Consider the following 56,619-nt stretch of genomic DNA (forward strand, 5'->3'; position numbering starts at 1 on the left):
GCGCTGGAGCGTGTCCGCCTGGAACAGGAAGCCGAAGACAATCGCGGCCTCTCCGAACGCGACCGCATAGAGCGCGAAGCCCAGAAGACGCGGGAAGCCGCCGAGATCAAGTTCGCCGTCGACAACCTGGCAGAGGGCCTCAGCCATCTCTCCGACGGCAACGTGTCCTACCGCATCGAAAAGCCGTTCACCGCGACGCTGGACGGTGTCCGCAACGACTTCAACGCCTCGGCCAGCAAGCTGCAGACGGCCTTGGAGCAGGTGGCGGAGAATGCCCGCAGCATCGAAGCCGGTTCGGCCGAAATCAAGGCTGCTGCCGACGACCTGGCCAAGCGCACCGAGCAGCAGGCGGCTTCGGTCGAAGAAACCGCCGCTGCTCTCGAGGAAATCACCACTACCGTCAAGGACGCTACCAAGCGCGCCCAGGAGGCCGGCGCCCTCGTTGCCCGCACCCGCAGCGGCGCCGAAAGCTCCGGGGAGGTCGTCCAGCGCGCCGTCAAGGCGATGGAACAGATCGAAAAGTCCTCCGGCGAGATTTCGAACATCATCGGCGTCATCGACGACATCGCCTTCCAGACCAATCTTCTCGCGCTGAACGCCGGCGTCGAAGCGGCGCGTGCCGGTGAAGCCGGCAAGGGTTTTGCCGTCGTCGCCCAGGAAGTGCGCGAACTCGCCCAGCGCTCCGCCAAGGCCGCCAAGGAGATCAAGGCGCTGATCACGACATCGAACGAGCAGGTCAATGCCGGGGTGCAGCTGGTTGGCGAGACCGGACAGGCGCTGGTGACGATCGTTTCGGAAGTGCAGGAGATCAACCGGCACGTCAATGCCATCGTGGAATCGGCGCAGGAACAGTCCTCCGGGCTTCAGCAGATCAACACTGCCGTCAACCAGATGGACCAGGACACGCAGAAGAATGCCGCGATGGTCGAGGAATCGACCGCCGCAAGCCACGGTCTTGCCCGTGATGCCGCGTCGCTCAACGAACTCCTGGCCCAGTTCAAACTGCAAGGCCAACGCCACGCTCCGCGTCCCGCCGATCGCCGCGACACGCCGGCTGCCTCGCCTGCCCGCAATCTGGCCCGCAGGGTCGCCACCGCCTTTTCCGGCGGTTCCGCGGCCGCTGCGGTCAGCAACGACTGGCAGGAGTTCTAGGGGCGTCAGGTCGGCTTCGGCATCCTGCAGCGAAGGCATAGAGGGTCACGATCAGCGCGCGAGAGGGTGAGAGAAACCTTCAATGAACGCGCGGTCGTGACGCTCTCGCCGCGATGGACGTTCTCATTTTACGCCATGGATGTGCGGCTGCCGGCGGTCCGGGTGCCGAGGAAAACCAGCGGCACCGCGATTGCATAGATGGCGACAACCGAGAGCCAGATGGCCCCTGGCCAGTCGTTCTGGACGACAAAGTAGAAGCTCGAGAACGCGAGCGGCGCGACGATGGAGGCCAGGCTCACAGCCGATGCCAGCACGCCCTGGAACTGGCCCTGGCGGGCTTCGTCAACCTGCCTTGTGGCAAGCGCCTGAAGCGCCGGCGTGCCGATGCTGCCGAGCGCGAAGACGGGCATGATGGCGAACACGATCCAGCCGTGGTTGGCAAAGGCCATCGCGACAAGGGCCGCACAGGCGCAGGCGATTCCGAGGAGAACGGCCCCGCGTTCGCCGAGCAGTTTGGTGGCCGGGCCGGGCAGGAGGGCCTGCACCAGCGTCTGGCAGATGCCGAACGCGCCGAGCGAAAGGCCGATCCAGAGGCCATTCCAGTGGAACGCGTCGAAGCCCCACAGCGCCCAGCAGATGCCATAGGCCTCTCCGGTGGCGCTCATCACGAAAAACACAACCGTGATCGGCAGAAGCCCCTTCATCGAGAAGATCCAGCGTAGCGGCCGAAGTGGGTTGAAGGCAGCCAGATCGACCTTCTGGCGGGCCGGTATGCGGGACTCCGGCAGGATGAACAAAGCCAGCAGGAGATTGCAGGCGTTCAGCACGGCGGCGGCAATGAAAGGGAGCCGCAGCCAGTAGTCGCCGAGCAGCCCACCGAGAATTGGCCCGATGATGAAGCCGATGCCGAACACGGCGTTGAATAGGCCGAAGCGACGGGCCCGTTTGTCATCGGGCGAAATGTCGGTGATATAAGCGGTTGCCACGGAGACATTGGCGGCTGTCAGGCCGGCAATGGCACGGCCGAGCAGCAGCATCCAGAGCTGCGGCGCGAACGCCATGACGATGTAATTGATCACCGCACCGCAGAGCGAAACAAGTAGCACGGGACGCCTGCCGAGATTGTCGCTCAAAGCCCCGAGCACCGGCGCGAAGATGAACTGCATGACCGCATAGAGCGCGGTCATTATCCCGATTGTCGGGGCGATATTCTGGGAATGCGTCACATCCTCAAGAAGTCGCGGGAGAACGGGGAAGATCAGGCCTATGCCTGCGGCGTCGAGGCCGATCGTGGCGAAGATAACGACAAGGGGTCTGTTCATGGCGGGGCTCGAACGACGGAAGCAATATTTCTATATTGGATACCAATATGTACTTGATACATGTATGCATGCCCCTTTGGAAGCTACATGTCAATGCCGGATGTGTACTGAGTATATGAAGCGTGCTACCGTCGCGGCATGTCAGCGCCATCCCCCTCAGAGCTATCAGATCGCAGAACCCGTAAACGCCTCGCCACGCGACGGGCGATCTCCCTGGCCGCGGACCAGCTCTTCCGGGAGCGTGGCTTCGAGAATGTGACGGTGGACGAGATTGCGGCGGCCGCCGATGTCGGGCGGATGACGGTGTTCAATCATTTCGCCCGCAAGGAGGACATGTTCTTCGATCGCGACGAGGAGGGGCGTGAAATCCTGCGCGACGCGTTGCGGCAACGCGATCCCGGCATCTCGCCGGTCGAGACGTTGCGCCTCCTCGCCCATCGGCTCGTTGCGGAGCAGGCACCTTTCCTGCAATTCTCCGCCGCCAGCCAGGGCTTCGTGCAGACGGTCGAAGGCAGCGAAACCCTCAAGGCGCGAGCGAGGGCAATCCGTGACGAACTGGCGCAAGTCGTGGCGGTGGCGATGGCCGAATGCGTCGGGCGGGAACCAGCGGATCCCGACGCCGATCTGGTGGCCGGCCTGCTTTTGGCGACGTGGACCGTCGCCTTTCTCCAGGCTCATGGGATCTTTCGGCAGAGACGGGATTCGGAGGAAGCGAAAGCCGTCTTTCTCGCTCTTGTCGACAAGGGAACCATCGGCCTGAAAGCTGCAATGGCTGGCACGCCTTACGCCTGAGCAGTCAATTCCGGCCCGATGATGTCGCCAAGCACGCCGGGTCGATGGCGTGCTTGCGATAATTGCCTGGTTTCGACTGATCGGGCAGTCGGATCAAAGGCTTTTTGCGTCGGAGACCCGGCGGATCACCGTGAATTTCTTGTCGAGATCCGGGTGCAGCTCCATTCCGAGGCCCGGGCCCGGCGGGACGGTGATCATGCCGTTCTTCACCTCCGGGAGTGCGGTGACGAGGTCGCGATACCAGGTACGGTAGAAGGCGCGCACGCTTTCCTGGATGAGCGCGTTCGGCGCGTTCAGCGAAAGATGCGTCGAGGCGCAGAGCAGGACCGGGCCGGTGCAGTCATGCGGGGCGATCGGCAGGTGCCAGGCTTCCGCCATCGAGGCGATCTTGCGCGCTTCGGAAATGCCGCCGCACCAGCCGATATCGAGCATGACGACACCGGCCGCGCCGGTTTCGAGCAGATCGCGGAAAGCCCAGCGGGAGCCGAGTGTCTCGGATGCGGAGATCGGAGCGGGGGAGACGTCGACGTAGCGTTTCAGGTCCGCCAGGCTGTCCATCTTGATCGGGTCTTCATGCCAGAACGTCTGGTAGGGCGTCAGCGCCTTGGCGATCTGCATGGCGGGCAGGAGCTGCCACATGGAGTGGAACTCGACCATGATATCCATCTTGTCGCCGACGGCCTTGCGGATCTTCTCGAAAGGTTCAAGCGCAGACTTCAGATCCGGCAGCGAGATGTACTGGCCGCGGGTCTTTTCGGCCGCCGCATCGAAGGGCCAGATCTTCATGGCGGTGATGCCTTCTTCCAGCAGCGATTCCGCCAGCTCGTCTGCCCTGTAGAGGAAGCCGTTCAGGTCGTCGTAGCTCGTTCCGGCGCCAAGGCCGTAATTGCCGGTCTGCTGCCCGGTGTTGCGCTTGACATATTCCGTGCCGGCGCAGGTGTTGTAGGTGCGGATCTCGTTGCGGGTGAAGCCGCCGAGAAGCTGGGCGATCGGCAGGTTGGTCGCCTTGCCGAAAATATCCCAGAGCGCGATGTCGAAGGCCGAGTTGCCGCGCACTTCCGCGCCCGAGGAGCGGAAGCCGATATAACCGACGAGATCCTGCGCCAGAAGGTCGATCTGCAGCGGATTGCGGCCGATGACGCGCGGCGCAATGAATTCATGCACATGCGCCTCGACGGCCTGGACGCCGTAGAAGGTCTCACCAAGACCGGTGATCCCTTCGTCGGTATGGACCAGAACCCAGAGGAGGTTTTCGCGTTCGTCGATGCGGACTGTTTCGATGCCGGTGATCTTCATGGCGTTTTCCATAAACGTGGAGATTGCTGGTGGGGCGGGATTAGAAGACGAGGTGAACCTTCATCGACTTTGTGCGGTCGGTCGCGAGGTCGAAGGCTTCGACGGCGCGTTCCATGGGGATCTGTGCAGTCAGAAGCGGACGCACGTCGATGCGGCGCTCGGCGATCAGCTTGGCCGCCCACTCGAACTCGGCATCGAAGCGGAACGTGCCGCGGAGCACGATTTCCTTGGTGACGATGGCGCTGATCGGCAGGCTGACTTCCTTGCCGAGGCCGACGGCGACGATCGTGCCGCGGGGACGCACGACGTTCAAAAGGCCGGCCATGACTGCGCCGTTGCCGGAGCACTCGAAGGCCGCGTGGAACGTGCCCTTGCCTTCCGCGTAAGGAGCCAGTGCATCCGGCTGCTCGGCGGTGTTGAGTACCGTGTCGGCGCCGACTGCCCTGGCGATCTCAAGCGCCGAGTTGGAAATGTCCGTCGCGACGATCTCGGTCGCGCCGGCGAAACGGGCGGCGAGGATGGTCAGGCAGCCGATCGTGCCGGTGCCGGTGACGAGCACGCGCTTGCCGACCAGCGAGCCGGCCTGCATGATCGCGTGAAGGCAGACGGCGAGCGGCTCGCAGCAGGCGGCTTCCTCGAAGGGTGTGTCGGCCGCGACCGGCACTGCCTGCTCGGCCTCGACGACGATCTCTTCGCGGAACAGGCCCTGGACATGCGGAAAGCGCATCGCCGAGCCGTTGAAGCGCATGTCCATGGCATGCTGGCGCTGGCCTTCGCGCATAAATTCGCAATTGCCGCCGGGCCGGCTCGGATTGATGGCCACGCGCTGGCCGACGGCGAGGTTCGTGACGCCTTCTCCGATCGCGGCGATCTCGCCGGATGCCTCGTGGCCGAGGATCATCGGCTCGCGGACGCGCACGGTGCCGAAACCGGCATGGTGGTAATAATGGAGGTCCGAGCCGCAGATGCCGCCGGCCCTCAGGCGGATACGCACTTCGCCCGGTCCAGGCTCGCCGACGCTGCGTTCCTCGATCCTCAGATCATGTTCCTTGTGAATGACGACGGCTTTCATGGGCATTCCTTGAGATTTCACGATTGCGGCCAGTGGGTGACCGGAGTTGGGGCGGTCAGAGCTGGGCGAGCCAGCCGCCGTCCACATAAAGCGTCTGGCCGTTGATATAGTCGGAGGCGGCACTCGACAGGAAGATCGCCGCGCCGACGAGCTCTTCCGGCTTGCCCCAGCGGCCGCTCGGATTGGAAGCGCGCACCCAGGCGTCGAATTCCTTGTTGTCGATCAGCGCCTGGTTCATGTCGGTCAGGATATAACCGGGGCCGATCGCGTTCGACTGGATGTTATGCGGCGCCCATTCGACCGCCATGGTGCGGGTGATCGCGGTGATCGCGCCCTTGGAGGCGGTGTAGGGCGCCACGGTGGCGCGGCCTGCGGCGCTGGTCAGCGAGGCGATATTGACGATCTTGCCGCCGCGGCCGCGGGCGATCATGCGCTTTGCGGCCTCGCGAGCGATGACGAAAGAGCCGGTGAGGTTGACGTCGAGCACCCGCTGCCAGTCCTCGACGCCGAGATCGACCATCGGCTTGCGAAACTGGATGCCGGCATTGTTGATGAGGATGTCGATCTCGGTGCCGTCGCGGTCGAAGGTTTCGAAGGCCTCGACGATCGAGGCCTCGTTGCCCACGTCGAAATGCTTGCCCGAGACCTTGTAACCCCTGGCCGTGAGCTTCGACACGGCCTCCGCCACGCCCTCGGCGCGGGTGCCGTTGACGATCACATGGGCGCCGGCCTCCGCCAGGCCTTCCGCATAGGAAAAGCCGAGGCCGCGAGTGGAGCCGGTGATGAGCGCGGTGCGCCCGGTAAGATCGAAAAGCTGCTTGAAGGACATCGGGTTCGCCATCGAAACGAGAGGAAAGGGGTAGGGCGGCCAAGGGCGACCAGGGCCGCCCTCCGGCGGTTAGCGAAGCCAGCTTGCCGGCACGGTGATCAGCTCCGGGAAGATCACGAAGGTAAAGAGCAGCACGGTATAGGCCAGCAGGAAGGGTAACATGCCCTTGATGACCTGGTCGAGTTCGACGCGCGCCACGCCCGACACGACGTTCAGAACCGTGCCGACCGGCGGCGTGATGAGGCCGATCGCGTTGTTCATCATGAACATCACCCCGAAGTAATAGGGATCGATTCCGGCCTGCTTGACGAGCGGCATCATCACCGGGGTGAGGATCAGGATCGTCGGGGTGAGGTCGAGCGCGGTGCCCACCAGGAAGACGATGATCATCAGCATGAACATGAAGAGCTTCTTGTTCTCCATGTAAGGCGCAAGCGATTCACCGATTTCCTGCGGGATGTTGGCGACCGTGATCAGCCAGGCCGAAACGTAAGCCGCTGCGACCAGGAACATGATCGTGCTGGCCGTCTTCGCTGCCTGAAGCAGCAGCGACGGCATGATGGAGATCTTCAGTTCCCCATAGACGAACATGCCGATGACGAAGGCATAAACGACGGCGACGACGCCCGCTTCGGTCGGCGTGAAGATGCCGGTCTTCATACCGCCGATGATGATCGCCGGCAGGACGAGCGCCCAGATGCCTTCCCTCAGAGCCTTCAGCAGTCGCGGAAGTTCGAACTTCTGCTCGGAGGCCATGGACGGCGTCTTGCGGGCATAAAAATACCAGGTCACCATCAGCGTCACGGCCATCATCAGGCCCGGCGCGATGCCGGTCATGAACAGGCGCGTGACCGAGAGTTCCGCTGCGACGCCGAAGACCACGAAGGGGATCGACGGCGGCAAGAGCGGCGCAACGATGCCGGCGGACGAAATCAGACCCGCCGAGAGCGGAACCGGGTAACCCGCACGGCGCATCAGCGGAATGACGACGGCGGCAAGGGCCGCGCAGTCGGCGATCGCCGAACCGGAGATCGCGGCAAGGACCAGTGCCGCGATAACCGCGACATAACCGAGACCGCCACGGAAATGGCCGACCGCGGCGATCGCCACGCCGACGATGCGTTTGGAAACGCCGCCCGCGTTCATGATTTCGCCTGCCAGCACGAAGAAGGGCAGGGCCATCAGCGGATAGTTGTTGGCGCCGTCGAGAACGTTCTCGGCCAGGATCTGGACGTCGAAAATATCCAGGTGCATCATCAGGACGACGCCGCAGATCAGCAGCGAGAAGGCAACCGGGATGCCGAGCAGCATCGCTCCGCAGAGTGAGCCGACAAAAACAAAAATAGTCATGCGCGTTGTCCCCTTCGCCGCTTATTCGACCAGACCGTCGGCATTGCTGGCAAAGATTTCCTCATCGGGAATCCGGCCGGTCGCGACGTCGAAGATCGAACGAAGTTGGAGGACGGCCATGCCGATGCAGCAGAGCACGCAGGAGAAATAGACCCAGCCGAGAGGAATGCCGGCGACCGGCGAGTAGTTCTCCAGGTTGTCCAGAACCTGACGCCAGGCGCCGAGGCCGAGCAGGTAGCAGCAGATCAGCGTGGCGATGTCGCCGCCGATGCGCACCGCGCGTTGAGCCTTGAACGGCATGGCACGCACCAGGCTGTTGACGCCCAGATGGGCGCGGTCGCGCAGCGTCAGGAAGGCGCCGATGAAGATCAGCCAGACGAAGATGAAGCGCGACAGCTCTTCCGACAGCGTGATGCCGGAATTGAAGCCGTAACGCAGGACGACGTTGCCGAAAATCAGAATGACCATCAGCGCAAGCGCCGCTATCAGCAGTTTTTCGAGCGTGCCGAACAGGATGCGGGAAATCATGGGCGTCCCCCAATAAGAAGAGATCGGTGGTCCGGCCCCCCGCAAGGAAGAGGGCCGGACCGATGCCGGGCAGCGATTATTTCTCTGCGCGAACCTTGGCGATGGTGGCCTGGATCTCGTCGACGAGTTCGGCGCCGACGACCGGCTTGTACTTCTCGATGATCGGCTGGGTGGCGGCACGCAGCTTGGCGAGCTCGGCTTCCGGCAGGGCTTCGACCTTCATGCCGTGGGATTCGAGTTCGGCGACAACCTTGGCATTGCCGTCATCCATCAGCTTACGCAGGTAGACCATGGCTTCCTTGCCGGCCTTGACGATCGCTTCCTGATCGGCAGGCGTCAGCTGTTCCCAGAACTTCTTCGACGTGACGAGAATGCAGGGCGTGTAGACATGGTTGGTCGTCGTGCCGAACTTCTGAACTTCGTAGATCTTGTTGGCGTACATGTGGATGTACGGATTTTCCTGGCCGTCGAGCGCGCCAGTTTCGAGCGCGGTGAACACTTCCGCGTAGGACATCGGCAGGGCGTTGGCGCCGATCGCCTTCCAGCTGTCGAGGGCGACCTGGTTCTGCATGACGCGAACCTTCAGGCCCTTGATGTCGTCGGCGGTCTTGACCTGGTGCTTGTTGTTGGAGAGCTGGCGGAAGCCGGTCTCGCCCCAGGCGACGCCATGCAGGTTGTGCGGCTCGATGAGGGTCATCAGCTTGTTGCCGATCGGGCCGAGGAAGACGGCGTCGACTTCCTTCATGTTGCCGAACAGGAAGGGAAAGTCGAAGACCTGGACTTCCTTGATCTTGCCGGCGATCGGCGCAAGCGAGCCGTAGAACATTTCCTGCGTGCCGCTCTGGGTCGACTGCAGCATCTTGTCGTCGCCGCCGAGCATGCCGCCGTGGTAGACGTTGATCTTCACGCGGCCGTTCGTGTACTGGCCGGCCAGTTCCGCGAACTTGTTGAGCGCGACGGCCTGCGGATGCTCCTGCGGCATGGCGTGACCGAGCTTTGCCTTGAATTCCTGCGCGGTGGCGATCGTGCCGGCTGCGACGGTAGCGAACATCGCGAGTGCAAAGGCACCTGCCAGTTTCATCATTCTGCTTTTCATTGGACCTCTCCCTTCGGTTCCAGTCAAAACGGTGGTCTCCCCACCCCCTTCCGGACCATCACCACGTGATCTGTCCGGCATCGAAGGCGTCGCCTTGCGACGCCGCCTCAATCTCCTCGGGCCAGAGATCCGGCCCACGTAATCTCACCACTCGGCGACGCTGCCGTCCTCGTGGCGCCAGACGGGATTGCGCCACCGATGGCCTTCGCGGGCGCGCTCGATGACGTATTCCTCGTCCACTTCGATACCGAGGCCGGGACCCTGCGGGATCCCCACGAAACCGTCCGCATAGGCAAAGACATCCTTGTTGACGATGTAGTCCAGGATGTCGTTCGTCTTGTTGTAGTGGATGCCGAGGCTCTGCTCCTGGATGAAGGCGTTGTAGCTGACGGCATCGATCTGCAGGCAGGCGGCAAGCGCGATCGGTCCGAGCGGGCAATGGGGCGCCAGCGCCACGTCATAGGCTTCCGCCATCGCCGCGATCTTGCGGCATTCGGTGATGCCGCCGGCATGGGAGAGGTCCGGTTGGATGATGTCCACATAACCGTCCGACAGGACCTGCTTGAAATCCCAGCGGGAATAGAGCCGCTCGCCGAGCGCGATCGGGGTGGAGCAATGGTTGGCGATTTCCTTGAGCGCCTCGCGGTTTTCCGAAAGGACGGGCTCCTCGATGAACATCAGCTTGAACTGTTCAAGTTCCTTGGCGAGCACCTTGGCCATCGGCTTGTGGATGCGGCCGTGGAAATCGACGCCGATGCCGATATGCGGGCCGACCGCCTCGCGGATGATGGCGATGGTTTCGACCGCCTTGTCCACCTTTTCGTTGGTGTCGACGATCTGCATCTCCTCGGAACCGTTGAGCTTGATCGCCTTGAAACCGCGGGCGACGACGTCCTTGGCGTTGCGCGCTACATCCGAAGGGCGGTCGCCGCCGATCCAGGAATAAACCTTGATACGGTCGCGCACCTGGCCGCCGAGCAGCGAATGGACGGGGACCCCAAGCGCCTTGCCCTTGATGTCCCAGAGCGCCTGGTCGATGCCGGCGATCGCGCTCATATGGATCGCACCGCCGCGATAGAAACCGCCGCGATACATGACGTTCCAGTGATCCTCGATCAGGAACGGATCCTTGCCGATCAGATAGTCCTCGAGTTCGTGCACGGCCGCCTGCACGGTCAGCGCGCGGCCTTCGACGACCGGTTCGCCCCAGCCGACAACGCCCTCATCCGTCTCGATCTTCAGAAACAGCCAGCGTGGCGGGACGATATAGGTGGTCAGCTTCGTGATCTTCATTCGTTTTCAACTCGTCATCCGGCCTTTGGCCGGCGAATGCACATCCGTGCGGCAGGACGCGTTCGCTCCCGAAAGACATGACGGTTTCGGTCGCGCTCCGTATTTAAGGCGGGGGGCGCGTTCGATCTGCAACGAAGGCAGCGTCATCAGCTTGCGGGGTACGGGTCTCCTCCAGCACCTCCATTTGCCATCTAAAATAAATCGTATTTATTGTCAATTTAAATGCGATTTATCTTTTGGGACATTTCGTCTATGGGTAGACCCCAAGGATTGCCAGGGATGGAGCTGTATGGCGGAATCGGGGAGAGCGAATGCGCACACGCGCGAAAAAGGTGGCCGGCGACCCGTCAAGGACAACCTGCTCCATGTGCTGATAGACCGGATCGTTTCCGGCGAGATTGCAGAGGGATCGACGCTTCCGAACGAAGCCGATCTCCAGGAACTCTACGGCGTCAGCCGCACGACACTCAGGGAATCGATGCAGCATCTGGTGGCGCAGAGCATGGTGCGGTCGCGCACGCGTGGCGGGACGATCGTCCTGCCGCGGGATCAGTGGAACTATCTCGACCCGATCGTGCTCGACGCGGCGATGAGGCATCCGAAGGACGAGCGGTTCTACCAGTCGCTTGTCGATGCACGCATGGTGCTGGAGCCGGCTGCGGCGGAGGCGGCTGCAATCAATGCGACCACGAGACAGATCATGGTCATCGCGGAAGCGTTCGACGAGATGGTCGCAGCCCACTCCCGCTATACGGATGCCTGGAGCCAGGCCGACCTGCAATTCCACACCGCGATCATCAATGCTTCCGGCAACTGGGTATACCGCCAGTTTGCGGCCGCTATCGGTGCGGCCCTGTTAGCGAGCTTTCGCATCACCAACCGCGCGAGCCAATCGCATGAATATGCCCTCAACATTCACCGGGCAGTGCTCGATGCCATCCGCATGCGCGACCCGCAAGGTGCCCGGCGCGCCATGGAAACCCTGGTCGCCGGCGCGCGGCGGGAACTGAGCGAGGTACTTCAAGCGAGCAAGGTTACAACGCCAGTCCCCTGACGGTTTCAGCTCCCAGTTGCGCGAGGAGCGGAGCTTGCGGTCGCGGCCTGCCGCGACCCTGTCATACCGAGCTCTTGATCCCCAGCGCCGAGGGGATGTTCACCCCTCCCGCGCTCAAACCCTCTTTCCGGCCGCGTCGAACAGATGGAAACGGCTGGGGTCCGCCGTCAGGGCCATGGTCTCGCCGATCCGGATGCCCGAGCGGCCTGGGACGCGGAAGACGACAGGACTGTCGTCGGCCGTCATGGCATGGACGTAGCTTTCCGCGCCCACCAGTTCGACCGCCGCCACCTGAACCTCGGCCCTGATGGGTCCGGGAGCATTGCCATTGGCGACTACGATATCCTCCGGGCGGATGCCGATCGTGGCAGCACTATTCGGCAGTCGCGCATCGGGCGACATCTTCCAGCCGGCGCCTTCGCCAAGTTTCATGAGGTTCATGGACGGCGAGCCGATGAAGGTCGCGACGAAAGTGGTCGCCGGCTTTTCATAGAGTTCGATCGGCGTGCCGACCTGCTCGATCCGGCCGGCATTCAGCACGACTAGCCGGTCGGCGAGCGTCATCGCCTCCATCTGATCATGGGTGACGTAGATCGACGTCGTGGCGAGCGAACGTTGCAGGCGGCGGATCTCGACCCGCATCTGGACGCGCAGCTTGGCGTCCAGGTTGGATAGCGGTTCGTCGAACAGGAAGGCGGCCGGCTTGCGGACGATGGCACGGCCCATGGCGACGCGCTGACGCTGGCCGCCGGAAAGCTGGCGCGGCTTGCGTTCGAGGAAGGGCTCGATTTCCAGCGCGCGAGCGGCTTCGGTGATGCGGCGATCGATCTCGTCCTTCGGCGTGTTGCGGTTCTTGAGTCCGTAGGCGAGGTTCTGCCGCACCGTCATGTGCGGGTAGAGTGCATAGTTCTGGAAGACCATGGCGATGTCGCGCTCGGCCGGTTCCAGTTCGTTGACGCGCTTGCCGGCGATCGTCACCTCGCCCGCCGAGATGCTTTCAAGGCCTGCCACCATGCGCAGCAGGGTGGACTTGCCGCAACCGGAGGGGCCGACCAGCACGATCATCTCGCCGTCTTCGATATCGAGCGACACGCCCTTGATCGCCTCGATACTGCCGCCATAGACCTTGCGGACATCCTTGAGTTCGATTGTTGCCATTACTTCTCGGTCTCCACCAAACCTTTGACGAACCAGCGCTGCATCAGCACCACGACGATGACGGGAGGAATGATCGCCAGGATCGCGGTGACCATGACGTAGTTCCATGGGGTTGAGGCATCCGCGAAATCCACCATTCGGCGCAGGCCGATGATGATCGTGTTCATCTTGGCGTCATTGGTGACCAGCAGCGGCCACAGATATTGCGTCCAGCCGTAGATGAACAGGATGACGAAGAGCGCGGCGATATTGGTCGTCGACAACGGCAGCAGGATGTCCCGCATGAAGCGGAACGGCCCGGCATTGTCGATGCGGGCAGCCTCGACCATCTCGCCCGGGATCGTCAGGAAGAACTGCCGGAAGAGGAAGGTGGCGGTCGCCGACGCCATCAGCGGCAGGGTCAGACCGGCATAGGTATCGATCAAGCCGAGATCGACGATGACCTTGTAGGTCGGCAGGATGCGCACTTCCACCGGTAGCATCAGGGTGATGAAGATCATCCAGAAGAAACCCATGCGGAAGGGAAAGCGGAAGAAGACGATCGCGAAGGCCGAAAGGAACGAGATGATGATCTTGCCGATGGCAATGGCGATCGCCACCACGAAACTGTTGAACAGCAGCCGTTCGAGACTGACGCCGACCACGCGCTCGACGCCGCCCGAGATGGATTCGCTGTAGTTTTCCATCATGTGCCCGCCGGGCAACAGCGAAAGCGGCGGACGGATGATGGCGCTCGAGGTCGCCGTCGAGGCAATGAAGGTATAATAGATCGGGAAGGCGACGATGATGATGCCGAGGATCAGCATCAGATGCGCCATGAGGGAGGCGAGAGGGCGGTTTTCGATCATTGAATGTCCTCAGCCATAATGCACGCGCCGCTCGACGAAGCGGAACTGGAAGGCGGTGAGTGCTATGACGATGACCATGAGCACGACTGACTGGGCGGCGGACGAACCGAGGTTGAGGTTCACGAAGCCGTCGTTGTAAACCTTGTAGACCAGCGTTTCGGTCGCCTTGGCCGGCCCGCCGCCGGTCACGGAATGAATGATGCCGAACGTGTCGAAGAACGCGTAGACGGTGTTGACGACGAGCAGGAAGAAGGTCGTCGGCGCCAGAAGCGGGAAGACGATCGTCCAGAAACGGCGGCTGCCGCGGGCGCCGTCGATTGCCGCCGCCTCCAGCAGCGATTTCGGGATTGCCTGCAGGCCCGCGACGAAGAACAGGAAATTGTAGCTGATCTGCTTCCAGGCGGCGGCAACCACGACCAGCACCATCGCCTGATCACCGTTGAGCAACGGGTCCCAGGCAATGCCGTTGCGTCTTACAATGTAGGCCAGGGTCCCCATGGCGGGATTGAACATGAAAAGCCACAGCATGCCGGCAACCGCCGGCGCGACCGCATAGGGAATGATCATCAGGGTTCTGTAGAACCCCTTGCCGCGCACCACGAGATCCGCCGCCGTTGCCAGCAGCAGCGCCAGGCCCATGGATAGCAGGGCGGTCGCGACGCTGAAGACGATCGTTACCTGCAGCGCATGCAGATAGTTCTCGTCCGACAGGATCAACCTGAAATTGGCAAGCCCGACGAAACTGCTCCGCAGGCCGAACGGGTCTTCCCGCATGGCCGATTGATAGAGCGCCTGGCTTGCAGGCCAGAAGAAGAAGATGACCGTCAGGATGATCTGCGGCGCGACCAGGATGTAGGGCAGGATCTTGTTCGGAAAGACGACGGTTTGCACGGGCAGGCTCCGTTGGAATGCGAACGAGGCCGCCCGTGCCGGAAAGACACGGGCGGCCTGCGATGCTTACTTTTCGATTGCCTGCTGGATCGCTGCGTTACCGCGTTCGACGGCCTTGTTGAGGGCGGTCTTGGCATCCTGCTTTCCGGCCAACATCGACTCGAACTCCTCGTTCATGATGTCTCGGACCTGCGGCAGGTTGACGAGGCGAACACCCTTGGAGTTTTCGGTGGGCGCCTTGCCCATCATCTGAAGGAGCGGCGTCTCGCGGCCGGGGTTCTTGTCATAGAAGCCGGATTTCTTGGTTTCCTCATAGGCGACCATCGTCACCGGCATGTAGCCGGAAACCTGGTGCAGGCGGGCCTGGATCTTGGTCTGCGACAGGAAGTTGAAGAACTCAGCCGTGCCCTTGTATTCCGCATCGCTCTTGCCGCCGAAGACCCAGAGGCTGGCGCCGCCCGGAATGGTGTTCTGCGGCCGGCCGGCACCTTCGTAATAGGGAAGCTGGCCGATGCCGTAGTTCATGCCGGTCTTGATGATGTCGCCGAGACCGCCGGAGGATTCCGTCATGATGCCGCATTCCCCCGACGTAAAGAGCTGCTTGGCTTCCGACGTGCGGCCGCCATAGCGGAAGGTGCCTTCCTTGGCGAGGTCGGCGATCGTCTGGAAGTGCTTGACGAAGAAGTCGGAGTTGAAGGCGAGTTTCACATCCACGCCGGCGAGGCCGTTTTCATTGCTGCCATAGGAGACGTTGTTCCAGGCGGCGAGATTTTCAGTCTGGATCCAGGTGAGCCAGGTCGAGGTCATGCCGCAGGGGGCAGCGCCGCTGGTCTTGATCTTCTTGGCAGCCTCGAAGACCTGTGGCCAGGTTTTCGGCGGATTGGCGGCGTCGAGGCCGGCCTTCTGGAAGATATCCTTGTTGTAATAGAGGATCGGCGACGAGGAGTTGTAGGGGAAAGACAGCATGGTGCCGTCCGGCTTCGAATAATAGGCGACGATGCCGGACAGATATTGCGACTTGTCGAACTTGTAGCCGCCCTTGGTCAGTACGTCGGCGACCGGCACGATAGCGCCCTGGGCACCCATCATCACGCCGCTGCCTGCGTCGAAGACCTGGATGATCGCCGGCGGCTGCTTGGCGCGGAAGGCGGCGATGCCGGCATTCAGCGTTTCCGGATAGCTGCCCTTGAAGACCGGAACGATCTTGTAGTCCTTCTGGCCTTCGTTGAATTCCTTGGCAAGCTGCTCGACGACCTCGTTATTGGCGCCGGTCATGGCGTGCCACCATTGGATTTCGGTGACGGCCATGGCGCTCGAAGCCATCAGCAGCGATGTGGTTGCGGCAATTGCCGAAGTAAGGACGATTTTCATGGATGTTTTCCTCCCTTTCCCATGAGCCGAAGATTGGGTCCGGCAGGACCCTTTTTTTGCGCGTCGCTCGATCCAGAGGTTCGGGCAGCGCGCGGATGAAGCGGCTATGCCGCCGCCGAATCTCCTGCGCTGACGCCGGCGATGCGTTTGAGGTCGCTGACGGCCCCAGGGCCCGCTGCGAGCACCGGGGCGCCTTTGGTGAGCCGCCCTCCTTCCGTGGGGAAGGGCAGGAACCAGCCGCCGGCTTCCTCGACGATGCAATAGCCGCCGAGGCAGTCCCAGGCGTGCATATAGGGCTCGTAATAGCCGACCAGCCGCCCGGCAGCGACATAGGCGAGCATCAACGCGCCCGACCCGAGCCGGACGAAATTGCCGCCGCCTTCGAGGAGATCGCTGACGATCTTGGCGACGGCGGCCGGCGTGACATGGTGGTTGGCGCCGATGCCGGTCAGCCCGTTGCGGATCGTCTTCTTCGCATCAAGCGAAAGCCGCTTGCCGTTCAGCGTTGCGCCCTGTCCGGTCGCCGCCGAATAAATCTCGTCATGGCAGGGCACATAGATGACGCCGACGACCGGTTTCCTGTCATGGAGAACGGCGATCGAGACACACCAGTTCGGCATGCCGCTGACAAAGGGGCTGGTGCCGTCGATCGGGTCGACGACCCAGGTATAACCGGAACTGCCGTCGGCAAGGCCGTATTCCTCGCCCAGGAATCCGTCGTCCGCGAATGTTTCGGACATGCGGTCGCGGATGAGATTTTCCACCTCCCGGTCGGCGATCGAAACGACATCCTGCGGATCGCCCTTGGTTTCGATGATCAGTGTTTCCCGGCGGTTGAAATAGTCGAACGCGACCTTTCCCGCTTCCCGCGCAACCTTTTCGGCAAGCGCGTGGCGATCCTTGATTTGCTGCTGGTTGTTGTTCATGAAGAAACGTGTCCCTGTCTGCGGATCTTTCATTCCGCGATGATGGCGATGCCCCGGCTCTTGAGGCCGATTGCGACCTGCGTGCCGGGGGGAAGAGGACGGTCGACCGACGGGTCTACGATGAACAAGGTCCCGCCGCTCGTTTCCGCCTCGTATTCGATATGGTCGCCGAGATAGGCCGTGTGCCTGATCCGCCCGAAAAAGGCGGCGCTTTCGGCCGGTTCGACCGTGATGGCATTCGGTCTTACCGCGAGCTTGCCGCGGCCGGGCCTCGCACCGCGCGCCGGCACAACATGCCTCAGGCCTTCAATGCCGACGGTCGCCTGTGTGCCCGAGATATCGATGATCTCGCAGGGCACGACATTTGCCTCGCCGATGAAGTCGGCGATGAAGGACGAGGCCGGTGCCTCGTAGAGGTCGCGCGGGCTGCCTTCCTGGGCGATCTCGCCGTCCTTCATCACGATGATCTTGTCTGAGACCGCAAGCGCCTCGTCCTGGTCGTGGGTGACGTAGACGGCGGTGAACTGCAGGCGTTGCTGAAGCTCGCGGATTTCGGTGCGGACGCGGCGGCGCAGCCGCGCATCGAGATTGGACAGCGGCTCGTCGAGCAGCAGGACCTGAGGTTCGAGGACCAGCGCGCGGGCGACGGCGACACGCTGTTGCTGGCCACCGGAAAGTTCAGCCGGAAGACGGCGTCCCATGCCCGCAAGGCCGACGAGTTCGAGCCCGTGTTCGGCCTTTTCGCGCGCGTCCCTCCTGCTCAGCCCGGACGACTCCAGCCCGTAGGCGACGTTGTCGAGCGAATTCATGTGCGGGAAAAGCGCGTAGGACTGGAAGACCATCGAGACGTCCCGCTCGTTGGCCGGCAGCATGGTGACGTCCTTGCCGCCGATCAGGATGCGGCCGGAGCTCGGATGTTCGAGGCCGGCGAGCATGCGCAGCGTTGTGGTCTTGCCGCAGCCGGAGGGGCCGAGCAACGTCACCAGCGTGCCGGGCTCGACAGTCAGCGACAGGTCGTGAATGGCCGTGAACGCGCCGAAAGTCTTGCGGACGTTCTGGAAGACGACGGATCCGGCCTGGGTGAGGCTCATGCGATTTTCTCCTGCTGCAGGGAGGTCGGAACGCGGGCGCGCGAGGCCGAGATGCGGTTTTCACGCCGCAGTCGCCGTTCACCGACGATCAGTTGGAAGCCGGCGATGACGGCGATCATCACCACGATCAGCATCGAGGAATAGGCGATCGCCACGCCATATTCGCCATTCTCGACCAGGCCGACTATATAGGAGGTCGCCATGTTGTATTGAGCGCTGACCAGGAAGACGACGGCGCTGATCGAGGTGATGGCGCGTACGAAGGAATAGACCAGCGCTGCAGTGATCGCCGGCCTCAAGAGCGGCAGGATGACCTTGCGGATCGTGCGGAAGCTGGTCGCCCCAAGCGTCATCGAGGCCTCATCGAGGCTTTTGTCGAGCTGGCTCATCGCCGCGATGCCACCGCGAACCCCGACCGGCATGTTGCGAAAGACGAAGCAGGCGACGAGGATCAGCGCCGTGCCGGTCATTTCGAGCGGCGGCAGGTTGAAGGCCATGATGTAGCTGATGCCGATGACCGTGCCGGGAATGGCAAAGCTCATCATCAGGGCGAACTCGAAGAGTTCGCGGCCGGCAAATTTCTGCCGGACGATCACATAGGCCGTGGCCAGTCCGACGGCGGCCGTCAGCGGCGCCGAGATCAGTGCGATCTCCATCGTCGTCCAGAACGAGTTCCAGGCGACCCCGGTCCAGGCCAGCGAGCCGTCGCGAATGGTGACGGAGAAGGCCTTGGTGTAATGGGCAAGCGTCAGCGTGTTGTCGAGACCCCAGGTCTTCACGAAGCCGCCGAAGATGATCATGCCGTAGACGACGAGCGTGAAGATCATCCAGGGGATAACGAGCGCATGTACGGCAATCGAAAGCGGGCGGGGCAGTGCGATATGGGCGCCGCTGTCGCCCTTGCCGGTGACGGTCGCGAAATTCTTGCCCGAAAGCCAGAGCCGCTGGGCGAGGAAGGCTGACAGGGTGAAGCAGAGCAGGATCATCGCAAGCACCGCGGCGCGGGCCGGATCGTTCTGCGAACCGACGACGGCGAAGAAGATTTCCGTCGAAAGCACGCCATGACTGCCGCCGAGCACCAGCGGGTTGCCGAAATCCGCCATGCTTTCGATGAAGCCGATCAGGAAGGCGTTGGCGAGGCCGGGTTTCATCAGCGGTAGGGAAACGCGCCAGAAGGTGCGCCAGCGGTTTGCGCGCAATGTCTGCGAAGCTTCCTCCATCGAAGGGCTCACCCCTTCGACGACGCCGATCAGCACGAGGAAGGAAATCGGCGTGAAGGAAAGGACCTGCGCGATCCAGATGCCGGTCAGGCCATAGAGCCAGCGGCTCGGTTCGATGCCGAAGACCGACGAAAGGCCTTGGGTGACGACGCCGGCGCGGCCGAACAGAAGCGTGAGCGCTAGGCCGATCACGAAGGGCGGGGTGATGATCGGCAGCACGGTCAGGAGCCGCAGGCCCTTCTTGAAGGGAAAATGCGTGCGCGTCGCGACCAGAGCGAAGGCGAGACCCAGGAGGGTCGAGCCTGCAGCCGTCATGATCGCCAGGAAAAGCGTGCGCCAGGCGATCCCGCAGCGGGCACCGCCAATGACGCAATCGAGGCTCCAGATCGAGGAATCGACGATGTTGCGGCTGAATCCGTCGAAATTCACCGAACCGTCGAAATCCTGGAAGGCGCCGATGAACATGCTGCCGATCGGATAAAAGACGAAGACCGCGACGAGGAAGATCAGCACCGAGATGGTCGAGACGACAAACGCGTCGCCGCGCATCACACCCCTTTCGGCAAGGCCGAAGGAGAACAGCAGAACGAAGACCACGGACATGAGGACGGCGCCGGCACCCATAGAAGACTGGCCGCCGGCGAGTTCACCGAAGAGTGTCTCGCTGATCGTCCAGCTCCAGCCGGTATTGCCGATCGCAAGCCCCTGGAGCGCGAGAAAAACGACACCGAAGCCGCCCGCCCAGGCGAGAAGCGCGCCGCGCCGCATCGGATCGGTCACGAACCGCGCGGCGATCGCGCCGAGAAGTGCCAGCAAGGCGGCCAGCAGCCAGAAGCGGCCGTGCATGAAGATCTGCAGTATTCCGGGAGCGGCCGAGGCCGCTCCCGGAAAATCCCCCAGCCAGGAGAATGACAGGAAACCCTTCTCGATCCGGTACCACGGCAACAAGACCATGGCCGCCGCGCCGACGGCAAGGACAAGGTCTAGTCTGCGATTGCGATTGTCCATGGCCGGCCGGGAACCTCATCAAGAGCACAAAAGTTCAGCCGCGCTGCAGGCCAAGCCGCAGCGCGACGACGGCGATCGGATCAGTTGGCGTTCGCGCCGATCTCCTTGTCCCAGCGCTCAAGCAGTTTCTTGCGGGTGCCCGGGTCACCATATTTGATGAAATCGTAGTCGATCATCTTGATGTCCGCGAACTTCGGCGATTCCTTTGGCACTTCTGCCTTGGCGTTCGACGGAAGCTGGAAGGATTTCGCTTCCTTCATATGCGACTGCACATCGGCCTTCAGCGCCCAGTCATACCACTTCTTGGCGTTTTCCAGGTTGCGGGCGCCCTTGACGATCGACATCGAGCCGATTTCGTAGCCGGTGCCTTCGCAAGGTGCGATCGACTTGACCGGAAAGCCTTCGACGGCCTGAGCCACCGCGTCGTGCATGAAGACGATGCCGATCGCCGTCTCACCGCGGGCGGCCGCCTTGACCGGTGCGGAGCCGGACTTGGTATATTGTGAAATATTGGCGTTGAGCTTCTTCAGATAGTCATAGGCCTTGTCTTCGCCCATGATCTGCACGAGCGTCGCCAGCGCCGTATAGGCGGTACCCGACGAATTGGGATTGGCCATCTGGATCTCGCCCTTGAACGACGCGTCCAGAAGGTCTGCCCAGCACTTGGGCTCCTTGTAGTTCTTCTGCTTGAAGAGTTCGGTATTGTAACCCCAGCCGAGCGCGCCGGCATAGACGCCGACCGTGCGGAAGCCGGAACTTTCCGCCTGCTTCTTCGCCCAGTCGTTGAGTTCGCCGAGAAGCGGCGACTTGTATTCCTGGGTCAGTCCTTCGGATGCGGCCTGCAGGTGCGGGTCGCCGGTACCGGCCCACCAGATGTCCGTTTTCGGATTGCGCGCCTCGGCGCGGATCTTGGCATAGGTTTCGCCGGACGACAGGCGAACCATGTTCACCTGAATGCCGGTATCCTTCTGGAACATCTGCTGCATCATCTCGCAGATGACCACGTCGGCAGAGCAGATCAGATTGAGTTCTTCAGCGGCACGAGATGCCGATACATTCATCGTCAAGCCGGCCGCAAGAGCGGCAGCGGCCGTGAGAGCCAGGCGCATGATTATCCTCCCAGATTATGGTGACGCCTCCACATCACCCGCCTTTGCAAGCGTGTGCAATGGTTTCACGTAGTCGTGGATCTTGTCAATAACAAATCGCTAAAGAATTCGATGTTTCGCCCTACCTCTTGTCATCTGCTTGTTGCACTCGCTTGCAAAAATAGGCATTGATTGAGGCAAGGGAGAGGGCGATGAGCCGCAAGATTTTCGTCAGTGCCAAGGAAGTCGCTGACCGGGCCGGCGTGTCCCGGTCGGCCGTTTCGCGCACGTTCACGCCGGGTGCGAGCGTTTCGGAAGAAACGAGGCGGCGGGTGAGCGAGGCGGCGGAGGCGCTGGGTTATCACGTCAACCACCTCGCCCGCGGGCTGATGCGCAACGAAAGCGGCATTGTCTGCCTGATCGTTTCAGAGCTCGATACGCCCTATCGCGCGAGCCTCATCCGCGCGCTCACCGGCCAACTCCAGAGCGCCTCGAAGATCGCCATGCTGATCAATACCGACCGCTCCGACGACAGCGTCGACCAAGCGCTCCGCCAGGCGATCAGCTACCGCGCCGATGCCTCGATCATCCTGTCCGGCATGCCGGACAAGTCGATCACCGATCTCTGCCTCAAGAGCGGCCAGCGGCTCGTGCTGATCAACCGGGACGAAGACCGGGATGGTGCCCTGATGATCAACCTCAATGATCGTGAAGCAGCCCGGCGTAGCTTCATCGCCCTGCTGCGCGCCGGCTGTCGCAACTTCGCCTTCGCCAATTCGGAAGCGATGACGCCGAGCCTGATGGCCCGCGAGGAGGGTTTTTGCGCTGCGGGTCGCGAACATGGCCTCGAGGTGACCGTCGAACGTTTCGGCTCGACCACCTATCAGAGCGGCGTGGTGCTGGCGCAACGGCTGCTCACGCGCGAGAAACGGCCGGACGCGATCTTCTGCGTCAACGACCTGCTTGCCTGCGGGCTGATGGATACCGCGCGGCACCAGTTCAACCTTGCCATCCCGTCCGAACTCTGCGTCGTCGGCTTCGACGATATCGAGCAGGCGTCCTGGTCGTCCTACAATCTCACGACCTTTGCCCAGCCCGTCGAGCAGATTGCGGCCGAAGCCGTCACCTGGCTCGATCAGGTCACGTCGGCCGAGGCGAATTCCCGAAGACTTGATGCGGAACTCGTCTGGCGCGGATCGGTGAGGGGCGGCTGAGGGCGCTCAGTAAGCGACCTTGACCGCCCTGCCTTCCGTTGCGGCCCGCAGCGCCGCATCGGCGAGCGCCAGCGCGATCACGCCGTCCTCGGCGGAAGGCGAGGGAGCCGAGCCGTTTTCGAGGCTGTCGATGAAGGCCGAGATTTCCGCGGCATAGGCCGCCGTATAGCGTGTCATGAAGAAGTCGTGCAGCGGCGGGCGGGTATAGCCGTCCTTGTTGGCGACCTCGATCGAGACCGGCCGCTGGTTTTCGGCCGCGACCGAGCCCAGCGATCCGTGAACCTCGATGCGCTGGTCATAACCGTAGCTCGCCCGACGTGAGTTGGAGATGATGGCCTGCCTGCGGCTTTTCGTCGTCAGGATCAGGCTTGCGCTGTCATAGTCGCCGAGCTCGCCGATCTTCGGATCGACCAAGACGGCGCCTGACGCCATGACCGTGTCGATCTCCTCGCCGAGCAGGAAGCGCGCCATGTCGAAATCGTGGATCGTCATGTCGCGGAAAATGCCGCCGGAAACCTTGATATATTCGGCGGGCGGCGGGCCGGGATCGCGGCTGGTGATCGTCACCATTTCCACCTTGCCGATCCTGCCGTCGTCGATCGCCTGGCGGACGGCGCGGAAATGTGGGTCGAAGCGGCGATTGAAACCGAGCATCACCTTGGCGTCCGTCTTGCGAACCGTCTCCAGGCATGCCTTGGCGCGCTCGACGTCGAGGTCGATCGGCTTTTCGCAGAAGATCGCCTTGCCGGCCCTGGCGAAACGTTCGATGAGGTCCGCGTGGGTATTGGTCGGCGTGCAGATGATCACGGCATCGATATCGCGATCGGCCTCGACCGCGTCGATCGTGCTGACTGCGCAGCCCGTGCTATCGGCAATCGCTGTCGCCGCATCCGCCATGGCATCCACCACGGCGACGAGCTGCGCTCGCTTGTCCTCCGCGATGGCGCGCGCATGTACCTTGCCGATGCGGCCTGCGCCGAGAAGCGCCAGTTTCATGACCATGATGTCCTCCCATGACGATGCGGTCGATCGTTGTTGCGAGCTCGTCGGCACCTGACGCTTTTGTCCGTCTCCCGGCCGTCGTGCCGATAGGTGTGGCTCGTCCAAATCAGAATTTGGAATATCTGTTCTATTTTGCTAGATTGTGATTTCGTTTATGTCAAGCAGGATCGAAGAGGCCTCCATGGGGGATAACGCACCGCCGGCGAGTTTGAAGGCGTTTGAGGAAAAGCTTCTCGAAGTTTCCGAAAGCCTGCCGAAAAGGCTGCGCCAATGCGCCGACTACGTGGCCGCCAACAAGGACCGAATTGCCGTGTCGACCGTCGCGGAGATGGCGGAGGGAGCCGGCGTCCAGCCATCGGCACTGATGCGCTTCTGCCAGATCCTCGGCTTTTCGGGCTTTTCCGAGATGCAGCGGCTGTTTCGCGAATCCTATGTCGGCGGCTGGCCGGATTATTCGACGCGGTTGAAGCACCTGCGGGAAAAACCGGAGGGCAGTCCAGCTGCCTTGCTCGGTGAATTCGTCGATGCGGGCCGGGCATCCCTGGAAAGCCTGCTGAACACCGTTGATCCGGCGAACTTGACCGAGGCCGCGAACCTGTTGTCGGCCGCGAATGTTGTCCATATTGTCGGTCTCGGCCGATCCTTCTCGATCGCGACCTACATGGCCTATATTTTCGAGAAGATGGAAGTGCCGGCCGTGCTGCACACGTCGCTCGGAAAGCTCGATAACCGGCATGCGATCCGGAAAGGCGATGCGCTCCTGGCCTTCACCTTCTCGCCCTATTCCTCGCCCACATTGGACCTCGTTGAAAATGCGGCTGCCCGCAATATTCCCATCGTTGCAGTGACCGATTCAGCGATCGGGCCGCTGGCGAAATTCCGGCCGGTCACGCTGCTGGTCTCGGAAGTCGATTTCGGCGCCTTTCGCTCTCCGGCGGCGACCCTCTGTCTTGCAACGGCGCTGGCGGTCAGTGTCGGTACCGCTAAACCGGGTTCCGCATGAATTTTTATATTGAAAATTGAGAAAATGGAATTTATGATCCATTTTATGGCATGATGGAAGGGCAGCGGAGGTCGCCACCATCGTGAAAGGGAGGACATCTTGGCGTCACTCGATCTCATCACGATCGGCCGTTCATCCGTGGATCTCTACGGCGTGCAGGTGGGCGGGCGCCTGGAGGACATGGCCTCCTTCAACAAATATATCGGCGGCTCGCCGACCAATATCGCCGCGGGCGCGGCGCGGCTCGGGCTCAAGTCGGCGCTGATCACCCGCGTCGGTGCCGAACACATGGGCCGCTTCATTCGCGAGCAGCTGACCCGTGAGAATGTCGACGTGCGCGGTGTGAGGACCGATCCGGAGCGCCTGACCGCTCTGGTTCTCCTCGGCATCCGCGACCAGCATCAGTTCCCCTTGATCTTCTATCGCGAGAACTGCGCCGACATGGCGCTCTGCGAGGACGATATCGACCCGGCCTTCATCGCGGAGGCCGGCTGTGTCTGCGCGACGGGCACCCATCTTTCCCATCCGAACACCGAAGCTGCCGTTCTGAAGGCATTGCGCCTCGCCCGCGAAAATGGCGCCCGCACCGCCCTCGACATCGACTATCGCCCAAACCTCTGGGGACTCGCGGGCCATGAGGCGGGTGAAAGCCGGTTTATCGAATCCGGCAAAGTGACCGCCAAGCTGCAATCGAGCCTCCACCTCTTCGACCTGCTGGTGGGGACGGAAGAGGAATTTCATATCGCAGGCGGTTCGACCGACACGCTCGAGGCACTGAGGGCCGTCCGCAAAGTCTCCAACGCGACGCTGGTCTGCAAGCGCGGCCCTATGGGTGCCGTCGTTTTTGAAGGCGAGATTCCGGATAGTCTCGACAAGGGCCAGACCGGACAGGGGTTCCCGATCGAGGTCTTCAACGTGCTCGGTGCGGGCGACGGCTTCATGGCCGGCCTGCTCAAGGGCTGGCTCACCGGCGAGGACTGGCCGACGGCGCTGAAATACGCCAATGCCTGCGGCGCCTTCGCCGTGTCGCGGCATGGCTGCACGCCGGCCTATCCGAGCTGGGAAGAGCTGCAGTATTTCTTCCGCACCGGCATCCGCGACAGGGCGCTGCGCAAGGATGCCGCGCTGGAACAGGTGCACTGGTCGACGAACCGCACTGGCGACTGGCCAGAAATGCGTGTCTTCGCGTTCGACCACCGCATGCAGCTCGAAGCGATCGCCGACGAGGCGGGGCAGAGTTCGGAGCGAATCGACGCGTTCAAGTCGCTCTGCCTGAAGGCCGCGCTCGATGTATCGGGCGGCAAGCACGGCTACGGCATTCTCTGCGACGGGCGGCTCGGTCGCGAAACGCTGTACAAGGCGACCGGTACCGCTCTTTGGATCGGGCGGCCGGTGGAATGGCCGGGCTCCCGGCCGCTGACGCTCGAGCCGGAACTCGGTCCCGATCTTGGCGGCCTGACCGAATGGCCGGTGGACAACGTCGCCAAGGTTCTCTGCTTCTATCACCCGGACGATGCGCCGGAGATCCGGGCGAGCCAGGAACAGACGATCCGCCGCCTCTTTGCCGCCACCCGCCGCAACCGGCTGGAAATGCTGCTGGAGGTGATCCCGTCCAAGGTCGGCCCGACCGATGACCGGACCGTCGCCGATATCATCGAGCGTTTCTACGAGATCGGCGTCTATCCTGACTGGTGGAAGCTCGAGCCGATGAAGAGCGAAGCTGCCTGGGCGAATGCCTGCGCCGCGATCGAGAAGCACGATCCCTATGTGCGCGGCATCGTCGTGCTCGGGCTCGATGCGCCGATGGCGGAGCTGGAGGAAAGCTTTGCCACTGCGGCGCGCTTCGATCTTGTGAAGGGCTTTGCCGTCGGCCGGACGATTTTTGGCGACGCGGCGCGCCGCTGGTTTGCCGGTGCGATCGGCGACGACGAGGCGGTGGCCGACATGGCGCGCAAATACCGCGAACTCTGCGCGGCCTGGGACACGGCCCGCACAAGAGCCGGAAGCGGAGGAGGAAACGGTCGATGAAAACGGTGAGACTGACCGCCGCGCAGGCGATGGTGCGCTATCTCGCGAACCAGATGACGGAGGAGGGGCTCCCCTTCATCGCCGGTGTCTGGGCTATCTTCGGGCACGGCAACGTCGCCGGCATGGGCGAGGCGCTGGCGGGCATCCGCCAGGACCTGCCCACCTATCGCGGCCAGAACGAGCAGTCGATGGCGCATGCGGCGATTGCCTATTCAAAACAGCTCCGCCGCAGCCGCGCGATGGCGGTGACCTCCTCGATCGGTCCCGGCGCGGTCAACATGGTGACGGCGGCGGCGCTGGCGCATGTGAACCGCCTGCCGGTGCTCTTCATTCCGGGCGATGTCTTCGCCAATCGCGGCCCCGATCCGGTCTTGCAGCAGATCGAGAACTTTGGCGATGGCATCGCCTCCATCAACGACTGCTTCCGGCCCGCCAGCCGCTATTTCGACCGCATCAGCCGGCCGGAACACCTTGTGACTGCGCTGCCGCGCGCCATGCGGACCCTGACCGACCCTGCCGATTGCGGCCCGGTGACATTGGCTTTCTGCCAGGACACCCAGGCCGAGGCTTATGATTATCCGGAGAGCTTCTTCGACAGGAAGACCTGGTACTGGCGCCGGCCGCGGCCGGATGAGAACGAGCTTGAACGCGCGGTCGCGGCGATCAGGGCCGCGAAGAACCCGGTCATCGTCGCGGGTGGCGGCGTCCATTTTTCCGGCGCGACCGAAACGCTTGCCGTCTTTGCGAGCCAGCACAATATCCCGGTCGTCGAGACGCAGGCCGGCAAGTCGGCGCTGCCCTGGGACCATGCGTCGAATTTCGGGCCGGTCGGGGTAACGGGGGCTTCCAGCGCCAATGCGATCTGCGAGAACGCGGACCTGGTAATCGGCGTCGGTACTCGTTTCCAGGATTTCACCACCGGCTCCTGGGCGCTTTTCAAGAACCTCGACCGGCGCATTCTTTCGCTCAACGTTCAGCCTTATGACAGCGCCAAGCATGAGGCGATCCCTCTTGTCTCCGACGCGAAAGTGGGGCTAGAGCTGATCAGTGCGGCACTTGGCGACAGACGTTTCTCTGCTGTCGATACCGGCCTGAAACAGGCGTGGTTCGCCAAGGCGGATGCTGTCACCGCAGCCCCCAAAGACGGAAACCTCCTGCCGACCGACATGCAGGTGATCGGCGCGGTCCAGCGGGCCTCGCGCGACAATACGGTCGTCATGTGCGCGGCCGGCACCATGCCGGGCGAGCTACATCAGCTCTGGAAGGCAGGCAGGCCGCTCTCCTACCACATGGAATACGGTTTCTCCTGCATGGGCTACGAGATCGCCGGCGGGCTCGGCATCAAGATGGCAGAGCCGGATCGCGACGTGATCGTCATGGTCGGCGACGGTTCCTACATGATGATGAACTCGGAGCTTGCGACCGCCGTCGCCATGGGCGTCAAGATCACCGTCGTCGTCACCGACAACCGCGGCTACGGCTGCATCAACCGGCTGCAGATGGCGACCGGGGGCGTTGAGTTCAACAATCTCTATGCCCATACCAGCCAGGTTAACCCGATGCAGATCGATTTCGCCGCCCACGCCGCGGCGATGGGGGCCGATGCCCGCAAGGTCTCCTCGATCGCCGATCTGGAAGCCGCATTGAACGGTGCGCGGGAAGCGACGGTCGCGACCGTGATCGTCATCGATACCGATCCCTATCCGACGCCGGAAGGCGGCGGCTTCTGGTGGGACGTCGCGGTGCCGGAAGTGTCCGTCCGGCCGGAAGTGAACGAGGCCCGCGCCGCCTATGAAACGGCACTCAAGGAAAGACGCTGACATGATCCTCTACGGTACCAATCCCATCGCCTGGTCGAATGACGACGACCGCTCGCTCGGCGCCCATATCAGCCTCGACCAGTGCCTCGACGAAGCCTCGAAGATCGGTTTCGACGGCATCGAGAAGGGCCACAAGTTTCCGCAGGAGCCGGTTGCGCTCAAGGCGGTGCTGGAGCCGCGCAAGCTGCGTTATGTTTCCGGCTGGCACTCGCTGAACCTGCTCACCAACTCCGTCGAGGACGAGAAAAAAGCGATGCAGCCGGCGCTCGACCTCCTCAAGGCCATGGGCTCGAAGGTCATCATCGTCTGCGAGACCTCGAACGCCATCCACGGCGATGACGGCAAGGCCGTCAACGATCGCCCGAAGCTTGCCGACAGCGAGTGGAAATCCTTCGGCGCCGGCGTCGAGGCGTTGGCGGAATTTGCGGCGGGGCAGGGCATTGCGCTCGTCTACCACCACCACATGGGCACGATCGTCGAAAGCGAAGACGAGATCGACAAGCTGATGGCCCATACCGGCCCGCATGCGAAGCTTCTGCTCGACACCGGCCATTGCCTGTTCGGTGGCGGCGACCCGGAGCGCGCCGCGAGAAATCACATGGCCCGGGTCGGGCACATCCATGCCAAGAACGTGCGGCCCGATATCGCCGCGCAGGTGCGGAGCGAAGGCCTCTCCTTCCTGGAAGGCGTGCGCCGCGGTGTCTTCACCGTCCCGGGTGACAAGGAAGGCGGCGTCAGTTTCCCGCCGGTGCTGAAGATTGCCGCCGAGCACGGCTATCAGGGCTGGCTGGTGATCGAGGCGGAGCAGGATCCGGATGTCCGCAACCCGTTCGAATACCAGAGCATGGGCCTTTCCTCGCTGAAGGCGATGGCGCAGGCCGTCGGTCTCGACAAGGGGGCAAAGGCATGACCAGCCTGCTGCGCAAGCCGAAGGGCTCATCCGGCAAGGTGCACGATGTCACGCCGAAGGATGCCGGCTGGGGTTATGTCGGCTTCGGCCTGTATCGCCTGAAGCCCGGCGAAACCGCTGCCGAAAAGACTGGCGATACGGAAGTTATCCTCGTGCTCGTCGAGGGCAAGGCCGAGATTTCCGGCGGTGGCAGGGCTTTCGGCGAGCTCGGCGACCGGATGAACGTCTTCGAGCGCAAGCCGCCGCACTGCGTCTATATCCCGGCCGATGCCGACTGGAGCGCCAGGGCGACCACCGACTGCACACTCGCCGTCTGCACCGCGCCGGCCAGGCCCGGACGGGAGGCGGCGGTGATCGGGCCGGAAGGCCTTTCCCTCAATACCCGCGGCAGGGACGCCAATACGCGTTATATCCATCCGATCGCCATGGAGGAAAGGGACGTCGCCGAGAGCCTGCTGGTGACCGAAGTGTTCACGCCGGCCGGCAATTGGTCGTCCTATCCGCCGCACCGGCATGACGAGGACAACTTTCCCGACATGACCTATCTGGAAGAGACCTATTACCACCGGCTGAACCCGGCGCAGGGTTTCGGCTTCCAGCGGGTGTTCACCGAAGACGGCTCGCTTGACGAGACCATGGCCGTCTCGGACCACGATCTCGTGCTGGTGCCCAAGGGCCATCATCCCTGCGGCGCGCCCTATGGCTACGAGATGTATTATCTGAACGTCATGGCCGGCCCGATCCGCAAATGGCGGTTCAAGAACCACCCGGACCACGACTGGATCTTCAGGCGCGACAATCCCTGAGAGCTGGCCTTGGAGGCTGGGTTTTCGCCTCGGAATCCGTATTCGCGATAAAAGTTATCCGACGAGGTAGTGGATATGCGGCCGTGAATGATGCGGTGACGCTTCTACCCGCGCTTCGACGCAAAACACGTCCCTCAGCAAAGCTTCCGTGATGATGTCCTCCGGTGCCCCGGACGCAACGATCCTGCCGCTCTGCATGACGATCAGCTGGTCGCAGAACATCGCGGCATGATTGAGATCGTGAAGCGCTATGATGCTGGTCATCGGCAGGCCGAAACCCAGCCGCATCAGGCCGATCTGATGCTGGATATCCAGATGGTTGGTCGGCTCGTCGAGGATGAGCTCCTTCGGCGATTGCGCCAGCGCCCTTGCGATATGGGCACGTTGCTTCTCGCCGCCGGACAGGGATTGCCAGCGATCGTTGCGCTTGTGCGCCATCCCGGCACGCGCAAGCGCGGTCTCGACTGCTTCGTCGTCGGCGAGCGACCAGCCTGAAAACATCGAGCGGTGCGGAAACCGGCCGAGCTTTACCACGTCCACGACCCTCAGATTGGCATTGGTCGTCGCATGCTGTTCGACGAAGGCGACGCGCTGGGCGATCGAACGCCGGCCGATGGTTTTCAGGTCCTTGCCCTCGAGCAGGATAGAGCCTGAATGCGGCTGCCTCAATCCGGCGACCAGACGCAGGAGCGAGGTCTTTCCCGAACCGTTCGGTCCGAGCAGGCCGAGCATTTTGCCCGGCTGTGCCTCGAAGGAAACCCTCTCGAGGATGGTTTTCCTGCCAATTTTCCAGCTGAGGTTCTCGGCCTTGATGGTCATGACGCGCGTTGGAACCGATAGAGGATGATGGAGAAGAAGGGCACGCCCACCAACGCCGTGACGACGCCGATCGGCAGGACCTGCTGCGGGATGAGTGTGCGTGACGCAATGTCCGCTACCACCATGAAAACGGCACCGACGACCGCGCAGGCCGGCAGCAGCCGGACATGCAGCGGCCCGACGGCAAAGCGCGCCACATGCGGCACGACAAGGCCGACGAAGCCGATCGAGCCGACCATGCTGACGATCGTCGCCGTCATCATCGCCGTCAGCGCGAAGAGCACGATCCGCGCCCGCGCGACATTGACGCCGAGCGCCGCCGCCGCTTCGTCGCCGAAGGCAAAGGCATCGAGCACGCGGGCATAAAGCAGGCAGACGACCAGCGCTACGCCGACGATGATCGAGACCAGCGTCAATTCCGGCCAGCGCACGCCGCCGAAACTGCCAAGCAACCAGAACATGACGTCGCGCGCCTGCTGGGCATTACCCGACGTCGTGACGATGTAGGAGGTTGAGGCGTTGAAAAGCTGGGACGCGGCGACGCCGGCAAGGATGGTGCGGTCCGCACCGCCGCGCGTGCCGTTCGAAAGCAGCGCAACGAAGAAGAAGGCGGCAAAGGCACCTGCAAAGGCGCCGGTCGACAGCGAAACGGTGCCGGCCCCCAGCCCAAGGATGACGATCGCGACGGCTCCGGTGGACGCGCCGGCGGAGATGCCGAGAACATAAGGTTCGGCCAACGGGTTACGCAGCAGCGATTGCATGATCGCTCCGGACAATGCGAGACCCGCACCACAAAAGGCCGCGACCAGTGCCCGGCTGAGACGGTAATCCCAGATGACCGTCTCGTGGATGCGGTTGAGCCCCACGGCCGTCCATCCCAGCCGGTTGGTGACGGCCGAAAAGGTCGTGGCGAGCGGGATCGGCAGATCGCCGATCCCGACGCTTATGCCGACGGCAAGACCGATAGCTGCGAGCGAAGCCACCAGTACAGCTGCGAAAGCGAAAAGCTGCCGAAGGGAGTTGCGCGTCTCGGTCACTTCAGAAGACCGAGGGCCTTCAACTGTTCGGCCACCTGTTCGGCGCCATAGATCGTCCGCACCGTCGGGTTCATGGCCTGGCCGTCCATGACAACCATCGCCTTGTTCTGCACGGCGGCGATCTGGCTGACGGCCGGATCGGCGGTCAGGAACTTGATCTTGGCTTCCGGCTTGTCGAGTTCCCACCGATTGCGATCCAGATTGGCGATGACGATCACGTCCGGATTGAGCGCGATGATGCTCTCCCAGCCAAGGGTTGGCCATTCGGCTTCGGCGGTGACGCCATTATGGCCGCCAAGGACATCGGCGATGAAGCCGGAAGCTGCATTCTTACCGCCAAGGTAAGCATCGGCCGACGGGCTGGGGCTGGAGAACCAGAAGACGTAGGAGAGGTTCTTGCCGTCTTTCGAAACGCCGGCGCGAAGTGCAGCCTCGCGGGCCTTGAAATCGGCGATCAGTGCCTGGCCGCGATCAGCGACATCGAAGATCTGCGACAGCTCGTCGATTTCCTTGTAGAGCAGGTCCATGTTCCAAAGCTGGGCGCGGCTGCCGTACTGGTCCTTGACGTCCTTGGTGCTGAGGCAGGTGCTGGGCGAGAGATAGCTCGGAACGCCGACCTTGTCGAAATCCTCGCGCTTGGCGACCTTGCTGCTCGGGCCGATCAGGCTCGGCAAGGCGGCCGCCACGAAATCCGGGTTCTCCGCCAGGATCGATTCGAAGGTCGGGAACTCGACCGACAGCAGCTTGACCTTGGCATTGGCCGCGGCAAGCTTCGGTAACACCTTGCTCGGCCAGAAGGCGGTGCCGGCCATCTTGTCCTGAAGGCCGAGCAGCAGCAGAATCTCCGCGCTGTTCTGGCCAAGCCCGATCGCCCGTTCAGGCGCCTTCGGGAAGCTGACCTGCGTGCCGCAGTTTTCGATGGTCAACGGATATTTCGTCGATGCGAACGCCGGGGAAACGGCCAGGCTGGAGGCGGTCGCGATCAGCAGCGCGGTCAGGGCGGATTTTAACGTGGGCATAACAGGGGGTCCTGATTCAAGGTCGGGACATGGCGAATAGCCGTTCCTGCTCGCTATAACAAGATAATGTGAGTCATCTTTAATATAGCAGGGTCAAATCCTGCGAACGGGCATCGCGGGTCGCTTTCTGACGCCTGCCCATCACAATGATCAGCGCTGACGTCAGATCAGGTTGCGCCGTTTTATCTTGATCAGGGCCTTGAGCTCTTCACCGCTGATGATTGGCTCGGGGATCTGCCCGCAATGCACGAAGACCTCGATGGCCGGAAGCTCGCCGATATTCTTCTTGCAGTAGGCCAGTGCCTTTTCCAATGAGACAAAGGTCTGGCTGGGGACGTCTTCCGACCAACAGTGCACCGTGGCGGGCGCATGGGCATATCCCGGAATTCGGTTGGGCATTCTTGGGTTTCCTCGGCGTATCGTTCTGAAGCGAATTTTTGTCACAATTAACATATGGCAAGAACGGACGGCGCATTTAGCTGCTTGAGTGGTTACCGATCCGAAAGCCGGAATAAGACATTTTGAACGAACCGCTTTGATGAACATCCACGTGGAGGCCATCGGTTTGAAGACCGGTCGGCGCCTCCTTCGTCCGAGCTGCTCTCAGGCCAGTGCCGCAAACAGAATGCAGGCTGCGATCAGACAGCCGAGGGCTGCGTTAAGGCCAAAGTAGAACGCCAGTTCATGTTGATGGTCGGGTTTACGGTGCATATCGTTCTCCTCCTATGAAGTCGAACCTGTCGTCGCGCTGAAAGTTCCGATCCGTTTTGGTAATGCCGCTAAAAAGGGCGCGGACGAAGGAGCACACACGGAACGCGCCGCCTAGTCTCCCGCTGCTCCAAGTCCCAGGGGTCCATTGATCTTGTTCAAGGTTTCCCCAAGGGATTTGACCGCCTCCATCGTCACAGCCTGTGCCGACATCAGCATCGCAAGGTCGGCATCCTTCCCCTGGTGGGAAAGCGCAAGCGCGCGCTTGTGCAGGTGCTGGCTGATCGTGCTGAGTTGCTCAAAGGTAGTTTCGTCCATATTCGTTCTCCGGGGTTTGTGCGGTTCAAAGTCGCAGACCGGCATTCGGTTCCCCACCGGCCAGCGAAAACACGCAAATCATGAAGAGCGGTGAAGATGAGGTGAAAATGGGCTCAGGAGCCAAGAACGGGCGTCGGGGCAACCAGGTGGATGACCTGACGGGTGGGCCGTACCTCGATTGCAATTTTTAATGTGAGGCCGATGGGTTAGTTTCCGGCGCCCTTGCGGATCAGCTTCTCCGGCGTGAGGGGCTGATCCGGAGCTTTTTTCCGGAAAACAAACTTGGCCGGTAGCAATAGGGATGCTACGACAAACGCGATGAACGCGCGCATTTGATCCTCCGTTGGCACGTTTGACCGGGACGATGAGCATCTGTCCGTCAATAAAACCAAAGCCCCCGTGGCCGGTTCCAAGGGCTCGCGACTAAAACCGATTGAATCTGCCCATCTACGTCCAAAGGTGGATTGCTGCGACTTGCTGGAGCGGTAGTTCGCTGTGCGCGCAGGATTTGAAATGCGGGCAGAGATCAGCTTACAGGGCGAGTTCCGGCCCCCACTCGTTGCGTGTGGGAGCCGGTCGCCGTTTCCCGGTCACTTCGGTGGCAGTATGACATTGCTTTCGGTGGTGCTTTTGACCGGCTTTTCGCCGGGAACGTGGGACATGGTGCGCGTCTTGCTTTGCAGCTCGTCGCCCTGAACCCGCGTCTTCGTCTGCGACTTGCTGAAGGTGCCCTGATCCATGGCCTGCGCCTTAGACTGCCCCTTCAGCTGGTTCGGGTTCTCGTTGATCTTGGTCTGGCTCCTCGCCTTGCCATCAGCCGTCGCCGCGCTGCCGCCCGAACCGATCGAGGCTGTCGTGCCGTCGTCGGTCTGGCAGGCCCCCGCGGTGCCGAGCGTACTCGCCGAGGTGCCGCCTGCGGCCGCGCTGCCACCGGAGCCGACCGTGCTGGCCGAGTTGCAGTCCTGTGCAAGCGCGGGCGTGGCGGCTACCGAGGCCATAAGTGCCAGGCACGCCAGGGATATTGTCTTCGACATGTCTGTCTCCTTCATTTCTGAGGCTTGCTGATGTCGCAGGTGCCATCCGACCGGCGTGTGACAACGGTTCCATCTGGCCTGGTGACGCTTGCCGTCGAGAAAGCCTGATTGCCGGCCGTGCCAGTTGTGACGGACGAGCCTGCGCTGGACGAAGCCGAGCCACTGCCCGAGTGCATCGTCGTTGTCTTGCCGTCGATTGTCGTCGAGGACGAAACGCTGCCGCCACCTGCGGTTACCGATGTGGACGTGCCGTTGCCGATCGAACCCGTGCTCGCGATGACAGTGCAGGTTGTGCCGTCATCGAGTTTGACGGTCTCGGACGCAAAAGCCGAGATCGCCGTAATGGTCGCCAGGATCAGCGGCAGCGCGAACGTGCCTTTGTATGCGATTGATGCCGAGGTCATATCGCCTCTCCTATGAACAGGACGAAGGCGGAACGAATCCGCCCTCGTCCGATGGATGGGACTAGCAGGAAGCGCCGTCTTTCTTGGCCTGGCCCGGAGGACAGTCCTTCTTGCCCTGTCCATGTTCCTGGCCGGCCGCGCCAGCCGAGCTGCCGCCGGTACCGACAGAGCTGGTCGACATGCCGTCCTTGGCGGACGTGCCGCCGGTACCGAGCGTCGATGCGGAGCCCGACCCACTGCCGGAACCTGCCGCCGAACCGCCAGTCCCGACGGAGCTGCTGGATTGGCCATCGCCTGCCGACGTGCCGCCGGTGCCGAGCGTCGACGCCGAACCGGAGCCGCTGCCGGAACCTGCTGCAGATCCGGCGGTGCCAACCGAGCTGCTCGACGTGCCGCCGCCGGCGGAAGACCCGCCAGTGCCCAGGGTCGAAGCCGAACCGGAGCCGCAATTGGTGGTGCCCGGTGCGCAGTTCGTTCCTCCGGCGGAGCTGCCGCCGGTCCCGACCGTGCTGCTGGACGTGCCGCTGCCAGCGCTGGTTCCTCCGGTGCCGACGGTGCTGCTGGTTTGGGCAAAGGCAGACAGAGTAGTGCCCGCGAGAAGCGCCGCGGCAAGTGCCGCGCGTGTAACGATGTTCATGTCTTATCTCCTTGGGTTTCCACATGCTTCCGACCGCGACAGCGTTTCCGAAGCTGTGGGACAAACCGGCTGTCGGCGGCGCATGTTCCCGCCCTAGGGCTTCAGTCCCATCAGGCTGAGACCTTAGACCGTGACCGGTATCGACCAAGGTCTGGTGCGACCAGGAAAAGGTCCCGAACGCGGAACTTCGGCCGCAATCGCGGGGTTCACGGCGTCTCGGAAAGGGAGGTTCAGATGGAAGAGAGTGTCTATCAGGCCCGTTGGCTGCTGATCATCATGGCTTTGCTCGCTGTCGGCTTGACCGCAGTCGGCGCCGCGGCCGGGTAAGCCGTCGCAGCGTCATTCCGTCAAGCAGGGCCCAGCAGGGCGGTGCTTCTAGCCAGGGCTTCTGAAATTGATATCGAGGCGGGCCTCTCGCCGTTCTGCCTTAGAGACAGGCAGCCGAAAGTACCTCACGCCAGATCAAGAGCTGCTTTTCCCAGCAAGTCTTGAATAGAGGCATGCCGGGTGGCATTGGCTACCCGGCATGCCTGATCGTGTTACTTCACTGCCAGCGCCTCGTTGATCTTGCCGGCGTCACTCTCGAGGTTCTTGTAGGTTTCCTCCAGGCTCAATTCGCCCACGATGAGCTGGCTCATGCGCTGGACGATCTGCTGGTAGATTGCCGTCCCACCCTTCATGCGTTCGAAATCCCGCGCGACCTGCGGAACGTTCTTCTTGTTGTCCAGGAAGACTGCCATCGATGCCTTGGCGTCGTTGCTCGAGATCTTGTATTGCGGGTTCTTGATGTCCGCTCCCGTCAGGATGACATAGGTCTCGGCGATTTCGCGCTGTATCTTCTCGGAGCCGAGAAACTCGATGAACTGCGCCACCGCTTCGGGATGTTCCGTACGCTTGAAGCCGACGATCGCGGTCGCGCCCGGCATCGCATAGCAACCCGCATCGCCGCAGGGCGCATTGATGGCCGTCCACTGGAACGCGGTCCCGATCTTCTTCTGGAAGGGGTTCACCATCCAGTTGCCGGCGAGATAGGTGACGACATTGCCGTTGACGAACTCGTCGCCCATGTTCTTGTACTGCGAGCCGCCGGCCGCGCCCCACATTTCCTTCGGGAAACTGCCGTTCTGGGTCCAGGAATAAAGGTCGGCGATATATTTGCGGGCGCCCGCATCCGGGAAGTTGAACTTGCCGTCCTTGACATAGACCGAGCCGTAGGAATAGGCGCCGCCCGAGAAGCGGTGGCCCGACCGGTCCATGGTGAAGGGGATCTGCGCGCCCGTCGCCTTTGCGACGCGGGCGGAGGCTTCCACGATCTCCTTGAGCGTGGCCTTCGGGCCGGGCAGCGGTTCGCCGGCCTGTTCGAACAAGGTCTTGTTGACGAACGGCAGGTTCAGCGTCTGGGATGCGACATAGCCGTTGATCGACTTCGGGTCGTTGATGTTAGGCAGGCGAAGCTGGTTAAGGCTGTCTCCATGCAGCTTGGCGAAGGTGTCCGGATCCTTCATGTAGGAGCGCATGTCGAGATAATAGGGCGCGAGCTGCCAGTCGGTGATCTTGGCGAGGTCCGGTCCCTTGCCTGCGGCCAGCTGGACCGGCAGCTGCTTCACCACCGCATCATAGCCGGAAGACACGAAATTGACCTTGATGTCGGGATGTGACGCTTCGAACTCTTTGCTCAAGGCGGCCATGCGCTCGACATAACCCTGGTCGTCGTCGGTGAACAGGAAAGTGATTGTCTTGGCGTCCGCCATGGCCGCGCCCGAAAGAGCGAAGGCCGAGAATACGAATGCACTTATCCCTGATAGAAGTCTCTGCATTTTTCATCCTCCCAATGAAAATATTTTCACAATTCGGAAGGTTCTCTTTCGGAGTTTCACCTTCGAATTTCTCTTTTTTGACGCTTGACAATCCAAACGTCAAGCTGTTTTGTCGGCTAAATTCGAAACTACTCACAAAGCCGGAACAGGCGAGATTCGAATCATTAAAATATTTTCATGATCTGGGAGGCAGTCATGGAGCAGTCACCTACAGCCGCAGGCCGGTCGCGCGCCGCCGGCTATCACGTCGCCCCCGGCGAAACCTTCACTGCGTGGGTCGTCTCGGATGTGCGCCAGGTGTATTTTCCAGGGGAGCCGGCGCCGGCGGAAGATCGTGTCGATTACCGCTTCGTCAACGGCTTCGTGGATGTCGGTGACCTGCCTTGCAGAAAAGCCTTCCAGGCGCAGATGATCGGACGGGAAATCCGGCCCGAGAACGACTGGAAACCGGCCTCACTGAACCTGCCGGGGCCGAACCGCCGCGTCGAATTCACCGGCTTCTGGCACGTGCCCACCCATGTCAGCCGCTGGCTGCGCGGCAGTTTCCGGGCCGAGGCCGTCCGCCACGTCCCCATGCGGCTGAGAACCTGCGGCGGCGTGCGGATCTGGGTGAATGGCGAAGAACATGTGCGGTTCGAGCCTTTCCGACGCAACGTCGAGAGCGAGACAGTAATCGTCCTGGCGCTGAAGGCAGGAGACAATGACATCCTCCTGCTGACCGAAGACCTTGCGGAGCGGGACACGATCTGGTTCTTCGAGCTGGAACTCGCCGATGCCAGGCCGCTGGACATCGCCCTGCCAGCGGCACTGGACCGAGAGGAGGTTCGGCGGCTCGAGCTCCTCGCGCGCGCCATTCGACCCGCCGCCGACGTTTTCGTCGACCGCCCGCTGGAAATCCTCTTCGACACGCCGCCGGGTGCCGATCTGCCCGTCGGTGTCGAAGTCTATAGCCATGGTCATGACCGGGCCGTGCTGGCGCGTGCGGACGTGACGCTGGGTGCAGGCGAGACCCGGCTGGTCGCTCCCGCGATCAAGGACCTGCCGGACGGATATTACGGCATCAGGCTGAAGATCGGTTCCGGCGCCGCAACCGTGGCCCGCCATATGGACGCCGCCTTCATGAGCGGCCTCGAACTGCCTCAGGCCGCGGCGACGCTTGCGGAACGCAAACGCGAGGCGCTGACTTTCAGCGCCCGTTTCGGCGCCGAGCGGATCGGCCGCGTCCTTGCCATGGCTGCATCAGGCGAGGTCGACCGCGAGGCGATGGACAGGATCATCGCGGCCACCCTCGAAGTCATCGACCGGCGGGAGGATTGCTCCGATTTCGTGATGGTGCCGCTCCTCTGGCTTCTCGGGGAATATGAGCAGGCCTTGCCGGCGGGGACGGCGGCGCGGATCCGTGCATCCGTCCCCGGCTACCGCTACTGGGTGGACGAGCCCGGCAACGATGTCATGTGGTTCTGGAGCGAGAACCACGTCCTGTGCTTCCACACGAGCCAGTTTATCGCCGGCAAGGTGATGCCGGATACCGTATTCTCCGCTTCCGGCAGGACGGGCCGCGAGCAGGCGCAGCTTGCGGAAGAGCGGCTTCGCCGCTGGTTCGACAGTGTCGAGGCCCACGGCCTCGCCGAGTGGAATTCCGCGGCCTATTATCCGGTGGATTTCATCGGTCTGCTCGCCCTCGAACGCTGGGGCGGGGATGATATCGCTCCCCGCGCTCGGCATCAGCTGGATCTCATCTTCCGGATGATCGCGCTGCACACGCTGGGGGGCGTTCCTGCCGGCTCGCAAGGGCGAGCCTACGACAAGGAACTGAGGGCCGGCCCCCTGACGGAACTGGCACCATTCGCCCGCGTGGCATTCGGCAGCGGCTGGCTGAACGGCGGCGTCGCCTCCCTGCCGATGTTCTGCGCCGGCTCCTACACCCCGCCGGCCGACCTGCCGGAACATGCCCAGCTGGTGCAGGGGCGCTCGATCGAAGCGCGTTATGCCCAGGGGCTCGAAAGCGGCAAGCTCGTGCTCTTCAAGACACAGGCTTCGCAGCTCTCTACGGTCGTTGATCACAAGACCGGCCGGCGGGGCCACCAGCAGCACGTGCTCGATATCCGGCTTGCCGGCCACCCGATGGCGAGGCTCTGGGTCAATCATCCCGGCGAAGACGACCCCTGGGGCACGCAACGCCCATCCTATTGGGCCGGCAACGGCATCCTGCCCCGTGTCATGCAATATCGCGACGTCGCCCTGCTGATCGCCGACACCGAAGGCACGCGCCATGCCTGGACCCATGCCTATCTTGGCCGCGACGGCCTTGACGAGGTCGTCATGGACGGAAACTGGCTCCTGACCCGCTCGGGTCGGGGGTTTGCGGCACTTTATGCGACGAACGGACTTGAACTCGTGACCGACGGAGCGACCGCCGGACGTGAAGTGCGCTCCGAGGGCGCCCTCACCGGCTGGGCGGCCGTGGTGGGCGCGGGCGACGAAGCCGCTTTCCATCGTTTCGTCGAACGTATCCGCGCCACCTCAGTCTCGTTCGACGCTGAAGGCAGGGTGCTGAGCCTTTCTCCGCCGGGCCGCGAGACGCTCGTGCTCTCCTATGCCGGGGAATTCACCGTCGGCGGACAGCCGCGACCTTTCATCCACGACCAGCCCGTGCCGATCCTGACCTATGACAGCGGAAACGCGGGCCACGGCGATCATCCATTCTATGCATAAAGGACATTCCGACCGATGGACTCGATGACCCTCAACAAACCGGCCCTGCAGGAGACGATCGACCAGGTCGCGGTTGCGTTCAGCCGCCTCAAGGGCATCAAGGAAGGCCTTGCCGGGGCGGATGCCGGTGTCGGCATCCAGTTCGACGAATGGGACTGGGAAGTCGGCGTCGGCCTCTACGGGTTCCTGCGCCGTGCGCTTGCCGCTGGCGACCGAGGGGCCATCGACGATCTCGTCGCCTGGTACGGCCGGCAAATCGACCGGGGCCTACCGCCGCGGCAGATCAACAGCACGGCGCCCATGCTGCCGCTCGCCATCCTCATCGACCATGTCGACCGGCCGGATTTCCGCGCGCTGGTCGAGGACTGGGCGGATTGGCTCGTACACCGGCTTCCGAAGACCGAGGACGGCGGCTTTCAGCATGTCGTCAAGGAGCGGTTGAACGACGGTGAGCTCTGGGACGATACGCTGTTCATGGCCGGCCTGTTCCTGGCGCGAGCAGGCGTCGCCTGCGGGCGTCGCGACTGGATCGACGAGGCCGTCTACCAGTTCATGGTCCATACCCGCTATCTGTCGGACCCGGTCACCGGCCTCTGGTATCATGGCTGGACCTTCAACGGCCGGCACAATTTCGCCAGGGCTTTCTGGGCGCGTGGCAACGCCTGGATCACGGTTGCCATTCCCGAACTGTTCGAACTCGTTCCCGATCTTGAGGAAAAGGACAAGCGCTTCCTTTCGAACGTGCTTGCGAACCAGGTCCGCTCGCTGAAGCGACTGCAGCGCCCGGACGGCATGTTCCATACGCTCCTCGACGACCCGACATCGCCCCTGGAGACATCGGCGACGGCCGGGATCGCCTACGGCATCCTGCGCGGCATCGATGCGGGCATACTCGATCCTTCCAACCGGGTGCATGCGGAACGCGCGCTGGCGGCCGTGCTCTCCCATATCGACGACCAGGGCGTCGTACAGGGCGTTTCGGATGGCACGCCGATGGGGCACGATCTGGAATTTTACCGTCGTATCCCCAACCTGCCGACCCCTTACGGGCAGGCGCTGACGATGCTGCTTCTGACGGAAGTCCTGCTCGAGGGCGAGGAGGGGGCATGAACCGGTTTCCTTCCCTTCTCATCGAGCCCGTGCAGGAGGATGAGACGGCGCGCATTCAGTCGGCGATCGATGAGGTCGCAGCGCGCGGCGGCGGCTGCGTGGAACTCGCCGAAGGCGTCCACAGCACCCACGGCCTGAGACTGCAGTCCGGCGTCGAGCTTCACCTGGCGAAAGGAGCGCTGCTGCGCCCGGTTCCGGACTATGGAGCCTACGAGGATACATCGGTTTCGGTCATTGCCGAGAAGTCGAACCGCGCGATGATCGTCGCAAGAAACGCTACGGACATAGCCTTGACTGGCCCCGGGCGGATCGAGGCGGGAGGCGAACATTTCATCGCCGGCACCGACGAGGCGATGGGCACGCTGGTTCCTGCGGAATTTCGCCCGCGGGTGGTGGTCTTCGAATCCTGCCGCGGCGTCCGCATCGAGAGGCTGGAAATCATGGATTCGCCGATGTGGACGCTGCATCTCGTCAATTGCGACAATGTTTATGTTGCGGGCGTGAAAGTCTCCAACAACCAACGCATGCCGAATACCGACGGCCTCGTGCTCGACGCCTGCCGGCATGCGGTGGTGGAAGACTGCATCATATCGACGGCCGATGACGGCATCTGCCTGAAGACCAGCGCCGGACCGGACGGGCGCGCGATCGGAGAGTGCGAAAACGTGCGCGTGCGCCGCTGCCTGGTCGAAAGCAAGAGCTGCGCGCTCAAAATCGGCACGGAATCCTATGGCGATTTTACGAACGTCGTCTTCGAGGACTGTCGCGTCCACGATTCCAACCGGGGACTGGGGCTGTTTTCACGCGACGGCGGGCATATGACCGATATTCGCTTCTCCCGGATAGAGGTCGACTGCCATGAGACGCTCGACGGCTTCTGGGGATCGGGCGAGGCGCTGACGGTGACGGTGGTGGACCGCATCCCCATCCGCCGGGCGGGCGCCATCCGCGACCTCGTCGTCGAGGACCTGCACGGCCAGATGGACGGAGCGATCGCGCTCGTCTCGACCTCCTCGGCCGGAATCCACGGCGTCAAGCTTTCGCGGCTGCAACTGCGGCAGAGGAGAGGCCCGCTCGGCACCGGACTTCGCTATGATCTGAGACCGACCCATGCGGATATCGCACCGAGCGCGGATGCTGCCGGCCGCGCGAATGCGTGGACGAAGGGGGCGGACGGACGGGTGATCGGCCTTGTCGACTATCCTGGAGGCATGCCGGCGCTGTTTACCGCCGGCATAGAGGGGATTTGGATCGAAGAGACGCATTTCGAAAGGCCGCAACCGTTACCGGAAAACTGGAACATCGAGGCCGTTGTCCACGCAGTGGACTGAACCTGACGGGAGCAGGGAATGGGAAATCTGAAACTGACGAGCGTTACCAAGTCGTTTGGCGCGCTGACTGTCCTGCACGACATCGACCTGACGATCGATAACGGCAAGTTCGTCGTGTTCGTCGGGCCGTCCGGCTGCGGCAAGTCGACTCTACTGAGGATTATCGCGGGGCTGGAGGACATCAGCGCGGGCGGCATCGAGATCGGCGGGCGCGACGTCGTCCAGCTGTCGCCGGCGGAGCGGAAGATCGCCATGGTCTTCCAGTCCTATGCGCTCTATCCCCATATGAGCGTGCGCAAGAACCTCGCCTTCGGGCTCGAGAACCTGAAATTCAAGCGCAGCGAGATCGACACACGCATTGCGGAGGCGGCGCGCATGCTGGCGATCGAACCCTATCTGGAACGCAAGCCGCGGCAGCTTTCCGGCGGCCAGCGCCAGCGTGTCGCGATCGGACGCGCCATCGTGCGCAACCCCGACATCTTCCTCTTCGACGAGCCGCTCTCGAACCTCGACGCGGCGCTGCGTGTGCAGACAAGGGCGGAAATCACCCGCCTGCATCGCCAGCTGAGGACGACGATGATCTACGTCACTCACGATCAGGTCGAGGCGATGACCATGGCCGACGAGATCGTCGTCCTCAACGGCGGCCGGATCGAGCAGGTCGGAACGCCGCTCGAACTCTTCGACAACCCCAGGAATCTCTTCGTCGCGGGCTTCCTGGGCTCGCCGCGCATGAACATGCTGAAGGGCAAGGTGACCGCGGTCGGCGAAGCAGCGGCGGTGATCGACGTCGGATATGGCGTGCCGCTCAAGGCCCGGATCGATCCGGCAGCGGCGAAAGTGGGGCAAGCGGTGCTTGTTGGAATACGGCCCGCGCATTTCGCGATTGGAGATAGTGAGGGCCTGCCCTTCGTCGTCCAATATCACGAGAGCCTCGGTACCGAGACCTATGTCTACGGGACGCTCGAGGGGCGGGACGAACAGATCATCGTCCACCAGGCGGGCCATTTTGCGCCGGAGCGCGGTGCCCTTCTGCGGATCATGCCGCTACCCGGCCGGGTGCATGTCTTCGACCCCGACAGCGGCCTGGCGCTACCGCGAACCATCGAGCAACGGAGTGCGGCCCATGAGCACGCCTAAGGCAACCGATCTCGGCGGCCGCGCCCTCGATTTCGTCATGGGCATCGTCGAGGCGCCCATCAACGGGTTCGAACGGCTGATGGGCAGGAAGCGGATGCCCTATCTGTTCCTCGCGCCGAACCTCATCCTTTTCGGCATCTTCACCTTCCTGCCGATCGCCATCGCGGTTGGCTATGCCTTTACCGGCGGCACCGGACTTTTTGTGTCGGAGCGGCCTTTCGTCGGCTTCGACAATTTCCGCCAGCTCCTGCAGTGCGAAGATTACTTTCGTCCGGGAAGCTGCCGCGAATCCCTGTTCTGGACGGCGGTCTGGAATACGCTCTGGTTCGTCGGCTTCAACGTCACGGCAACCCTGCTCGTGGCATTGGTGACGGCTCTCATCCTCAACCGGGCGATGGCCGCGCGCGGTTTCTTCCGGGCCATGTTCTTTTACCCCGTCCTGCTGTCGCCGGTCGTCATCGGCCTGATCTGGAAATGGTTCCTGGACCGCAACGGCCTGCTCAACGCCTTCCTGCAAATGCTCGGCGTACCGCCGGAAATCTTCCTGCTGGAGGTCGGCTGGTCGCGCTTCTTCGTGGTGGTCGTGTCGGTCTGGTTCCACATGGGCTTTTATACGCTCATCCTTCTCGCCGGCCTGCAGGCCATTCCGAAGGACCTTTACGAGGCTGCCGCGATCGACGCGGCCTCGCCCCGGCGCACGCTGCTGCGCATCACGCTTCCGCTTCTCGGGCCGAACCTGCTGGTCGTGCTGATCCTCCTGATGATCCGCTCGGTTCAGATCTTCGACGAAGCCTGGGTGCTGACCAATGGCGGCGGGCCTGGCACCGCGAACAGCTTCATCGTGCAGTACATCTACCAGATGGCCTTCGGCAGCGACCTGCGCCTTTTCGGCCTCGCCTCGGCAGCCTCGGTGCTGATGGGCCTGGTGCTGCTCGCCCTGACGCTCATACAGCTGCGGCTCGGCCGCAAGATGGAGTCCTGACCATGTCGCAAGGCCTCTCCCCCATAGCATTCCTCACCCGCACCCGCAGGCCGGGGCGGATCGGCGTCACCGACATTCTTTCCTGGGCCTGGCTGATCCTGGGCACGCTTGCCGTGCTCATCCCGGTCGTCTGGGCGGGCCTTTCCTCGTTCAAGCCGGCCGCCGAGATCACCCGCTTTCCGCCGACGCTGCTGCCGCGCGTGGCGGTTCAGCAGACCGTGCCGGGCTTCGATGCCCCGCTCAGCCTCTGGACCGTCGACGTCGACGGCCAGCGGCGCGAGATGGCGATGGTCCGGCGCATCGGGCTGAAAGCCCAGATGGTCGATCCGAGCAATCCCGGACCGCCGGTCAGCGTCGACGTCAAGACCATCTCACCGGTGCAGCGGCTCACCATCGCGACCGAGAACTATACCGATCCGCTCACCAGGTTCGACTTCCTCACCTTTTTGCAGAATTCGGTCTTCGTCACCTTCGTCGCGACGCTGCTGACGCTCGTCGTCAACGCGCTTGCGGCTTTCGCGCTGTCGAAATACCGGTTCCGAGGCGAGAAGGCGATCTTCGTGCTGATCATCTCGACGCTGATGATCCCCCTGACGGTGGTCATGGTCCCGGCCTATCTGGTCGTCGTTGGCGTCGGCCTGGTGGACAGTCTCTGGGGCATCATCATCCCGACGGTCGCCTCGCCGACTGGCGTCTTCCTGCTGCGCCAGTACATGCTCACCATTCCCGACGAACTCATCGAGGCGGCCCGTGTCGACGCGGCAAGCGAGTTCCGGATCTTCTGGCGCATCGTCCTGCCGCTGACGGCGCCGGCGCTCGCGGTGCTGGCGATCTTTTCGGTCCTGTGGCGGTGGAACGACTTCCTCTGGCCGCTGATCGTGCTCAGCAGCCGCGAAAACTTCACCCTGCAGGTCGGGCTCAACGCCTTCCAGGGTGAGTTCTCCGTGCAGTGGAACTACATCCTCGCCATGACCTTCCTGAGCCTGGCGCCGGTCACGGTCGTCTTCCTGTTCCTGCAGAAATACATCACCACCGGCATCGCCGGCACGGGCATGAAATAGGTCAACCGCGGGGCGGCGCGACGCTGCCTCGCAGCACCAGCTTGCAGCCGAGCTCCAGCCGGTAGGCCGGCCGCAGCGGATCGTTGGCGAGGAGCCTCTGTTCCAGAAGGCCGATTGCGGCGGCCCCCAGCCGGTCGGTTGGCAACTGGACAGTCGAGAGCGGCGGCGTGCTGAACTCCCCGGGCACGATATCGTCGAAGCCGAGCACGGAGATTTCCTCCGGCGCATGGATGCCGGAGGCCGCGAGCGCCCTCAGGCAACCGAGAGCGAGGTTGTCAGCGGCGCAGAAGATTGCCGTCGCGCCACGCAGGCTGCGATCTTCGGCAAGCAGCTGGCGGACCGCCTGCTCGCCCTGAGCGGGCTCGTATCCCTCCGCCTCGACGACCATCTCCGGCGATACGGCCAGGCCGGCCGCGAGGTGTGCGTCGGCATATCCGTCATACCGCCGCCGGATCGTGGTTCTGCCCTTCCAGGTCAGGTGCATGATGCGGCGATGGCCGAGCGAAAGCAGGTGCTCGGTCCCCTGGCGGGCGCCGAAACGGTTTTCGCCGGTTACCGTATCGACCAGCATCGAAGGGTCCTCGCCGTTCAGGATGACGAGCGGCGTCCGCCCACCGGCGAGGGCGCGGATCAGTTCCGGCCGATCATCGTTGAGGATGACGATGCCGTCGACGTTTTCGGCCTGCGCCATGCGGCGCACCTCGCCCGCGTCGATCCGGTTGCCGGCGCTGACGAAAGGAACGATCCGGATGCTGAGGCGCTCGCATTCCTGGCGCAGGCCGTTGAGCATCGTCCAGCTCACCAGATTGATGTCGCTATGGGCTGCGGCTTCGCTGGTGACCGCCAGAAGGATGGTGCGGAGCGTTGCGATCGTCGCGCGGCTTCTGCGTTTTTCCAGATAGCCCAGCCGTTGCGCGGAATTGAGCACCCGATCGCGAACTTCGACGGATATCGGCGCGGTTCCGTTGAGAACATGAGACGCGGTACTGAGCGAAACACTGGCGTCCCGAGCGATATCTTTCAAGCCTATCTTGGCTTTCAACAGACTGTCTTCCAACTTAAGCGGGTTTCTGAGGCGCCGATACGAGAAGCTATCCGGAGATCTTCGCGCACAACCCGTTGCCGGAGCGATGCCTCGTCCCCCTGATGCGACTAGTTGTCTCCATCATGCATGCTCACCTGCTTTCAACGCAAGAAATGTTTGCGACGGGATCGTCGGAACAACCCGGACGCTCGCAGGTTCTCGTTGTGTAAAAGCATTTTTTGGAGACACTCATGGACCAGGACTTGCATCAGGAGTGCAATGCGCGCCGGTCATTTCAACTGCACCACGGAGATGCCCAGATGCGGCATCGCGTTCAGTCGATGTACCGGTTCGAAATGCCGGCCGAAACCGTCTTTGACGAGCTCTTGCAGAGGCTTGATCAGGCAAGCGCATCCGGGCGTTCCGCGGCGACATGCTTCGAGAGAGGTAACTGATGAGGTGCCGCCCGATGCCGGTCCTTGCGTCCAGTCGCAGGAAGAGTTTCGAGTTTGCCATCCGGCGGTCACCGGAGGCTTGCATCACAAGCCTTCGGCGTCCCGAAATGCCTCGAAGATCACCTGGTGGCCTGCGTCGTTCGGATGGGTGATATCGGGCGAGGCGAGGGTACCGTCGCCGAATAGTTTCATGGATTCGTAGACTGGCGCGTAGAAAACCGAGAATTGCCGCGCGAGATCCTTTACCGCCTCGACATAGGCCTCGAACTCGCCGCGCGTCTGCCCGGTGAAGCCGGTGCTGCCGACCGAAAGACCGGCATCCGGAATATAGGGCGGGCTGCCGATCGCGATCCTTTCGCGATGATCGGCCGTAATGAGTGCCTTCAGGATCTTGGTGTAGTCCCGCACGAACCCGGCAACATTCATGGTTTCGGGCGCTGCGGTGTAGCGGGCATCGTTGTAGCCATAGAGGATCAGGATCGCGTCCTGGTGAGGTCGATCGAGAAGCGTTTCAGCAAACCTGCCGACCCCGTTGCCTGGCCTCGGTTTCCCCTCCGCGAGCCTTGAGCCCTGCAGCACGGTCCCCGGTATCGCGTGATTGCGGATCGGAAAACCGTCGACCGCCTCGGCGAACAGTGCCGGCCAGGCAAGTTCGGTGCGGGAGGCGTTGAACCCGGCGGTGATGCTGTCGCCGAAAACGCGGGTGCCGGAAATTCCGAGCGATTTCAAATGCTCCCCCAGGGGCATCAGCTTTCCTTCATTTTCCCGCTTGACAGCAACCGAACAATTCTTGTTTATACGTATTAGCTGCTAATACGCATTAGCAGTCAAGAGGAGACAGGGAGGATGTTGCGTGGCTGCGCCTAAGCGTTTGACCCAGCACGATATTGCGAAACTGGCTGGCGTCAGCCAGGCCACCGTTTCGCTTGTGCTGAACGGGGCGCCGACAGCTCTGGCGCGTATTCCGCAGGAAACCCGTGAACGGGTCCAGCAGGTCATCCGCAGCACCGGCTATGTCGCCGATCCGATCGCACGGCGAATGGCCAAGGGGCTGAACCGCATTCTCGGCGTGTTCACCTACGAGCCGGCGTTTCCAAGCGCCCAGGCGGACTTCTTCACGCCCTTCCTGCTCGGCATCGAGGAAGAGGCTCAGATCCAGAACTACGACCTTCTGCTTCTGACCGGTGCCGGCGTCGGGCAGGATCGCAAGATCTTTGCCGATGGCAACCGGCTCAGGATCGCCGACGGCTGCCTGGTGCTCGGCCGCGAATTCGATCGTACCGAATTGAAGCGGCTGGTCCTGGGCGACTATCCGTTTGTGGCGATCGGCCGACGCGAGGATGCCGGCGGGCCGGTTCCCTATGTCGGCGGCGATTATGCGAACGGCACCCGGACGCTTGTCGAGAAGGCAAGGGCGCTTGGGCATTCGAAGCTTGCCTATATCGGCCCTTCTGGCCCGGCCGAATCCATCGTTGACCGCTGGGATGGGTTTGCCGCTGCGCTCGGCGACGGCCTCGAACTGGTCCTGCATATCGAAACTGTCGGCAGCGCGGCCGGTGACATCCTGGACGCTCTGCTCGGCTATGGCGCGACAGTGGCCTTCTTCGTCGAACTGGCCGATGCGGTGCGTGTCGAGGCGGCCGCCCGCGAGCGCGGCCTGTCTATCCCCGAGGACTTTTCAGCGGTCGTGCTCGGCAGCCATATCCGCGCCGAACGCAGCCATATGCAGTTCACCGCCTTCGATATCCCCCGCGAGGAGATGGGCCGGCAGGCGACTGCCATGCTGGTGCGCCGCATCGAAAGCGGAGATGCCGGCGGCCAAATTCTTCTGACCTGTGAACCGGTCGAGGGGGAAACCCTCGGACCCGCAAAAAGACGGACGTGATCAACGTGACAGAGATGCATACGGATATTCTGGTGGTAGGCGGCGGTCTTGGCGGTGTTGCAGCAGCACTCGGCGCATGCCGGGCAGGCCGCAGCGTCATCATGACCGAGGAATTCGACTGGATCGGCGGCCAGCTGACCAGCCAGGCGGTTCCCTCCGACGAGCATACCTGGGTCGAGCAGTTCGGCATTACCCGCTCCTACCGGAAGCTGCGCAACGGTATCCGCCAATATTACCGCGACCACTATCCGCTGACCGAGGGTGCGCGTGCCTGGGGCGACCTCAATCCGGGTTCCGGCTGGGTCAGCCGCATCTGCGCCGAACCGCGCGTCAGCCTCGCGGTCATGGAGGCGATGCTGATGCCCTATCGGGGCGCCGGCAAGCTGAAGGTGCTGCAGCCTTACCGTCCTGTGGCAGCCGACGTCGAAGGTGATACGGTGCGTTCCGTCACCGTTCGCCACCGCGATACCGGCCGCGAGATCACCATTTCTGCCGCCTATATCCTCGATGCCACCGAACTCGGTGACCTGCTGCCGATGACCGGTACCGAATATGTGAAGGGTTTCGAGGCTCAGTCCGATACCGGCGAACCGAGCGCACCGTCAGAGGCGCAGCCGAACAATGTCCAGGCCGTATCGATCTGCTTTGCAATCGATCACGTCGACGGCGACCAGACGATCGACAAGCCGGAGAATTACGACTACTGGCGCAAGTACCAGCCGCATTTCTGGGGCGGCCCGCTGCTCGGCTTCACCGCGCCGCATCCGCGCACGCTGGACTTCACCACCCGCTCGTTCACGCCCAATCCGAATGACGATCCGCTGGCCGTCGATGCCGACCAGCGCAAGGGCGGCGGCGACGAGAACCTGTGGATCTTCCGCCGTATCGCGGCGCGCAACAACTTCGTGCCCGGTGCCTACGCTTCCGACATCTGCCTCGTGAACTGGCCGATGATCGACTACATGGAAGGCACGATCATCGACCTTTCCGAAGAGGACAAGGCAAAGCAGCTGAAATCGGCGGCCGACCTCTCCTACTCGCTGTTCTACTGGCTGCAGACCGAAGCGCCGCGCGTCGATGGCGGCCAGGGTTTTCCGGGGCTTCGCCTGCGCGGCGACATCACCGGCACCGAGCATGGTCTTGCCATGGCCCCCTATATCCGCGAGAGCCGCCGCATCAAGCCGGTCACCCGCATCGTCGAGCAGGACCTCTCCTATTCGGTGCGCGGGGAGAAGGGCGCGGTCAATTACCGCGACAGTATCGGCATCGGCATGTACCGGATCGACCTGCATCCTTCGACCGGTGGCGACAACTATATCGACGTGCCGTCCTGCCCGTTCGAGATTCCGCTCGGCGCACTTCTGCCTGAACGGGTGAAGAACCTCATCCCGGCCGGCAAGAACATCGGCACCACCCACATCACCAATGGCTGCTACCGGCTCCACCCGGTCGAGTGGAACATCGGCGAAGTCGCCGGCATGCTCGCGGCGCATTGCCTCGAGAAAAATCTTACGCCGCATCAGGTCCAGGAAAACGACGAGAAGCTCCAGAATTTTCAGAGAGAGCTCAGCCGTGAAGGCATCGAAATGCGCTGGCCGGATATCGCGGCCTACTAGGGACGGCCGGTGGCCTGTCTATCAAAACCAACCTTTGGAGGAGGAACGGGAATGAACTATCATCGGACTTTGAAATCTGCTGTCGCGGCATTGGCCGTGGCCGTGCCGCTCTGCTGGAGCGGCATCGCCAACGCGCAGGATGCGGTCAACCTGCGCATGACCATCTGGAGCGCTAACGAGGCGCATCTGAAACTCTTTAACGAGATTGCCGCCGGCTTCAAGAAGGACCATCCGAACGTGACGGTGACCTATGAGTCGCTGCCGTTCGAAACCTATACGACGGCGCTGACGACCCAGATCGCCGGCGGCAATGCGCCCGACATGGCCTGGATATTCGAGACCGCCGCCTATGACTTCGTCAATTCCGGCGCGCTTTATCCGCTGACGGATACGCTCAAGGCCACCAAAGGCTATAATGCGGAAGAACTCAGTGCCACGGCTGCCGAGCGCTGGACCAAGGACGGCAAGCTGTTTGCATATCCGTTCTCGACCTCGCCGTTTGCGATGTTCGTCAACAACGACCTCATCAAGGCCTCCGGCGCCAAGACGCCGGCGGAAATGATCGCAGCCGGCCAGTGGACCTGGGACAATGCCATCGCCACTGCGTCCACCGTCGGCAAAACCGGCAAGGGCGGCCTGATCGTTCGCGACTTCAACTACCAGATCTGGCAGAACCTCGCCTCCGTCTGGAACGGCTGGGGCGCCTCGCCGTGGAGCGCCGACGGCAAGACCTGCACGATGACCGAAAAGCCGATGGTCGATGCGCTGACCTTCATCCATGACGCCGTTTTCAAGAACAAGGCGATGCCGGGTCCCGGCGAAAGCGTCGATTTCTTCGCCGGCAATGCGGCGATGACGATCACCCAGATCAGCCGCGCCTCGCTGCTGCCGAAGGACAAGCCTTTCGCCTGGGATCTCGTGCCGTTGCCTAAGGGGCCAGCCGGCAACTATGCGCTGATCGGCCAGGCCGGCGTCGGCGTCATGCAGTCGGGCAAGAACGCCAAGACGGCGGCCGAATTCGTCGCCTATATGACGAACCCGGAAAACTCGGCCAAGCTCAGCCAGTTCTTCCCGTCGGCCCGCAAGTCGCTGCTGAATGCCGAGGTCCTGAAGAAGACCAATCCGCTGCTGAGCCAGGAGCAGATCGACAAGGTCGTGATCTCCGGCATTGCCACCGGCAAGGTCATTCCGGGCCATACGGGCTTTGCGCAGATCCAACAGGCGGTTCGTTCGGGCCTCGATGCCGTCTGGCGGCCGGACGCGAATATCCCGGCTGCCCTCCAGCAGATCTGCGGCCAGATCGGCCCGCTTCTGAAGCGCTAAGGGAATAGTCGATGGCTGTCGTGCAGCAAACCGCCCGTCCGGAAGCCCGCTCTTCATCGTCGTTCTGGACGATCGCTCGGCGCGACAGCCTCGCCGGCTTTCTCTTCATCGCCCCGCAACTGATCGGGATCACGCTTTTCGTGCTGATCCCGCTCTGCCTCGTCTTCTGGTATTCGCTGCACGAGTGGAACGTGCTCGCCAATACCTTCACCTATACCGGTCTTGCCAACTACCAGATGCTTCTCGAAGACACGAGCCTGCCTTCGGTGCTCGGGGCGACGGCGATCTTTTCCGCCGGGCTGGTGATCTTCAACCTGAGCCTGGCATTGCTGCTTGCGGTGCTGCTCAACCAGAAGCTCGCCGGCATCACCATCTTCCGCACCCTGTTCTTCTCGCCTGTCGTCGTGTCGCTGGTTGCCTGGACCATCGTCTGGGGGTTCCTGCTACAGAAGAACGGCGGCATCAACGGCGTGCTTCTTCTCGTCGGCATCGAGGGGCCGAACTGGTTGCGCGAACCGGTGACCGCGATGATCTCGGTGATCGTGGTGCAGGTGTTCAAGAATGTCGGCCTCAACATGATCCTGTTCCTGGCCGCCCTCCAGGGCGTGCCGAACGAGCTTTATGAGGCCGCCCGGATCGACGGCGCCCCTCGTTTCAAGCAGTTCCGCCGCATCACCCTGCCGCTGATCAGCCCGACCATCCTTCTCACGTCAATCATCACCATCGTCGGGTCGCTGCAGGTGTTCGCGCAGATCGCCGTGCTGACCCAAGGCGGACCGGGGCTCACGACCACGGTGCTTGTCTATTACCTCTATCAGCAGGCCTTCCAGTTCCATTTCTTCGGTTATGGCTCGACGCTGTCGATCATGCTGTTCGTGATCGTCGCGGTACTGACTTTCGCCCAATGGCAGATGCGCAAGAGGATCGTCTTTTATGAAAGCTGAGCTCTCCCCGCGCAGACAAGTCTTTCTCTACGGCCTGCTCTGCGTGCTCCTGATCCCATTCGTCTTTCCGACCTGGTGGATGGTGACGTCGTCGGTCAAGCCGATCAGCGACATTTTTGCCTTTCCACCCCAACTCGTGCCGGAAAGCTACGATTGGACGACCTATTCCAAGGTGTTCGAACTGCAGCCTTTCGTGAAACAGTACTGGAATTCGGCCTATATCGCCGCGCTGGTGACGATCGGTACGATGATCGTCTCGTCGATGGCCGGATACGCCTTTGCGCGGATCAAATTCCCCTTTGCCAACGCCATTTTCATGGTCGTGCTGCTCGGGCTCTTGATCCCGTCGGAAGTGACGATCGTGCCGCTCTTCCAGATGTTCCTGAAGGCGGGCATGGTCAACACCCACTGGCCACTGATCCTGGTGCCGATCTTCGGCGCACCGAGCGTGTTCGCGACATTCGTGATGCGGCAGTTCTTCATTGCGCTGCCCGTCGAACTCGAAGAGGCGGCGCGGGTCGATGGCCTCGGGCGCTTCAAGATCTTTCGCAAGATCGCGCTGCCGCTTGCAAGGCCGGCGCTCGCGTCTGTGGCGATCTTCACCTTCCTGCATTCCTGGAACCTCTATCTCGAGCCGATCGTGTTCCTGTCGAGTGCGGACAAATTCACGCTGCCGCAGGCGCTCACCCAATATACCGACGCCTATGGCGGGCCGATGTGGAACATCCAGCTCGCCGCCGCGACCCTGACGGCGCTGCCCGTTCTCATCGTCTTCATCATCGCGCAGAAGCAATTCGTCGAAGGGCTCGCGCATACCGGCCTCAAAGGTTGAAATACTCACCTTCTGAAAAACTGGGGCTGAAGAAACGGAAATCTGATTGATGGCTGAAGTTACCCTTTCCAATGTCCGCAAGAGCTATGGCGCCGTCGACATCATCCACGGCATCGACCTTGGCATCACCGACGGCGAGTTCGTCGTACTGGTCGGCCCGTCCGGCTGCGGCAAGTCCACGCTGCTGAGGATGGTCGCCGGGCTGGAGACGATCACCGGCGGCGATGTGAAGATCGGCGGGCGGGTGGTCAACGATCTCGATCCGAAGGACCGCGACATCGCCATGGTCTTCCAGAACTATGCGCTTTATCCGCATATGACCGTTGCGACCAATATGGGATTCTCGCTGGAACACCGCGGCGGGAGCAAGGCGGAGATCGCCGAGCGGGTCAAATGGGCAGCCGACATTCTTGGTCTTGCGCCGCTGCTCGACCGCTACCCTCGCCAGCTGTCCGGCGGCCAGCGCCAGCGCGTTGCCATGGGGCGGGCAATCGTGCGCGATCCCAAGGTTTTCCTCTTCGATGAGCCGCTTTCCAATCTCGACGCGAAACTGCGCGTCGTCATGCGCGGCGAGATCAAGAGCCTGCACCAGAGGCTGAAGACGACCACCATCTACGTCACCCACGACCAGGTCGAGGCGATGACCATGGCCGACAAGATCGTCGTGCTGAACGGCGGGCGGGTCGAGCAGATCGGCGCACCCCTCGACCTTTACGACCGGCCGGCCAACCAGTTCGTGGCGGGCTTCATCGGCTCGCCGTCGATGAATTTTCTCACCGGCACGATCACGCCCGAAGGTTTCGCGGCGCCCGGAATTCTGCTGCCGCTGCCTGAGGCAGCGCATGGGCACAAGGACCGAAAGGCGATCTACGGAATCCGTCCCGAACATTTCGCCCTCGACGAAAACGGGGTGCCGGCAGAAATCATTCTTGTCGAGCCGATGGGGTCGGAAACCCAGGTGACGATGAAGCTCGGCGAAACGCTTGCCACCGGCGTGTTTCGCGAACGGGTTTCGTTGTCGCCGGGAGCAACGATCCGCGTGCGGCCTGATCTCGGCAATATTCATCTCTTCGCCGCCGACGGCGGCCAGCGTTTGAACTGAGGCGCGTCATGCCGAACTATCCCGAAACCAGGCTCACCAGGGCGCTGCGCAGCGGCGAATTCCCGGTCATCGTTTCGCTTGCCCGCCATGACCTCGATCTCGCCAAGGCGGCGATCGGGGCAGGGGCCTTTGCCATCAAGGTGCATCTCAACGCCTACCACCGCGCGACCGGAACGACGTTCGGCAGCTTTTCGGAAGAGCGCCCGTTTTTCGAGAGGCTTGCAACGCTCGATGTGCCGCTGCTGGTCATGGCGGGTCAGGAGAATGTGCCGAGCGCGCAGGAGATGGACGCGCTTGCGGATCTCGGCTTCGAGGGGTTCAATATCTACTTCAGCGACATGCAGCCGCATCTCCTGCAGTCGCGGCTGAGGCCGATGCCGGCGCTCGGCGAAAGGAGCACTGACGAGGATCTGCAGAAGATCCTCGAAATTCCAGGTGCGATGATGGAAGCATCTGTCGCTGCGTTTGAAGATTACGGCAAGCCGGTCAACGAGTCGGATCTCGCGCGGTACAGGGACATAACCACCAAAGCCGGCATCCCGGTTATCGCGCCGAGTCAGAAGCGGTTCACCGCTGAAGACATGCCTAGGCTGAAGGAGGCCGGCATCGCGGCACCGCTGCTCGGCGTCATCGTTACGGGCACGACATCTCAAAGCATGGATGTCGCGGTGAAGCCGGTCGTCGAAGCAGCTCGGAGCCTGAACAAGGCTTCCTTGCCGAGCTCCGGATTGCGGTGAAGATAGGCATAGGCCTCATGCGCTTCGCTGGCTGCCGCAGGCATCGCCATCAAGCCGTATACGGCTGCGGTCAGGCGCGGATAGCTCTTCGTGTGGCGCCTTTTACGCTATGAGGCCGCTGCTCCGTCCATCTTCGTAAACATCGCGACGCGCTTCATGCGCAGGCTTCCCGGCTTGTATTTGGCGAGCCAGCCGTCGGTCTCGTCCAGGAACAGGCTTGCCTTCTCGTCGGCAGCCGCGTTCGCGGCGGCGGCTCCGGCCTCTGCGCGCTCATGCACCTCCTCATGGACCGAGCGGAAATAGTAGTGGAAGAAGAGCCGGTTGAACTCGGTGAAGTAGATGTCGGCAACACGTCTCTCGCCACGGATCAGCAGCATGTTCTCGTCATTGTCGTTGGTCGA

52 protein-coding genes (2 of these 52 cut by a window edge) are annotated in these 56,619 nt (G+C 62.5%); 22 read left to right on the forward strand and 30 right to left on the reverse strand.

All coding sequences use genetic code 11. The features are described 5' to 3' along the window. A protein-coding gene (locus PMI07_RS09205; protein ID WP_007757917.1) for a methyl-accepting chemotaxis protein crosses the window boundary here: on the forward strand, positions 1–1,152 show its 3' portion. Its footprint begins 771 nt before the window's first position; 1,152 of the gene's 1,923 nt are visible here — the last part of the coding sequence; its start codon lies off the left edge, out of view; its stop codon occupies positions 1,150–1,152. A 128-nt stretch (positions 1,153–1,280) separates the two neighbouring features. Here the strand turns inward: PMI07_RS09205 and PMI07_RS09210 are convergent, their stop codons facing one another. After that, positions 1,281–2,474, reverse strand: coding sequence for a TCR/Tet family MFS transporter (locus tag PMI07_RS09210; RefSeq protein ID WP_007757914.1), 1,194 nt, complete (start codon positions 2,472–2,474; stop codon positions 1,281–1,283). Positions 2,475–2,612: 138 nt separating this feature from the next. On the opposite strand from PMI07_RS09210, the gene PMI07_RS09215 reads away from it, so the two are divergent. Continuing rightward, positions 2,613–3,266 (forward strand): TetR/AcrR family transcriptional regulator, encoded by a 654-nt coding sequence (locus PMI07_RS09215; protein WP_024163687.1) that lies wholly within the window; start codon positions 2,613–2,615, stop codon positions 3,264–3,266. A 93-nt stretch (positions 3,267–3,359) separates the two neighbouring features. Here the strand turns inward: PMI07_RS09215 and PMI07_RS09220 are convergent, their stop codons facing one another. The 7 genes from PMI07_RS09220 to dgoD form a co-directional block, all read right to left on the reverse strand. Next, a complete protein-coding gene (locus PMI07_RS09220; RefSeq protein WP_007769724.1) occupies positions 3,360–4,562 on the reverse strand; it encodes a mandelate racemase/muconate lactonizing enzyme family protein in 1,203 nt (400 codons plus the stop codon). 40 nt (positions 4,563–4,602) lie between these two features. Further along, the gene (locus tag PMI07_RS09225; RefSeq protein ID WP_007769726.1) at positions 4,603–5,634 is read right to left on the reverse strand and encodes an L-idonate 5-dehydrogenase; all 1,032 of its coding nucleotides are present in this window, start codon (positions 5,632–5,634) and stop codon (positions 4,603–4,605) included. 55 nt (positions 5,635–5,689) lie between these two features. Next, positions 5,690–6,463 (reverse strand): SDR family oxidoreductase, encoded by a 774-nt coding sequence (locus PMI07_RS09230; protein WP_037086099.1) that lies wholly within the window; start codon positions 6,461–6,463, stop codon positions 5,690–5,692. 69 nt (positions 6,464–6,532) lie between these two features. Then, on the reverse strand, positions 6,533–7,813 hold the full coding sequence (locus PMI07_RS09235) for a TRAP transporter large permease subunit (protein WP_024163688.1): 1,281 nt from the start codon (positions 7,811–7,813) through the stop codon (positions 6,533–6,535). Between the two features lie 21 nt (positions 7,814–7,834). Then, complete coding sequence (locus PMI07_RS09240; protein ID WP_007754511.1) at positions 7,835–8,341, reverse strand: TRAP transporter small permease; 507 nt, start codon at positions 8,339–8,341, stop codon at positions 7,835–7,837. 76 nt (positions 8,342–8,417) lie between these two features. Next, positions 8,418–9,437, reverse strand: a complete 1,020-nt coding sequence (locus PMI07_RS09245; RefSeq protein WP_007754510.1) for a TRAP transporter substrate-binding protein — start codon at positions 9,435–9,437, stop codon at positions 8,418–8,420. Between the two features lie 144 nt (positions 9,438–9,581). Then, the gene (dgoD, locus tag PMI07_RS09250; RefSeq protein WP_007754507.1) at positions 9,582–10,730 is read right to left on the reverse strand and encodes a galactonate dehydratase; all 1,149 of its coding nucleotides are present in this window, start codon (positions 10,728–10,730) and stop codon (positions 9,582–9,584) included. Between the two features lie 289 nt (positions 10,731–11,019). Here dgoD and PMI07_RS09255 point away from each other — a divergent pair, with 289 nt between their 5' ends. Further along, positions 11,020–11,784 (forward strand): FadR/GntR family transcriptional regulator, encoded by a 765-nt coding sequence (locus PMI07_RS09255; RefSeq protein ID WP_007754504.1) that lies wholly within the window; start codon positions 11,020–11,022, stop codon positions 11,782–11,784. 114 nt (positions 11,785–11,898) lie between these two features. Here the strand turns inward: PMI07_RS09255 and PMI07_RS09260 are convergent, their stop codons facing one another. From PMI07_RS09260 to PMI07_RS09295, 8 genes are all read right to left on the reverse strand, one after another. After that, on the reverse strand, positions 11,899–12,942 hold the full coding sequence (locus PMI07_RS09260; RefSeq protein WP_007754503.1) for a sn-glycerol-3-phosphate import ATP-binding protein UgpC: 1,044 nt from the start codon (positions 12,940–12,942) through the stop codon (positions 11,899–11,901). Next, positions 12,942–13,790 (reverse strand): sn-glycerol-3-phosphate ABC transporter permease UgpE, encoded by an 849-nt coding sequence (gene ugpE / locus PMI07_RS09265; protein ID WP_007754502.1) that lies wholly within the window; start codon positions 13,788–13,790, stop codon positions 12,942–12,944. Before ugpE ends, PMI07_RS09260 begins: the two co-directional genes overlap by 1 nt. Before the next feature lie 9 nt (positions 13,791–13,799). Beyond that, positions 13,800–14,681, reverse strand: a complete 882-nt coding sequence (ugpA, locus tag PMI07_RS09270; protein WP_024163689.1) for a sn-glycerol-3-phosphate ABC transporter permease UgpA — start codon at positions 14,679–14,681, stop codon at positions 13,800–13,802. A gap of 66 nt (positions 14,682–14,747) precedes the next feature. Continuing rightward, positions 14,748–16,052 (reverse strand): sn-glycerol-3-phosphate ABC transporter substrate-binding protein UgpB, encoded by a 1,305-nt coding sequence (gene ugpB / locus PMI07_RS09275; protein ID WP_007762893.1) that lies wholly within the window; start codon positions 16,050–16,052, stop codon positions 14,748–14,750. Positions 16,053–16,156: 104 nt separating this feature from the next. Next, positions 16,157–16,978: an inositol monophosphatase family protein gene (locus PMI07_RS09280; protein ID WP_037086103.1), complete on the reverse strand. Its 822-nt coding sequence runs from the start codon at positions 16,976–16,978 to the stop codon at positions 16,157–16,159. A 29-nt stretch (positions 16,979–17,007) separates the two neighbouring features. Continuing rightward, positions 17,008–18,069 (reverse strand): ABC transporter ATP-binding protein, encoded by a 1,062-nt coding sequence (locus tag PMI07_RS09285; RefSeq protein ID WP_007762889.1) that lies wholly within the window; start codon positions 18,067–18,069, stop codon positions 17,008–17,010. After that, positions 18,066–20,297, reverse strand: coding sequence for an iron ABC transporter permease (locus PMI07_RS09290; protein WP_007762886.1), 2,232 nt, complete (start codon positions 20,295–20,297; stop codon positions 18,066–18,068). Before PMI07_RS09290 ends, PMI07_RS09285 begins: the two co-directional genes overlap by 4 nt. Positions 20,298–20,377: 80 nt before the next feature. Then, positions 20,378–21,406 (reverse strand): ABC transporter substrate-binding protein, encoded by a 1,029-nt coding sequence (locus PMI07_RS09295; protein ID WP_007762883.1) that lies wholly within the window; start codon positions 21,404–21,406, stop codon positions 20,378–20,380. Between the two features lie 191 nt (positions 21,407–21,597). Between PMI07_RS09295 and PMI07_RS09300 the strand changes: the two genes are divergently transcribed. Further along, positions 21,598–22,599, forward strand: a complete 1,002-nt coding sequence (locus tag PMI07_RS09300; protein ID WP_007762881.1) for a substrate-binding domain-containing protein — start codon at positions 21,598–21,600, stop codon at positions 22,597–22,599. Between the two features lie 6 nt (positions 22,600–22,605). Here the strand turns inward: PMI07_RS09300 and iolG are convergent, their stop codons facing one another. Continuing rightward, positions 22,606–23,601: an inositol 2-dehydrogenase gene (gene iolG, locus PMI07_RS09305; protein WP_007762878.1), complete on the reverse strand. Its 996-nt coding sequence runs from the start codon at positions 23,599–23,601 to the stop codon at positions 22,606–22,608. A gap of 181 nt (positions 23,602–23,782) precedes the next feature. On the opposite strand from iolG, the gene PMI07_RS09310 reads away from it, so the two are divergent. From PMI07_RS09310 to iolB, 5 genes are all read left to right on the forward strand, one after another. Further along, entirely contained in the window at positions 23,783–24,604 is an 822-nt protein-coding gene (locus tag PMI07_RS09310) for a MurR/RpiR family transcriptional regulator (protein ID WP_007762876.1), read from the forward strand. A 99-nt stretch (positions 24,605–24,703) separates the two neighbouring features. Then, a complete protein-coding gene (gene iolC, locus PMI07_RS09315) occupies positions 24,704–26,632 on the forward strand; it encodes a 5-dehydro-2-deoxygluconokinase (RefSeq protein ID WP_007762875.1) in 1,929 nt (642 codons plus the stop codon). Next, positions 26,629–28,452, forward strand: coding sequence for a 3D-(3,5/4)-trihydroxycyclohexane-1,2-dione acylhydrolase (decyclizing) (gene iolD / locus PMI07_RS09320; protein WP_007762864.1), 1,824 nt, complete (start codon positions 26,629–26,631; stop codon positions 28,450–28,452). Before iolC ends, iolD begins: the two co-directional genes overlap by 4 nt. A 1-nt stretch (position 28,453) precedes the next feature. Continuing rightward, on the forward strand, positions 28,454–29,362 hold the full coding sequence (iolE, locus tag PMI07_RS09325; protein ID WP_007762862.1) for a myo-inosose-2 dehydratase: 909 nt from the start codon (positions 28,454–28,456) through the stop codon (positions 29,360–29,362). Further along, the gene (gene iolB, locus PMI07_RS09330; protein WP_007762859.1) at positions 29,359–30,168 is read left to right on the forward strand and encodes a 5-deoxy-glucuronate isomerase; all 810 of its coding nucleotides are present in this window, start codon (positions 29,359–29,361) and stop codon (positions 30,166–30,168) included. The genes iolE and iolB overlap by 4 nt, the downstream gene beginning before the upstream one ends. Positions 30,169–30,222: 54 nt before the next feature. On the opposite strand, the gene PMI07_RS09335 is transcribed toward iolB, so the two are convergent. The 10 genes from PMI07_RS09335 to PMI07_RS09370 form a co-directional block, all read right to left on the reverse strand. Then, positions 30,223–30,987, reverse strand: a complete 765-nt coding sequence (locus tag PMI07_RS09335) for an ABC transporter ATP-binding protein (protein WP_024163690.1) — start codon at positions 30,985–30,987, stop codon at positions 30,223–30,225. Next, entirely contained in the window at positions 30,984–32,024 is a 1,041-nt protein-coding gene (locus PMI07_RS09340; protein ID WP_007762850.1) for an iron chelate uptake ABC transporter family permease subunit, read from the reverse strand. The genes PMI07_RS09335 and PMI07_RS09340 overlap by 4 nt, the downstream gene beginning before the upstream one ends. Beyond that, a complete protein-coding gene (locus PMI07_RS09345) occupies positions 32,021–33,043 on the reverse strand; it encodes an ABC transporter substrate-binding protein (protein ID WP_007762848.1) in 1,023 nt (340 codons plus the stop codon). The genes PMI07_RS09340 and PMI07_RS09345 overlap by 4 nt, the downstream gene beginning before the upstream one ends. A 162-nt stretch (positions 33,044–33,205) precedes the next feature. Then, a complete protein-coding gene (locus PMI07_RS34835) occupies positions 33,206–33,442 on the reverse strand; it encodes a hypothetical protein (RefSeq protein WP_007762845.1) in 237 nt (78 codons plus the stop codon). A 423-nt stretch (positions 33,443–33,865) separates the two neighbouring features. Next, positions 33,866–34,069: a hypothetical protein gene (locus PMI07_RS09350; RefSeq protein WP_007762840.1), complete on the reverse strand. Its 204-nt coding sequence runs from the start codon at positions 34,067–34,069 to the stop codon at positions 33,866–33,868. A gap of 206 nt (positions 34,070–34,275) precedes the next feature. Beyond that, complete coding sequence (locus PMI07_RS35950; RefSeq protein WP_007762838.1) at positions 34,276–34,401, reverse strand: hypothetical protein; 126 nt, start codon at positions 34,399–34,401, stop codon at positions 34,276–34,278. A gap of 258 nt (positions 34,402–34,659) precedes the next feature. After that, a complete protein-coding gene (locus PMI07_RS09355; RefSeq protein WP_007762835.1) occupies positions 34,660–35,103 on the reverse strand; it encodes a hypothetical protein in 444 nt (147 codons plus the stop codon). 11 nt (positions 35,104–35,114) lie between these two features. After that, a complete protein-coding gene (locus tag PMI07_RS09360; RefSeq protein ID WP_007762833.1) occupies positions 35,115–35,507 on the reverse strand; it encodes a hypothetical protein in 393 nt (130 codons plus the stop codon). Positions 35,508–35,568: 61 nt separating this feature from the next. Further along, positions 35,569–36,144, reverse strand: coding sequence for a hypothetical protein (locus tag PMI07_RS09365; RefSeq protein WP_007762831.1), 576 nt, complete (start codon positions 36,142–36,144; stop codon positions 35,569–35,571). Positions 36,145–36,683: 539 nt separating this feature from the next. Continuing rightward, positions 36,684–37,961, reverse strand: coding sequence for an ABC transporter substrate-binding protein (locus PMI07_RS09370; RefSeq protein ID WP_007762826.1), 1,278 nt, complete (start codon positions 37,959–37,961; stop codon positions 36,684–36,686). Between the two features lie 195 nt (positions 37,962–38,156). On the opposite strand from PMI07_RS09370, the gene PMI07_RS09375 reads away from it, so the two are divergent. From PMI07_RS09375 to PMI07_RS09400, 6 genes are read left to right on the forward strand one after another with little or no spacing between them, the layout of a single operon-like run. Then, complete coding sequence (locus tag PMI07_RS09375; protein WP_024163691.1) at positions 38,157–40,676, forward strand: hypothetical protein; 2,520 nt, start codon at positions 38,157–38,159, stop codon at positions 40,674–40,676. Positions 40,677–40,691: 15 nt separating this feature from the next. Further along, entirely contained in the window at positions 40,692–41,786 is a 1,095-nt protein-coding gene (locus PMI07_RS09380) for a glycoside hydrolase family 88 protein (protein ID WP_007771562.1), read from the forward strand. Next, positions 41,783–43,117 carry a glycoside hydrolase family 28 protein gene (locus PMI07_RS09385; protein WP_007771564.1) on the forward strand — a complete coding sequence of 445 codons (1,335 nt, stop codon included), beginning with the start codon at positions 41,783–41,785 and terminating at the stop codon, positions 43,115–43,117. The genes PMI07_RS09380 and PMI07_RS09385 overlap by 4 nt, the downstream gene beginning before the upstream one ends. 18 nt (positions 43,118–43,135) lie before the next feature. Next, positions 43,136–44,257, forward strand: coding sequence for a sn-glycerol-3-phosphate ABC transporter ATP-binding protein UgpC (ugpC, locus tag PMI07_RS09390; RefSeq protein WP_007771567.1), 1,122 nt, complete (start codon positions 43,136–43,138; stop codon positions 44,255–44,257). Further along, the gene (locus tag PMI07_RS09395) at positions 44,244–45,239 is read left to right on the forward strand and encodes a sugar ABC transporter permease (protein WP_007771568.1); all 996 of its coding nucleotides are present in this window, start codon (positions 44,244–44,246) and stop codon (positions 45,237–45,239) included. The genes ugpC (PMI07_RS09390) and PMI07_RS09395 overlap by 14 nt, the downstream gene beginning before the upstream one ends. Positions 45,240–45,241: 2 nt before the next feature. Beyond that, positions 45,242–46,300 carry a carbohydrate ABC transporter permease gene (locus tag PMI07_RS09400; protein ID WP_007771569.1) on the forward strand — a complete coding sequence of 353 codons (1,059 nt, stop codon included), beginning with the start codon at positions 45,242–45,244 and terminating at the stop codon, positions 46,298–46,300. A 1-nt stretch (position 46,301) separates the two neighbouring features. Here PMI07_RS09400 and PMI07_RS09405 read toward each other — a convergent pair whose 3' ends face one another. Both PMI07_RS09405 and PMI07_RS09415 read right to left on the reverse strand, forming a co-directional pair. After that, on the reverse strand, positions 46,302–47,342 hold the full coding sequence (locus tag PMI07_RS09405; RefSeq protein ID WP_024163692.1) for a LacI family DNA-binding transcriptional regulator: 1,041 nt from the start codon (positions 47,340–47,342) through the stop codon (positions 46,302–46,304). Between the two features lie 521 nt (positions 47,343–47,863). After that, positions 47,864–48,526, reverse strand: coding sequence for an SGNH/GDSL hydrolase family protein (locus PMI07_RS09415; protein ID WP_007771649.1), 663 nt, complete (start codon positions 48,524–48,526; stop codon positions 47,864–47,866). Between the two features lie 106 nt (positions 48,527–48,632). On the opposite strand from PMI07_RS09415, the gene PMI07_RS09420 reads away from it, so the two are divergent. The 7 genes from PMI07_RS09420 to PMI07_RS09450 are packed head-to-tail and all read left to right on the forward strand — an operon-like array spanning position 48,633 to position 56,218. Beyond that, entirely contained in the window at positions 48,633–49,664 is a 1,032-nt protein-coding gene (locus PMI07_RS09420) for a LacI family DNA-binding transcriptional regulator (RefSeq protein ID WP_007771647.1), read from the forward strand. A 14-nt stretch (positions 49,665–49,678) separates the two neighbouring features. After that, positions 49,679–51,280, forward strand: coding sequence for an FAD-dependent oxidoreductase (locus PMI07_RS09425; protein ID WP_037086493.1), 1,602 nt, complete (start codon positions 49,679–49,681; stop codon positions 51,278–51,280). 51 nt (positions 51,281–51,331) lie between these two features. Next, entirely contained in the window at positions 51,332–52,603 is a 1,272-nt protein-coding gene (locus tag PMI07_RS09430) for a sugar ABC transporter substrate-binding protein (protein WP_007753887.1), read from the forward strand. A gap of 11 nt (positions 52,604–52,614) precedes the next feature. After that, positions 52,615–53,547 carry a sugar ABC transporter permease gene (locus PMI07_RS09435; protein ID WP_007753886.1) on the forward strand — a complete coding sequence of 311 codons (933 nt, stop codon included), beginning with the start codon at positions 52,615–52,617 and terminating at the stop codon, positions 53,545–53,547. Beyond that, positions 53,537–54,379: a carbohydrate ABC transporter permease gene (locus PMI07_RS09440; RefSeq protein ID WP_007753885.1), complete on the forward strand. Its 843-nt coding sequence runs from the start codon at positions 53,537–53,539 to the stop codon at positions 54,377–54,379. Before PMI07_RS09435 ends, PMI07_RS09440 begins: the two co-directional genes overlap by 11 nt. Before the next feature lie 49 nt (positions 54,380–54,428). Further along, positions 54,429–55,481, forward strand: a complete 1,053-nt coding sequence (gene ugpC, locus PMI07_RS09445) for a sn-glycerol-3-phosphate ABC transporter ATP-binding protein UgpC (RefSeq protein WP_007753883.1) — start codon at positions 54,429–54,431, stop codon at positions 55,479–55,481. Positions 55,482–55,489: 8 nt separating this feature from the next. Further along, entirely contained in the window at positions 55,490–56,218 is a 729-nt protein-coding gene (locus tag PMI07_RS09450) for a hypothetical protein (protein WP_007753881.1), read from the forward strand. 107 nt (positions 56,219–56,325) lie between these two features. On the opposite strand, the gene PMI07_RS09455 is transcribed toward PMI07_RS09450, so the two are convergent. Beyond that, positions 56,326–56,619 carry the final stretch of a phospholipase D-like domain-containing protein gene (locus tag PMI07_RS09455; protein ID WP_007753869.1) on the reverse strand. Its footprint extends 1,524 nt past the window's final position, so the window shows 294 of its 1,818 coding nt (coding positions 1,525–1,818); its start codon lies off the right edge, out of view; the stop codon is at positions 56,326–56,328.

The organism is Rhizobium sp. CF080 (assembly GCF_000282095.2).
Lineage (GTDB): Bacteria > Pseudomonadota > Alphaproteobacteria > Rhizobiales > Rhizobiaceae > Neorhizobium.

Excerpts from the sequence above, each read along its gene's own strand:
- PMI07_RS09450 (WP_007753881.1), top strand. The coding sequence starts at position 55,490 with ATGCCGAACTATCCCGAAACCAGGCTCACCAGGGCGCTGCGCAGCGGC.
- ugpC (WP_007771567.1), top strand. The coding sequence starts at position 43,136 with ATGGGAAATCTGAAACTGACGAGCGTTACCAAGTCGTTTGGCGCGCTG.
- PMI07_RS09425 (WP_037086493.1), top strand. The coding sequence starts at position 49,679 with ATGCATACGGATATTCTGGTGGTAGGCGGCGGTCTTGGCGGTGTTGCA.
- PMI07_RS09380 (WP_007771562.1), top strand. The coding sequence starts at position 40,692 with ATGGACTCGATGACCCTCAACAAACCGGCCCTGCAGGAGACGATCGAC.
- PMI07_RS09230 (WP_037086099.1), bottom strand. The coding sequence starts at position 6,463 with ATGTCCTTCAAGCAGCTTTTCGATCTTACCGGGCGCACCGCGCTCATC.
- PMI07_RS09300 (WP_007762881.1), top strand. The coding sequence starts at position 21,598 with ATGAGCCGCAAGATTTTCGTCAGTGCCAAGGAAGTCGCTGACCGGGCC.
- PMI07_RS09310 (WP_007762876.1), top strand. The coding sequence starts at position 23,783 with ATGGGGGATAACGCACCGCCGGCGAGTTTGAAGGCGTTTGAGGAAAAG.
- PMI07_RS09350 (WP_007762840.1), bottom strand. The coding sequence starts at position 34,069 with ATGGACGAAACTACCTTTGAGCAACTCAGCACGATCAGCCAGCACCTG.
- PMI07_RS09355 (WP_007762835.1), bottom strand. The coding sequence starts at position 35,103 with ATGTCGAAGACAATATCCCTGGCGTGCCTGGCACTTATGGCCTCGGTA.
- PMI07_RS09360 (WP_007762833.1), bottom strand. The coding sequence starts at position 35,507 with ATGACCTCGGCATCAATCGCATACAAAGGCACGTTCGCGCTGCCGCTG.
- PMI07_RS34835 (WP_007762845.1), bottom strand. The coding sequence starts at position 33,442 with ATGCCCAACCGAATTCCGGGATATGCCCATGCGCCCGCCACGGTGCAC.
- PMI07_RS09240 (WP_007754511.1), bottom strand. The coding sequence starts at position 8,341 with ATGATTTCCCGCATCCTGTTCGGCACGCTCGAAAAACTGCTGATAGCG.
- PMI07_RS09375 (WP_024163691.1), top strand. The coding sequence starts at position 38,157 with ATGGAGCAGTCACCTACAGCCGCAGGCCGGTCGCGCGCCGCCGGCTAT.
- PMI07_RS09430 (WP_007753887.1), top strand. The coding sequence starts at position 51,332 with ATGAACTATCATCGGACTTTGAAATCTGCTGTCGCGGCATTGGCCGTG.
- iolB (WP_007762859.1), top strand. The coding sequence starts at position 29,359 with ATGACCAGCCTGCTGCGCAAGCCGAAGGGCTCATCCGGCAAGGTGCAC.
- PMI07_RS09235 (WP_024163688.1), bottom strand. The coding sequence starts at position 7,813 with ATGACTATTTTTGTTTTTGTCGGCTCACTCTGCGGAGCGATGCTGCTC.
- PMI07_RS09395 (WP_007771568.1), top strand. The coding sequence starts at position 44,244 with ATGAGCACGCCTAAGGCAACCGATCTCGGCGGCCGCGCCCTCGATTTC.
- PMI07_RS09255 (WP_007754504.1), top strand. The coding sequence starts at position 11,020 with ATGGCGGAATCGGGGAGAGCGAATGCGCACACGCGCGAAAAAGGTGGC.
- PMI07_RS09335 (WP_024163690.1), bottom strand. The coding sequence starts at position 30,987 with ATGACCATCAAGGCCGAGAACCTCAGCTGGAAAATTGGCAGGAAAACC.
- PMI07_RS09435 (WP_007753886.1), top strand. The coding sequence starts at position 52,615 with ATGGCTGTCGTGCAGCAAACCGCCCGTCCGGAAGCCCGCTCTTCATCG.
- iolE (WP_007762862.1), top strand. The coding sequence starts at position 28,454 with ATGATCCTCTACGGTACCAATCCCATCGCCTGGTCGAATGACGACGAC.
- PMI07_RS09440 (WP_007753885.1), top strand. The coding sequence starts at position 53,537 with ATGAAAGCTGAGCTCTCCCCGCGCAGACAAGTCTTTCTCTACGGCCTG.
- ugpE (WP_007754502.1), bottom strand. The coding sequence starts at position 13,790 with ATGATCGAAAACCGCCCTCTCGCCTCCCTCATGGCGCATCTGATGCTG.
- PMI07_RS09245 (WP_007754510.1), bottom strand. The coding sequence starts at position 9,437 with ATGAAAAGCAGAATGATGAAACTGGCAGGTGCCTTTGCACTCGCGATG.
- PMI07_RS09285 (WP_007762889.1), bottom strand. The coding sequence starts at position 18,069 with ATGAGCCTCACCCAGGCCGGATCCGTCGTCTTCCAGAACGTCCGCAAG.
- PMI07_RS35950 (WP_007762838.1), bottom strand. The coding sequence starts at position 34,401 with ATGCGCGCGTTCATCGCGTTTGTCGTAGCATCCCTATTGCTACCGGCC.
- PMI07_RS09365 (WP_007762831.1), bottom strand. The coding sequence starts at position 36,144 with ATGAACATCGTTACACGCGCGGCACTTGCCGCGGCGCTTCTCGCGGGC.
- PMI07_RS09385 (WP_007771564.1), top strand. The coding sequence starts at position 41,783 with ATGAACCGGTTTCCTTCCCTTCTCATCGAGCCCGTGCAGGAGGATGAG.
- PMI07_RS09290 (WP_007762886.1), bottom strand. The coding sequence starts at position 20,297 with ATGGACAATCGCAATCGCAGACTAGACCTTGTCCTTGCCGTCGGCGCG.
- PMI07_RS09370 (WP_007762826.1), bottom strand. The coding sequence starts at position 37,961 with ATGCAGAGACTTCTATCAGGGATAAGTGCATTCGTATTCTCGGCCTTC.
- PMI07_RS09210 (WP_007757914.1), bottom strand. The coding sequence starts at position 2,474 with ATGAACAGACCCCTTGTCGTTATCTTCGCCACGATCGGCCTCGACGCC.
- PMI07_RS09280 (WP_037086103.1), bottom strand. The coding sequence starts at position 16,978 with ATGAACAACAACCAGCAGCAAATCAAGGATCGCCACGCGCTTGCCGAA.
- dgoD (WP_007754507.1), bottom strand. The coding sequence starts at position 10,730 with ATGAAGATCACGAAGCTGACCACCTATATCGTCCCGCCACGCTGGCTG.
- PMI07_RS09260 (WP_007754503.1), bottom strand. The coding sequence starts at position 12,942 with ATGGCAACAATCGAACTCAAGGATGTCCGCAAGGTCTATGGCGGCAGT.
- PMI07_RS09225 (WP_007769726.1), bottom strand. The coding sequence starts at position 5,634 with ATGAAAGCCGTCGTCATTCACAAGGAACATGATCTGAGGATCGAGGAA.
- iolG (WP_007762878.1), bottom strand. The coding sequence starts at position 23,601 with ATGGTCATGAAACTGGCGCTTCTCGGCGCAGGCCGCATCGGCAAGGTA.
- PMI07_RS09215 (WP_024163687.1), top strand. The coding sequence starts at position 2,613 with ATGTCAGCGCCATCCCCCTCAGAGCTATCAGATCGCAGAACCCGTAAA.
- PMI07_RS09400 (WP_007771569.1), top strand. The coding sequence starts at position 45,242 with ATGTCGCAAGGCCTCTCCCCCATAGCATTCCTCACCCGCACCCGCAGG.
- iolD (WP_007762864.1), top strand. The coding sequence starts at position 26,629 with ATGAAAACGGTGAGACTGACCGCCGCGCAGGCGATGGTGCGCTATCTC.
- PMI07_RS09345 (WP_007762848.1), bottom strand. The coding sequence starts at position 33,043 with ATGCCCACGTTAAAATCCGCCCTGACCGCGCTGCTGATCGCGACCGCC.
- ugpB (WP_007762893.1), bottom strand. The coding sequence starts at position 16,052 with ATGAAAATCGTCCTTACTTCGGCAATTGCCGCAACCACATCGCTGCTG.
- PMI07_RS09295 (WP_007762883.1), bottom strand. The coding sequence starts at position 21,406 with ATGCGCCTGGCTCTCACGGCCGCTGCCGCTCTTGCGGCCGGCTTGACG.
- ugpC (WP_007753883.1), top strand. The coding sequence starts at position 54,429 with ATGGCTGAAGTTACCCTTTCCAATGTCCGCAAGAGCTATGGCGCCGTC.
- PMI07_RS09415 (WP_007771649.1), bottom strand. The coding sequence starts at position 48,526 with ATGCCCCTGGGGGAGCATTTGAAATCGCTCGGAATTTCCGGCACCCGC.
- PMI07_RS09220 (WP_007769724.1), bottom strand. The coding sequence starts at position 4,562 with ATGAAGATCACCGGCATCGAAACAGTCCGCATCGACGAACGCGAAAAC.